This window comes from Nocardia brasiliensis ATCC 700358, assembly GCF_000250675.2.
Classification (GTDB): Bacteria; Actinomycetota; Actinomycetes; order Mycobacteriales; family Mycobacteriaceae; genus Nocardia; species Nocardia brasiliensis_B.
In genome coordinates this window covers 1-57,671 of record NC_018681.1, presented here as the reverse complement: position 1 = coordinate 57,671, position 57,671 = coordinate 1, and the positions used below count along the sequence as shown (strand labels likewise).

At 68.2% G+C, this 57,671-nt stretch carries 49 protein-coding genes and 3 tRNA genes; 24 read left to right on the top strand and 28 right to left on the bottom strand.

The annotated features are described in order from the left end of the window. Nucleotides 1-227: 227 nt before the first annotated feature. On the top strand, nucleotides 228-1,778 hold the full coding sequence (locus tag O3I_RS00250; protein ID WP_014980877.1) for an adenylate/guanylate cyclase domain-containing protein: 1,551 nt from the start codon (nucleotides 228-230) through the stop codon (nucleotides 1,776-1,778). Between the two features lie 100 nt (nucleotides 1,779-1,878). Here O3I_RS00250 and O3I_RS00245 read toward each other — a convergent pair whose 3' ends face one another. Next, complete coding sequence (locus O3I_RS00245) at nucleotides 1,879-3,414, bottom strand: MFS transporter (protein WP_014980876.1); 1,536 nt, start codon at nucleotides 3,412-3,414, stop codon at nucleotides 1,879-1,881. A gap of 87 nt (nucleotides 3,415-3,501) precedes the next feature. Between O3I_RS00245 and O3I_RS00240 the strand changes: the two genes are divergently transcribed. From O3I_RS00240 to add, 6 genes are all read left to right on the top strand, one after another. After that, nucleotides 3,502-4,047 (top strand): TetR/AcrR family transcriptional regulator, encoded by a 546-nt coding sequence (locus O3I_RS00240; RefSeq protein ID WP_014980875.1) that lies wholly within the window; start codon nucleotides 3,502-3,504, stop codon nucleotides 4,045-4,047. 30 nt (nucleotides 4,048-4,077) lie between these two features. Then, a complete protein-coding gene (locus O3I_RS00235; protein WP_237748227.1) occupies nucleotides 4,078-4,950 on the top strand; it encodes a hypothetical protein in 873 nt (290 codons plus the stop codon). Further along, complete coding sequence (locus tag O3I_RS42275) at nucleotides 4,947-6,008, top strand: DUF4129 domain-containing protein (protein ID WP_014980873.1); 1,062 nt, start codon at nucleotides 4,947-4,949, stop codon at nucleotides 6,006-6,008. Before O3I_RS00235 ends, O3I_RS42275 begins: the two co-directional genes overlap by 4 nt. A gap of 64 nt (nucleotides 6,009-6,072) precedes the next feature. Beyond that, nucleotides 6,073-7,059, top strand: a complete 987-nt coding sequence (locus tag O3I_RS00225; protein WP_014980872.1) for an AAA family ATPase — start codon at nucleotides 6,073-6,075, stop codon at nucleotides 7,057-7,059. Nucleotides 7,060-7,061: 2 nt separating this feature from the next. Beyond that, entirely contained in the window at nucleotides 7,062-8,396 is a 1,335-nt protein-coding gene (locus tag O3I_RS00220; protein WP_237748226.1) for a DUF58 domain-containing protein, read from the top strand. Between the two features lie 56 nt (nucleotides 8,397-8,452). Further along, on the top strand, nucleotides 8,453-9,463 hold the full coding sequence (add, locus tag O3I_RS00215) for an adenosine deaminase (protein WP_014980870.1): 1,011 nt from the start codon (nucleotides 8,453-8,455) through the stop codon (nucleotides 9,461-9,463). A 19-nt stretch (nucleotides 9,464-9,482) separates the two neighbouring features. Here the strand turns inward: add and O3I_RS00210 are convergent, their stop codons facing one another. After that, entirely contained in the window at nucleotides 9,483-10,298 is an 816-nt protein-coding gene (locus tag O3I_RS00210) for an RDD family protein (RefSeq protein ID WP_014980869.1), read from the bottom strand. Between the two features lie 42 nt (nucleotides 10,299-10,340). On the opposite strand from O3I_RS00210, the gene O3I_RS00205 reads away from it, so the two are divergent. After that, a complete protein-coding gene (locus O3I_RS00205; RefSeq protein ID WP_014980868.1) occupies nucleotides 10,341-11,357 on the top strand; it encodes a stage II sporulation protein M in 1,017 nt (338 codons plus the stop codon). Nucleotides 11,358-12,695: 1,338 nt separating this feature from the next. Here the strand turns inward: O3I_RS00205 and O3I_RS00200 are convergent. Continuing rightward, nucleotides 12,696-14,108: a hypothetical protein gene (locus tag O3I_RS00200; RefSeq protein WP_014980867.1), complete on the bottom strand. Its 1,413-nt coding sequence runs from the start codon at nucleotides 14,106-14,108 to the stop codon at nucleotides 12,696-12,698. Between the two features lie 116 nt (nucleotides 14,109-14,224). Here O3I_RS00200 and O3I_RS00195 point away from each other — a divergent pair, with 116 nt between their 5' ends. Further along, nucleotides 14,225-14,860, top strand: coding sequence for a class I SAM-dependent methyltransferase (locus O3I_RS00195; protein WP_014980866.1), 636 nt, complete (start codon nucleotides 14,225-14,227; stop codon nucleotides 14,858-14,860). Nucleotides 14,861-14,866: 6 nt separating this feature from the next. On the opposite strand, the gene O3I_RS00190 is transcribed toward O3I_RS00195, so the two are convergent. Next, nucleotides 14,867-15,634 (bottom strand): SDR family NAD(P)-dependent oxidoreductase, encoded by a 768-nt coding sequence (locus tag O3I_RS00190; RefSeq protein WP_041562313.1) that lies wholly within the window; start codon nucleotides 15,632-15,634, stop codon nucleotides 14,867-14,869. Between the two features lie 94 nt (nucleotides 15,635-15,728). Here O3I_RS00190 and O3I_RS00185 point away from each other — a divergent pair, with 94 nt between their 5' ends. Continuing rightward, nucleotides 15,729-16,898: an NADH:flavin oxidoreductase gene (locus O3I_RS00185; RefSeq protein WP_014980864.1), complete on the top strand. Its 1,170-nt coding sequence runs from the start codon at nucleotides 15,729-15,731 to the stop codon at nucleotides 16,896-16,898. Nucleotides 16,899-16,960: 62 nt separating this feature from the next. Here O3I_RS00185 and O3I_RS00180 read toward each other — a convergent pair whose 3' ends face one another. Continuing rightward, nucleotides 16,961-18,391: a lipase family protein gene (locus O3I_RS00180; protein ID WP_014980863.1), complete on the bottom strand. Its 1,431-nt coding sequence runs from the start codon at nucleotides 18,389-18,391 to the stop codon at nucleotides 16,961-16,963. 831 nt (nucleotides 18,392-19,222) lie between these two features. Beyond that, nucleotides 19,223-19,305 (bottom strand) — tRNA-Leu (locus O3I_RS00175). Nucleotides 19,306-19,532: 227 nt separating this feature from the next. Here O3I_RS00175 and O3I_RS00170 point away from each other — a divergent pair. From O3I_RS00170 to O3I_RS00135, 8 genes are all read left to right on the top strand, one after another. After that, nucleotides 19,533-20,936, top strand: coding sequence for a DUF3662 and FHA domain-containing protein (locus O3I_RS00170; RefSeq protein ID WP_041562312.1), 1,404 nt, complete (start codon nucleotides 19,533-19,535; stop codon nucleotides 20,934-20,936). A 205-nt stretch (nucleotides 20,937-21,141) separates the two neighbouring features. Continuing rightward, nucleotides 21,142-21,609, top strand: a complete 468-nt coding sequence (locus O3I_RS00165) for an FHA domain-containing protein FhaB/FipA (protein WP_014980860.1) — start codon at nucleotides 21,142-21,144, stop codon at nucleotides 21,607-21,609. Beyond that, complete coding sequence (locus O3I_RS00160) at nucleotides 21,606-23,090, top strand: PP2C family protein-serine/threonine phosphatase (protein ID WP_014980859.1); 1,485 nt, start codon at nucleotides 21,606-21,608, stop codon at nucleotides 23,088-23,090. Before O3I_RS00165 ends, O3I_RS00160 begins: the two co-directional genes overlap by 4 nt. Then, nucleotides 23,090-24,580, top strand: a complete 1,491-nt coding sequence (locus O3I_RS00155) for an FtsW/RodA/SpoVE family cell cycle protein (RefSeq protein ID WP_036556868.1) — start codon at nucleotides 23,090-23,092, stop codon at nucleotides 24,578-24,580. The genes O3I_RS00160 and O3I_RS00155 overlap by 1 nt, the downstream gene beginning before the upstream one ends. Then, entirely contained in the window at nucleotides 24,577-26,043 is a 1,467-nt protein-coding gene (locus O3I_RS00150; RefSeq protein ID WP_014980857.1) for a peptidoglycan D,D-transpeptidase FtsI family protein, read from the top strand. Before O3I_RS00155 ends, O3I_RS00150 begins: the two co-directional genes overlap by 4 nt. Before the next feature lie 31 nt (nucleotides 26,044-26,074). Further along, entirely contained in the window at nucleotides 26,075-27,592 is a 1,518-nt protein-coding gene (locus O3I_RS00145; protein ID WP_014980856.1) for a serine/threonine-protein kinase, read from the top strand. After that, nucleotides 27,589-29,493: a Stk1 family PASTA domain-containing Ser/Thr kinase gene (gene pknB / locus O3I_RS00140; RefSeq protein ID WP_014980855.1), complete on the top strand. Its 1,905-nt coding sequence runs from the start codon at nucleotides 27,589-27,591 to the stop codon at nucleotides 29,491-29,493. The genes O3I_RS00145 and pknB overlap by 4 nt, the downstream gene beginning before the upstream one ends. A gap of 157 nt (nucleotides 29,494-29,650) precedes the next feature. Next, the gene (locus tag O3I_RS00135) at nucleotides 29,651-30,070 is read left to right on the top strand and encodes a CBS domain-containing protein (RefSeq protein ID WP_014980854.1); all 420 of its coding nucleotides are present in this window, start codon (nucleotides 29,651-29,653) and stop codon (nucleotides 30,068-30,070) included. A gap of 112 nt (nucleotides 30,071-30,182) precedes the next feature. Here the strand turns inward: O3I_RS00135 and O3I_RS00130 are convergent, their stop codons facing one another. The 4 genes from O3I_RS00130 to O3I_RS00115 form a co-directional block, all read right to left on the bottom strand. Then, a complete protein-coding gene (locus tag O3I_RS00130) occupies nucleotides 30,183-30,458 on the bottom strand; it encodes a peptidase inhibitor family I36 protein (RefSeq protein WP_141691652.1) in 276 nt (91 codons plus the stop codon). Nucleotides 30,459-30,614: 156 nt separating this feature from the next. After that, entirely contained in the window at nucleotides 30,615-31,073 is a 459-nt protein-coding gene (locus tag O3I_RS00125) for a deaminase (RefSeq protein WP_041563226.1), read from the bottom strand. 70 nt (nucleotides 31,074-31,143) lie between these two features. Beyond that, nucleotides 31,144-31,827 carry a RibD family protein gene (locus O3I_RS00120; protein WP_041562311.1) on the bottom strand — a complete coding sequence of 228 codons (684 nt, stop codon included), beginning with the start codon at nucleotides 31,825-31,827 and terminating at the stop codon, nucleotides 31,144-31,146. Nucleotides 31,828-31,894: 67 nt separating this feature from the next. Further along, nucleotides 31,895-32,539 (bottom strand): aminodeoxychorismate/anthranilate synthase component II, encoded by a 645-nt coding sequence (locus O3I_RS00115; RefSeq protein WP_014980850.1) that lies wholly within the window; start codon nucleotides 32,537-32,539, stop codon nucleotides 31,895-31,897. A gap of 179 nt (nucleotides 32,540-32,718) precedes the next feature. Here O3I_RS00115 and crgA point away from each other — a divergent pair, with 179 nt between their 5' ends. Together crgA and O3I_RS00105 are read left to right on the top strand one after the other, a co-directional pair. Then, entirely contained in the window at nucleotides 32,719-32,982 is a 264-nt protein-coding gene (crgA, locus tag O3I_RS00110; protein ID WP_014980849.1) for a cell division protein CrgA, read from the top strand. 119 nt (nucleotides 32,983-33,101) lie between these two features. Further along, entirely contained in the window at nucleotides 33,102-33,584 is a 483-nt protein-coding gene (locus tag O3I_RS00105; RefSeq protein ID WP_014980848.1) for a PH domain-containing protein, read from the top strand. A 49-nt stretch (nucleotides 33,585-33,633) separates the two neighbouring features. Here O3I_RS00105 and O3I_RS00100 read toward each other — a convergent pair whose 3' ends face one another. Then, on the bottom strand, nucleotides 33,634-34,500 hold the full coding sequence (locus tag O3I_RS00100) for a rhomboid family intramembrane serine protease (protein ID WP_029900127.1): 867 nt from the start codon (nucleotides 34,498-34,500) through the stop codon (nucleotides 33,634-33,636). A gap of 4 nt (nucleotides 34,501-34,504) precedes the next feature. After that, nucleotides 34,505-35,032, bottom strand: coding sequence for a peptidylprolyl isomerase (locus tag O3I_RS00095; protein ID WP_014980846.1), 528 nt, complete (start codon nucleotides 35,030-35,032; stop codon nucleotides 34,505-34,507). Nucleotides 35,033-35,159: 127 nt separating this feature from the next. Between O3I_RS00095 and O3I_RS00090 the strand changes: the two genes are divergently transcribed. Beyond that, complete coding sequence (locus O3I_RS00090; RefSeq protein WP_014980845.1) at nucleotides 35,160-35,372, top strand: hypothetical protein; 213 nt, start codon at nucleotides 35,160-35,162, stop codon at nucleotides 35,370-35,372. Here O3I_RS00090 and O3I_RS00085 read toward each other — a convergent pair whose 3' ends face one another. The 4 genes from O3I_RS00085 to O3I_RS00070 form a co-directional block, all read right to left on the bottom strand. Next, nucleotides 35,373-36,221, bottom strand: a complete 849-nt coding sequence (locus tag O3I_RS00085) for an ABC transporter permease (RefSeq protein WP_014980844.1) — start codon at nucleotides 36,219-36,221, stop codon at nucleotides 35,373-35,375. It abuts the gene before it with no gap. Continuing rightward, a complete protein-coding gene (locus O3I_RS00080) occupies nucleotides 36,218-37,216 on the bottom strand; it encodes a daunorubicin resistance protein DrrA family ABC transporter ATP-binding protein (protein ID WP_014980843.1) in 999 nt (332 codons plus the stop codon). Before O3I_RS00080 ends, O3I_RS00085 begins: the two co-directional genes overlap by 4 nt. A 936-nt stretch (nucleotides 37,217-38,152) precedes the next feature. After that, the gene (locus O3I_RS00075) at nucleotides 38,153-39,082 is read right to left on the bottom strand and encodes an acyl-CoA dehydrogenase family protein (RefSeq protein WP_014980842.1); all 930 of its coding nucleotides are present in this window, start codon (nucleotides 39,080-39,082) and stop codon (nucleotides 38,153-38,155) included. Nucleotides 39,083-39,123: 41 nt separating this feature from the next. Beyond that, a complete protein-coding gene (locus O3I_RS00070) occupies nucleotides 39,124-39,624 on the bottom strand; it encodes a pyridoxamine 5'-phosphate oxidase family protein (protein ID WP_014980841.1) in 501 nt (166 codons plus the stop codon). 318 nt (nucleotides 39,625-39,942) lie between these two features. Between O3I_RS00070 and O3I_RS00065 the strand changes: the two genes are divergently transcribed. Both O3I_RS00065 and O3I_RS00060 read left to right on the top strand, forming a co-directional pair. Beyond that, a complete protein-coding gene (locus O3I_RS00065) occupies nucleotides 39,943-40,647 on the top strand; it encodes a YoaK family protein (protein WP_014980840.1) in 705 nt (234 codons plus the stop codon). 52 nt (nucleotides 40,648-40,699) lie between these two features. Then, nucleotides 40,700-41,896 (top strand): hypothetical protein, encoded by a 1,197-nt coding sequence (locus O3I_RS00060; protein ID WP_014980839.1) that lies wholly within the window; start codon nucleotides 40,700-40,702, stop codon nucleotides 41,894-41,896. A 10-nt stretch (nucleotides 41,897-41,906) separates the two neighbouring features. Here O3I_RS00060 and O3I_RS45290 read toward each other — a convergent pair whose 3' ends face one another. The 3 genes from O3I_RS45290 to O3I_RS00055 form a co-directional block, all read right to left on the bottom strand. After that, nucleotides 41,907-42,083 (bottom strand): DUF6374 family protein, encoded by a 177-nt coding sequence (locus O3I_RS45290; RefSeq protein ID WP_167829091.1) that lies wholly within the window; start codon nucleotides 42,081-42,083, stop codon nucleotides 41,907-41,909. Nucleotides 42,084-42,138: 55 nt separating this feature from the next. Then, nucleotides 42,139-42,246, bottom strand: coding sequence for a DLW-39 family protein (locus O3I_RS46170; protein WP_014980838.1), 108 nt, complete (start codon nucleotides 42,244-42,246; stop codon nucleotides 42,139-42,141). Nucleotides 42,247-42,419: 173 nt separating this feature from the next. Continuing rightward, complete coding sequence (locus O3I_RS00055) at nucleotides 42,420-42,971, bottom strand: winged helix-turn-helix transcriptional regulator (RefSeq protein ID WP_237748225.1); 552 nt, start codon at nucleotides 42,969-42,971, stop codon at nucleotides 42,420-42,422. Between the two features lie 72 nt (nucleotides 42,972-43,043). Here O3I_RS00055 and O3I_RS00050 point away from each other — a divergent pair, with 72 nt between their 5' ends. Beyond that, the gene (locus tag O3I_RS00050) at nucleotides 43,044-43,931 is read left to right on the top strand and encodes an alpha/beta fold hydrolase (protein WP_014980836.1); all 888 of its coding nucleotides are present in this window, start codon (nucleotides 43,044-43,046) and stop codon (nucleotides 43,929-43,931) included. A 381-nt stretch (nucleotides 43,932-44,312) separates the two neighbouring features. On the opposite strand, the gene O3I_RS00045 is transcribed toward O3I_RS00050, so the two are convergent. The 9 genes from O3I_RS00045 to dnaA form a co-directional block, all read right to left on the bottom strand. After that, nucleotides 44,313-44,385 (bottom strand) — tRNA-Ala (locus O3I_RS00045). Between the two features lie 240 nt (nucleotides 44,386-44,625). After that, nucleotides 44,626-44,699 (bottom strand) — tRNA-Ile (locus O3I_RS00040). A 173-nt stretch (nucleotides 44,700-44,872) separates the two neighbouring features. Next, complete coding sequence (locus O3I_RS00035) at nucleotides 44,873-46,090, bottom strand: DUF3566 domain-containing protein (protein ID WP_041562310.1); 1,218 nt, start codon at nucleotides 46,088-46,090, stop codon at nucleotides 44,873-44,875. 39 nt (nucleotides 46,091-46,129) lie between these two features. Next, nucleotides 46,130-48,652: a DNA gyrase subunit A gene (gene gyrA / locus O3I_RS00030; RefSeq protein ID WP_014980833.1), complete on the bottom strand. Its 2,523-nt coding sequence runs from the start codon at nucleotides 48,650-48,652 to the stop codon at nucleotides 46,130-46,132. 70 nt (nucleotides 48,653-48,722) lie between these two features. After that, the gene (gyrB, locus tag O3I_RS00025; RefSeq protein ID WP_014980832.1) at nucleotides 48,723-50,777 is read right to left on the bottom strand and encodes a DNA topoisomerase (ATP-hydrolyzing) subunit B; all 2,055 of its coding nucleotides are present in this window, start codon (nucleotides 50,775-50,777) and stop codon (nucleotides 48,723-48,725) included. 539 nt (nucleotides 50,778-51,316) lie between these two features. Beyond that, nucleotides 51,317-51,883, bottom strand: coding sequence for a DUF721 family protein (locus tag O3I_RS00020; protein ID WP_014980831.1), 567 nt, complete (start codon nucleotides 51,881-51,883; stop codon nucleotides 51,317-51,319). A 201-nt stretch (nucleotides 51,884-52,084) separates the two neighbouring features. Next, nucleotides 52,085-53,266: a DNA replication/repair protein RecF gene (gene recF / locus O3I_RS00015; RefSeq protein WP_014980830.1), complete on the bottom strand. Its 1,182-nt coding sequence runs from the start codon at nucleotides 53,264-53,266 to the stop codon at nucleotides 52,085-52,087. 279 nt (nucleotides 53,267-53,545) lie between these two features. Next, on the bottom strand, nucleotides 53,546-54,721 hold the full coding sequence (dnaN, locus tag O3I_RS00010; protein ID WP_014980829.1) for a DNA polymerase III subunit beta: 1,176 nt from the start codon (nucleotides 54,719-54,721) through the stop codon (nucleotides 53,546-53,548). A gap of 955 nt (nucleotides 54,722-55,676) precedes the next feature. Continuing rightward, the gene (gene dnaA / locus O3I_RS00005; RefSeq protein ID WP_014980828.1) at nucleotides 55,677-57,671 is read right to left on the bottom strand and encodes a chromosomal replication initiator protein DnaA; all 1,995 of its coding nucleotides are present in this window, start codon (nucleotides 57,669-57,671) and stop codon (nucleotides 55,677-55,679) included.

Here is a 57,671-nt window from a genome sequence, read left to right as displayed (position 1 = left end):
GGCAGGAGATCCGGCAGCGGCACGCGCACCTGCGCACCCGCACCAGACCGCACACGCCGCCCGGCGCATCGGCCGCGACGTCGGCCAATGCCCGTCCACTCCGATCTGCGCGGCCGGCCCACTGCGCCCGCCTCGAGGCCCGGGCCCAGCCGATCGTCGACGCACTCGGCCGCTCGTGGACCTCGGGTCCTGCGCTGCGCGGATGGCCCGGAATAGGCTTTTCTCTCATGACCCGCACTGACGTCTCCCCGGCCGCGTTCGGGTCGCGGCTGCTCGGGCCCGTGGACGAATCCTCCGGGATGCGCCGGATCCGGGTGCAGCTGCTGCTGACCGTGCCGACGGTGGCCGCGAACCTGGCCGGGATGGCGGTCACGTTCGCGCTGATCGGCTTCGTGCTGCCCGGACCGACGGTGTTCACCCGGGAACTGCTGCTGCTGAACGTGATCGCGACGCCCCTGTACACGGCGCTGGCGCTGTTGATCGGGATCTGGTGGGGCACCGTCGGCGGGCTGCGCGCCCTGCGCTGGGCCACCGATCCCGACCAGATACCCACCGAGGCCGAGCAGATCGCGGCCTCCGCCGTCCCGCGCCGCCTCGTGGTGCGGCAAGCGGTGCTGTGGTTCTCCGGTGCCGCCGTGCTCACCCCGCTCTACGGTGTGGCCGAGCCCGCGCTCATCCCGAAGATCCTGCTCGGCATCGGCTTCAGCGCCGTGGTGGTGTGCGCCAACAGTTACCTGATCGCCGAGTTCGCGCTGCGCGTGGTGACCGCTCGGGTGCTGGACGCCGCGCCGTCGCGGCGCCGCCGGGGTATGGGCGTGTTCGTGCGCTCGCTGATCGCGTGGATGCTCGGCGCGGGCGTGCCGGTGACCTTGTCGATGATCGTCGCGGTGTGGGCGCTGGCCGACTCCTCGGTCAGCACGGCCCGGCTCGCGGTCTGCATGCTCTCGCTCGGCGGCGCCACGCTGGTGTTCGGCCTGCTGCTGATGATGCAGACCGTGGCGGCGACCATCGCACCGATTCGCGGGGTGCGGCGCGCCCTGCGTCAAGTGGAGGACGGCGACCTGCGGGTGACGATCACCGTGTACGACGGCACCGAACTCGGCGAGTTGCAAAGCGGTTTCAACCACATGGTGGAGGGCCTGCGCGAACGCGAACAGATCAGGGATCTGTTCGGCAAGCACGTCGGGCGCGAGGTGGCCGACGCCGCGCTGGCGGGCAACCCGACCCTCGGCGGTGTGGAATGCGAAGCGGCCGCGCTGTTCGTCGATATCGTCGGCTCGACCACGATGGCCGCGACCGTGCCCGCCCCCGAGATGGTCGCCATCCTCAATCGCTTCTTCGACATCGTGGTGGACGAGGTCGAGGCGCACGGCGGCCTGCTCAACAAGTTCGAGGGGGACGCCGCGCTCGCCGTCTTCGGCACGCCCGCAGTACTTTCGGACGCCCCCGGCGCCGCGCTGGCCTGTGCCCGCGCGATCCGCGGCCGCCTCGACGCCACCGCCAACGACTTCATCGCCGCGATCGGAGTGGCGGCGGGTCGCGTGGTCGCGGGCAATGTCGGGGCCAGGCAACGCTATGAGTTCACCGTGATCGGCGACGCGGTCAACGAGGCCGCCCGGCTCTGCGAACTCGCCAAACAGGACGACCTGCTGCTCGCCTCCGCGAACACGGTGAACGCCGCGGACGCGGCCGAAGCGGCGCACTGGCAGCTCGGCGACTCCGTCACGCTGCGCGGCCGGCTCACCCCCACTCAGCTGGCCCGCCCGGCGTCCACGTAGTTCCGCACCCACTTCTGGCTTCGCGCACTCGTCTTCGCAACGTGGCCCACAACGGCAACGCACCCGCCCCGGAAAATCGGAGCGGGTGCGAAGGGAATCACTACCGGGCCGTGCGCAACCGGAACGCCACCCAGGCGGCGACCAGCAGGATCGACGCCGTGCCGACGGCGGCGAAGTGGATGCCGGAGACGAACGCCTCGTGCACCGAGGCGAGGAAGGCCCCGCCCACCGATTCCGGTAGCTGCTGGGCGAAAGCCGTAGCAGCACCCAGAGATTCGGACGCGACACCGACCTGGTCGCTCGGCACGTGGCTCAGGTCGAGCCCGTTGCGGAAGATCGCCATCACCACGCTGCCGAGGATGGCGACACCCAGCGCGATACCGGTCTCGTACGCCGTTTCCGACACCGCCGCCGCGGCACCGGCCCGCTCGGCCGGCGCCGAGCTGACCACCAGGTCCGCCGAAACCGTCAGCGCGACACCGACACCCGCGCCGATGAACAGGAACCCGAGGATGAACGGCGTCGTGCTGGTCGCCGCGTCCGGACCCAGCCACAGGAACAGCGCCGAACCGATCGCGGCCACCGTCAACGCGCCACCGAGCACCCGGCCCGGCGCCATCCGGCGCACCAGCCAGGCCGCGGCGAGCGAGGCGACCACGCTCACCGCGAGCCCGGGCAGCAACAGCAATCCGGCCTGCAGCGGCGTCCGGCCGAGCACCAGTTGCAGGTACTGCGAGCCGAAGAACAGCACGCCGGCCAGCGCGAACACCGCGAGCAGGTTGGTGAGCACCGCGGTGCGGAACCTGGGCAGCGCGAACAACTTCAGGTCCAGCATCGGCTGCGCCAGCGTCCGCTGCCTGCGCACGAACAGCACGCCTGCGACCGCGCCGACGACCGCGACCAGGGTGGTGGTCACCGCGAAACCGTGTGCCGCCGTCTCCTTCACCGCGTAGACGATCGGCACCAGCGCGAGCATGGACAGCCCCGCGCTCGCCAGATCGAAGCGACCCGGGTTCGGGTCCCGCGATTCCGGAATCAGGAACGGGCCCAAGCCGATCAGCACCAGCATCACCGGCAGGTTCACCAGGAACACCGAACCCCACCAGAAGTGCTCGAGCAGCCAGCCGCCGAGCAGCGGACCCGCCGCCGCGCCGCCGCCCGCCATCGCGCTCCACACCGCGATGGCCACGGTCCGCTGCCGCGGATCGAGGAACATCGACCGGATCAGGCCCAGGGTCGCGGGCATGAGCGTCGCACCGGCGACACCCTGCAGGACCCGGGCGCCGATCAGCATCTCGGGCGAGACCGCCCAGGCGGCGAGCAGCGAGGCGACACCGAAGCCCGCGGCGCCGATCAGCAGCAGCCTGCGGCGGCCGATCCGGTCGCCCAGGTTGCCCATCATCACCAGCAGGCCGGCCAGCACGAACGAGTACACGTCGATGATCCACAGCAGCTGCGGCGTGGTGGGCGCCAGGTCGGCGCTGATCGCGGGCACCGCCAGGTCGAGCACCGTCGCGTCGACCGCGAGCAGCAGCAGGGCCAGCGCGAGTACGGACAGCCCGGCCCATTCGCGCGCGCCGGCGCGGGGTGGCGTCTCGGACCCGGTCGGCCGGGTGGTCTTGGTCTGGGTGGTCATTGACTTTCTCGACTTCCGTCGCTGTTTTCTTACCGTCCAGACGGTACAGTAACAGACCTTACCGTCCAGCCGGTATAGTTCCGCGGTGTGACGGCCAATACCCGCGACCGGATTCTGGACGCGCTCGAATCGCTGCTCCTGGAAAAGGGCATGTCGCACGTGACGTTGGAGAACGTCGCGGCGACCGCAGGCGTCTCCAAGGGCGGCCTGCTGTATCACTTCAAGAGCAAGGACGCGCTGCTCGCCGGCCTGGTGCGGCGGCTCACCGAACGCGCGGCCCAGCAGCTGACCAGCGCCACCGACCGGGGACAGTCGGTCGTCGAGTGGTACCTGCAGACCCCGGACCCGGACAACGCCGACGAAGCGGTGGAGCTCGAGGTCTACCGCTCGATGCTGGCGACCATGCGCACCATCGACGCCGCGAACGGCACGGAGGTCGACGAGGTGCAGCAGGCCCTGATCGAGATGATGAATTCCTGGTCCGACGATCTGGACCAGGAGATCGAGGACCCGGTGCAGGCCGATATCGTCCGGCTGGTCGGCGACGGCGTGTACCTGCGGGCCCTGCTCGGCCTGCCGCCGATCGATCCGGCCCGCTATCGCCGCGTGGTGGACCGGCTGCTGCAGCGCTGACCGCGCGGCCGCGCCGGTTACACTCGGCCCGTGCTACCAGCTGCCGACCCGGCCGGTGCCGTCGGGGCGGGAGACGATCCGGCACCAGGGTCACCTGGAACGACGGTGCCGATCCGTCCGATGACCTTCCGTGAACTCCTGGACGTGCCGTTCGCGCTGATCCAGGCGAACCTGCCCGCGCTGCTGCGGTTGAGCCTGCCCGGCATCGTGGTCGCCGAGCTCGTGGTCGTCGCGCTCACCGCGGTCGTCTCGTCCCGCACCGGCGGTTCGGACGCGGGCACCGCGTGGGCGGCGATCCTGTCCACGGCGGCATGCGTGTGGGTGCTGCGTTTCGTGCTGCGCGGCACCACCGTGGCGATCGGGCTGGGGAGTATCGCGGGCGCACCGATCGGCGCGGCCACCGCGCTCGGGCGGCTGAGCGCGGTCGCCGGAGCGCTACTCGTGTTCCAGGTGCTGTACACCTTGGTCGGGGTGAGCGTGCTCGCGCTGACCGGCGTCCTGATCGTCACGCTGCCGTTCGGCGTGATCTGGCTGGGCTGGTTGCGCGCCAAACGCTTCGTCGCGGTGCCGGTGCTGTTCGTCGAGCAGGCCCCGCACCGCGGTGCCGTGGCCCGGTCGAAACTGCTTGTCGCCGGGGCGGACTGGCAGTTCACCTGGCTGTGGGTCGCGCATCGCTGCCTGCTCGCGCTGCTCTGCGTGCCGCTGTTGGGTATTCCGTTCTATCTGTCGGATTTCTCCGGCACCCGGCGCTGGGCGGTCATCGTGCTGCTCACCTCGGGTGCGCTGCTGATCGCCGCGTTCGGCGAGATCGTCGAGTCGGCCACCAGGGTGGTCGGCTACGTCGACCGGCGCTGCCGCCGCGAGGGTTTGGACATCCACGTGCCCGGTGCCGAGGCCCGATGACCGACTTCCACGACACCGGTACGCCGCACGCCACCGGCCCGGACCAGCCGCCCGGTCCCCCGCGCCTCGGCGCCGCCGCCGACCATCGCGCGGCCGCCGAACAGGCCGCGCAGCGCCGCGATTTCGATGCCGCGCTGCGCGAACGTTTCCGCGCCGTGCTGCGCGGTTTGGAGCAGCGCGGTGTGCTCGAGGTCCGCCGCTCCCGCACCGCCCGGGAGACCGCCGACGACGTCACGATCGCGCTGCCCAGCGACGGCGCCACCGAATTGCACCCCGCCGCACAGAGTTTCGACGAGGTGGTCTACGGCGGCCGCCGGGCGACCGAGGACGAATACCGCAGGCTCGAATACGCCGACCGGTTCTCCGAAGCCGCCCCGCCGCCGGTGCCGACCCCCACCGAAGTCGAGGTCAGCGAGAAGGCGCCGCGCACCCGCAGGCGACTGCCGCCACTGCCCGCGCTGCTGCGCGACCCGCGGTTCTGGGCCGGTCTCGCCGGTGTCGCCGCGCTACTGCTGCTGCTCTACGCCGCACTGCAATCGTGCGGCGCGCCGACCGCGCCCGATCCGCCGACCCCCTCGAAGCCGCCGACACCGCCGCGGTCCGGCGGGTCCGGCTCCGGGTCCGGTTTCGGCGCGGGCGACGACCCGATCTGGGAGCGGCTGCCCGCACCGGTGTTCTTCGGCGCGGTGCAATTCCTGATCGCCGCCGCGGTGGTGGTCTGGTGGCGGGCGCGCAGGCGCGGCGCCCTGGTGCGCGAACCGCGCCCGGTCGAGGTCGCCGCGAACGAACTGCTGGCCGGACAGGCCGCGCTGTACCGGCGGTCGAAGGACTACGAGCACGTCGCCGCGAAACTGCGCGGGGCCACCCTGCGCCGGATCCGCCCGACCCTCGGGCTGACCGCCGATACCTCGCCGGACCGGCTCGTCGGCGCCCTGGCCGCGCGCACCGGCACCGACCCCGCGCAGCTCGGCGCCGCGCTGTACGGACCGGTGCCCGACGTGGAAACGCTGGAACTCGTTGCCACCCAACTCGAATGGCTCGAGGCGGAGGTCGGATGAGACCGCAGCCGCCGCCGCACGCTTGCCCGGCCGCCGGGAACCCCCACCTGACACTGGAGGTCCAATGACCATTCCGACCGACACCAACCACGGCCCCACCGCCGCAGAGGCGGGCGCGGCGTTCACCGCGCTGCGCGCCGAAATCGGCAAGGCGGTGGTCGGCAACGACAACGCGATCATGTACCTGGTGCTCGCGCTGCTCTGCCGCGGGCACGTGCTGCTCGAGGGTGTGCCAGGGGTGGCGAAGACGCTGCTGGTCCGGGCGTTGGCGACGGCGCTGGACCTGCAACACGCCAGGGTGCAGTTCACCCCGGACCTGATGCCGGGCGATGTCACCGGCTCCCAGATCTACGATCCGCACTCGGCCGAGTTCACCTTCCGGCACGGGCCGGTATTCACCAATCTCCTGCTGGCCGACGAGATCAACCGCACGCCCCCGAAGACGCAGTCGGCGCTGCTGGAGTCGATGGAGGAGCGCCAGGTTTCGGTGGACGGCAAGCCGCGGCCGCTGCCCGACCCGTTCGTCGTGGTCGCCACGCAGAACCCGATCGAGCAGGAGGGCACCTACCCGCTGCCGGAGGCGCAACTGGACCGGTTCCTGTTCAAGGTCGACATCCAATTGCCCGGCCGGGAAGACGAATTCCGCATCCTGCAGCGCCACGCCGCCGGCTTCGATCCGCGCGATCTGGCCGCGGCGGGCCTGCGTCCGGTGGCCGGTCCGGCCCATATCGCCGCGGGCCGCGCCGCCGTCGGCACCGTGACGATCAGTCCCGAGGTGCTCGCGTACACCGTCGACATCTGCCGGGCCACCCGGATGGCACCGGCGGTACAGCACGGCGCGTCCACCCGCGGCGCGACCGCGCTGATGGCCGCCGCACGCGCGTTCGCCTGGTTGAACGGACGCGGGTTCGTCACCCCGGACGACGTGAAATCCGTTGCCGTCGCAGTACTCCGGCACCGGTTGCAGCTGCGGCCGGAGGCGGAGCTGGACGGCGTGACCACCGAGGGTGTCATGTCGTCGCTGCTGCTCTCGGTCCCGGTTCCGGTGTAGTGGTGCGCGCCCGCCCCGCCGATTCCGTCGGCCGCGCCCAGCCGGTGGTCACCGGCCGCCTCGCCGCGCTCGCGGGGGTGCTGGCGCTGCTCGTCACGTTCGTCGTGCCGTCCTGGATCGGCGTGGTCGTGGCGACCGCGGTACTGGCCGCCGCCGTGCTGTTCGACCTCGGCACCGTCGGCCGGGCCGGCGACCTCGGTCTGTCCCGGCCGCCGCTGACCACCGTCCGGCTGGGTCGCGCCACCGAGGTGGCACTGGTCGCGGTGAACAACGGCGCCAAGCCGCTGCGCGGCACCGTGTGGGACGACTGGCCCGACAGCGCCCGCGCCGAAAACCGCACGCACCGGCTGGATCTCGCGCCCGCCACGCTGGTCCGCTGGCACACCACGCTCACCCCGGCCCAGCGCGGTGACCGGGTGGCCGGCGCGGTGACGGTGCGGCTGATCGGCCCGCTCGGGCTCGCCGGAACGCAGACCCGGCGCCGGGTTCCGGCCCGGGTGCGCGCGCTGCCGCAGTTCCGCAGCGAGCGGCTGCTGCGCTCGAAAGTCAAACGGCTGCAACACCTCGAGGGTCGTAACGTGGCCAACCTGCGCGGGCAGGGCACCGAGTTCGATTCGTTCCGCGAGTACGTCGCGGGTGACGACGTGCGCGCCATCGACTGGCGCGCCACCGCCCGCGCGACCGACGTGCTGGTACGCACGTGGCGTCCCGAACGCCACCGGCACATGCTGATGCTGCTGGACACCGGCCGGATCAGCGCGGGCCGGGTCGGCGACGGCACCCGGCTGGACGCGGCCGTGGAAGCGGCGCTGCTGCTCGGCGGGCTCGCCGCGGCGGCGGGCGACTCGGTCGATCTGCTCGCCTTCGACCGCGCACCGCGCGCCGAGGTGCGCGGCATCAGCGGAAAAGGGTTGCAGCTCAAGCTGATGCACGCGATGGCGGGTGTCACCCCGGAACTCGTCGACACCGACAGCGCGGGCCTGGTGCGCGCCGCCATCCAGCGCACCCGGCGGCGCAGCCTGATCGTCTGGTTCACCAGTCTCGACGGTGCCGCCGTCGAGGAGAACCTGCTGCCGGTGCTGCCGACCCTGGCGCAGCGCCATCGCGTGCTGATCGTCTCGGTCACCGATCCCGATATCGCCGCGGCCGCCGCCCGCCGCACCGACCGTGCCGATCTCTATCCGGCCGCAGCCGCCGAAACCATCCTCGCCGAGCGCGCCCTCGTCCAGGAATCCCTGCGGCGCACCGGTATCGCCGTAGTCGCCGCCTCCCCCGACCGCCTGCCCGAAGCCCTCGCCGACGAATACCTCGAACTCAAACAGTCCGGCACCATGTAGTCCCGCGGCACCGGAATTCGGCATGCCGCCGACGCCGCGAGGCGCATGATGGACCCATGTCCGATCTTGCCTCGTTCGTCCGCGGGTTGCCCAAGGCCGAGTTGCATCTGCACTTGGAAGGGACACTCGAACCCGAGTTGAAGTTCCAGCTGGCGCAGCGCAACGGGATGGAGCTGCCGCAGCGGACGGTCGACGAGATCAGGCAGACCTACCAGTTCCATGACCTGACGTCGTTCCTTCAGGTCTACTACCCCGCCATGGCGGTACTGCAGGAACCCGCGGACTTCCATGACCTGGCCTTCGACTACCTGACCAGGGCACACGCGCAGGGCGTGCGGCATGTCGAGATGTTCTTCGACCCGCAGGCGCACACCGGGCGCGGCGTCCCGTTCGCCACCGTGATCAACGGATATCGCTCGGCCATCGTGCAGGCCCGGCGCGAGTTCGGCATCTCGGCCGAGCTGATCCTGTGCTTCCTGCGCGACTACTCCGCCGAGTACGCCATGGCGACGCTGCTGGAGGCGCTGCCCTACCGCGACTGGATCATCGGGGTCGGACTCGATTCCGACGAGCGCGGCAACCCGCCGAGCAAGTTCGCGGCGGTTTTCGCGCGCGCCCGCCGCGAAGGCTTCCTGCTGACCATGCACTGCGATATCGACCAGCAGGATTCGATCGAGCACATCCGGCAGGCGCTGGAGGACATCGCCGTCGACCGTCTCGACCACGGCACCAACATCGTCGAGGACGAACGGCTGGTCGAGCTGGCCAAGTCCAAGGGGATCGGGCTGACCTGCTGCCCGGTGTCGAATTCATTCGTGACCACTCAGATGAAGTCCGACGAGATCGTGAACCTGCTCGGCCGCGGCCTCACCGTGACGATCAACAGCGACGACCCCGCCTACTTCGGCGCCTACGCCGCGGACAATTACGTGGCCCTCGCCGAACACGTCGGACTCGACCGCACGCAGCTCGTCACGCTGGCGAAGAACTCATTCCGGGCCTCCTGGATCACCCCGGCCCGGCTGGACCGCTTCCTCCAGGAGATCGACGACTACGCCGCCACCTAGCCCTCGGTAGTCGCGCCCTTCACTTCATCGCGACGCCGGGAACCGCGGGTTGCCCGATCGGGCCGCGCGGAAACACCGGAAACAGCGGCGGCGGCAGCACGCGACGTTGCCGCTCGGCGATGATCGCGCCGAGGACCTGCACCGGCGGGTAGCCGCTCGGCGCGGGCACCTGCAAGCGGGCGCAGACCGCCGCGACGAGCGCGCTGCCCAGCTGGTGCTGCACCTCCGGCGTCAGTGTCTTGGACCGGCTCAGGTACTGCCGGACGGCGAGCGCGAGATCGTCCGGTAATCCGGCCAGCTCCAACTGCGCGGTCCAGCCGACCAGCCACGGCGGCGGCACGGCGAGCAACGGCACCGGCAGCGTCCGCTGCGCGTGCACCACCACGGTGCCCGCCAGCACATCGCCGACCCGGCGCGCGTTCGGGGAACACAGCGAGGTGAGCACGGCGACGGCACCGAGCGCGCCGAGCATCCAGAAGTCGACGACGGCACCGGCCAGGCCGCGGGTGAGCGCGTGCCGGAAGTCGATCGGGCCGCCGTCGGCGCGCACCACCCGCAGGCCGAGCAGCAGTTTGCCGAGCGTCCTGCCGCGCGAAAGGGTTTCGCAGGCCACCGGATATCCCACCAGCACGGTGACGAGGGTGACGATCACGGCGACACTCAGCCAGGCCGTGTCCGCGCCGTTGGGCAGCAGCACGGCGACGGCCAGCACGAACAGCACCGCGGCCAGCGCGAACTGCACCACCGCGTCGATGAGGAACGCGGCGGCCCGGGTCGGGATCCGGGCGATCGGCAGCTCGAGCGCGACCGCTTCGCCGGTGGTGAATTCAGCCATGTCGATAGCATTCTTGCGACCGGCGGTAGTGGGAGGCAACCGATGGACGTAGACGCATACAGTTTCGCGCACCGCAGGGCGTGGGAGCGGCTGGATCAGCTGTCCTCGCGCAGCAAGCTCTCCGGCGCGGAGGCCGACGAGCTCGTCATGCTGTACCGGCGCACCTCCCAGCAGCTGGCCAGGTTGCAATCGCACAGTCCCGATCCCGAACTGATCGCCGGCTTGAGCGCGATCCTCACCCGAGCGCGCGGGCGGGTGCTCGGCAGCAGGGCCGACACCTGGGCGGAGATAGGCCGGTTCTTCACCCATCGTTTTCCGGCCGCGCTGTATCGGACCTGGCCGTGGTGGGCCGGCGTCGCGGCGGTGTTCCTGCTCGTCTCCGCCGGACTCGCCGTCTGGGTGGACCGATTCGATTCGGCGCGCACGGTGCTCGGCATCCCCGACGACACCAGCGGCCTGACGGCGCGCGGCGGCGCGTTCGAGACCTACTACTCAGAGCATCCGCAGGGCGCGTTCGCCGCGCAAGTGTGGACGAACAACGCGTGGGTGACCGCGATCGCCCTGTTCACCGGCGTGCTGATCCTGCCCGCGGTGTATCTGCTGTTCATGAACGCGCTCAACCTGGGTGTCTCGGCGGGGTTGATGGCCGATGCCGGGCGGCTCGACGCGTTCTTCGGGTTCATCCTGCCGCACGGCACGCTCGAGCTGACCGCGATTTTCGTCGCCGGTGGCGCGGGCCTGAAGTTGGGCTGGACGCTGATCGACCCGGGCCGGCTGAGCCGCGTGGAGGCGGTGGCGCGCCAAGGCCGGGCCACCGCGACGATCGCGCTCGGGTTGGTCGGGGTGCTGCTGGTGTGCGGCTGCATCGAGGGTTTCGTGACGCCGAGCCCGCTGCCCGCCCCGGTGCGCATCGCCATCGGGTTCACCGCGGAAGCGTTGTTCCTGGTCTACGTGTTCGGCGTGGGGCGGCGCGTGGTTCTGGCCAAGACCGAACAGGAAGCGGAGACGTTGGGTGCCGGGCCGATCGGCGGCGGGCAGACAACCGCGAGCACACGCTGAGCGAAGCGGGTTCGGGCAACCGGCAGCTACGCCGTGTCACGGTTCGGTTGCGGTGTCCCCCATTTGAGTTCCGCTGGCCGCAGCGAGTCGTGCTCAGCTGCGGCCAGCGTTGCCGTTGACTCTACACAATCGTTATGCCGATGCAACCCTCGTCGCTCGTGTCAAGCGTATAAAGCAGCAAGCCAGCTAACCCTTGTGAGGGCATGGTTTTTCAGAGTTCCAGCTAACTCGCAGCGCGCGCCATGCCCCCGGATTCGGCGCGTCGATTTCCGCCCCCTCCCCGCGAATCCGCAGGTCTCGCTTTATCCGTTTCGTGGCGGTACGAACATTCCCCCGGGCGATTAGCTGTCGCCCTGACATAGATCCGTCGATGTTCCGCTGCGGGCCGCTCTAGCTGCACGTTTAGCCCAGTAGCTGGCGATAGCTGGACAGTGGATGAACAGAAAGCGACTTCAGGTTTGTTTACGGCGTATTTAACACGACGTGCGCCTAGTTGAACCGTCCGTGCACATGCATGCGTCATGACAAGATCAGGAATAACCAGACATTGCAGGGTCGCCGCCGCCAGACACCGGAGGCGCGGGTTCAGCACCACGGCCGCAACTTTCACAGCCGGTGTGATCTTCGCCTCACCCGTAGCGCAGACCCGGCGAAAGGCGCGAAATCGACACGGGGGCAAGCGTTCCGCGGCACAGACACGCGGGGACGACACACCGGAATACCGCGAGCGGACCCCGGCGGTGCGCCCTCGCCTCGAACAGGCGCGGCGGCGCGTACCCGGTGCGTCCGTCGGTGCTTCCACAATGTCCGTCCGGCTCGTGCACAGGCTGGGCATGACGCGTACTCCACCACTGTGCACAGGTTCGGCACACCTTGTCGCCACCGCTGTGGATGCGGCCCGGCGGCATCGATGTCCACACGTCGGCACCACCCGTTCATCCCCAATGGGGACGGCGCGCCACCAGCTCTGCCGCCCGCTTTCCGTACTTGGGAAAGCGTTCATCCACAGCCTCGAGCCAGGCGTTTCGGGATGCGGTAGCGCTCGATTCTCGAGGTCGCGGCGGCAACGCGGAGATGAACAGCGTCCGGCCATCCAGAAACAACCCACAGCGTCATCCACAGCCTCGAAGTCTTTGCCACCGCACCTGGCGAACCTCGCGGACCCCCGCTGTCGACGGCTTATCCCCAGCGGACCGCGCCTGGCCATCCTCGAGCAGCGCACAGCTCTATCCACAGGACCGCGCCGCCCCATACCACCTGTGGATAACCACCGAACCGGTCTGTGCGACACCGGTATCCGGATCGCAGCGGTCGAGATCGCAGCGCCGCGAGCGGGACTCAGCCGATCCGCAGCATGCCGGTGATCGTGCCCTGCAACACCCGTCGGCCGTGGGTGATCAACGGCGAGGTCTGCAGCGGGTCGTCGATCAGCGTGCCGGGCAAGGGGTGTCGCGCGGTCACCGCTCCGGTTGCCGGATCGAGCACCGTGAACGCGTAGCCGTCCAGCGGTGTCGTCGTATCCGGGCCCACCCGGGTCACGGTGTACACCGCGTTGTCGGGAACGGACAGGCGCGGCACGGCCGCACTGCGCACCTCGTTCTCCCACACCGTGTGGCAACCGTTTTCGTCCACGTCGACCCTGGTCATGCCGCCGACGAACGGCGCGGTGGGCGGCAGCGCAGGGCCCGCGTCCGCAGGCACCTGGGGATAGGGATAGCCGTAGGTGCTCGCGACGAATACTGAGCGGCCGATCCCGATCGGCGAATTCTCGCTGCCCGCACCGCCCTTCGTCAGCACCGGCTGGGTGCACACCAACTGGCCGGTGCCCGAACGGAATACCAACGCGTTGACCTGTCCGTCGGCGTTGTCGACGATAGTCAGATAGTCGGCCCCGGTGTCCGGGCCGAAATACGTGGGCGTCGACCCGGTGCCCCAGCTGAGTTGTCCCGGCTTGCGCGCGGAGCCGCGGTCATAGGCCGCGCGCCACCGGATCTCGGGCCGGGCCGACGGATCGGCCGCCAACTCGTAGAGCGCGTGCGTCGTCGCCACCGCGATCCGCCCGCTCGGCGCCGCCGAAATGCTGTTGGCCACCTGCTCTCCCGCGGGCAGCGCCACCGTCGCGATCGCGCCTGCGCGCGAGACCAGCCCGACCACCCCGTGACCCGTCGCGAACCAGACGTTGCCCGACCAATCCGGCACCAGCCCGGTCACGTTGTCCCCCACCGGGATCACCGCACTCAGGTCCGCCTCGACCGCGCTGGTGAACTGCCACGTCCCGCCCGCGTCGCGCGAGTGCCCGATGCGGAGCAGCCGGTTGCCGCCGTCCACGACGACTAGGCGATCCGCGTTGTCCAGGTAGGCGTAGACGCCGCCGAGCAGACTGCCCTTGGTCAGCGGGAGCGCGGCGAGCGAATGCCCGACCGGTCCGGCGGCCGCCGGATCGATCAGATGCACCGTCGGGATCTGCCCGGCGATCGCCGTGCACAGCGCGACCACCAGGTTGTCCGATCCCTCCAGCAGCGTGGGGCAGGCCGAGAGCAGCGGGTATCCGGCCACCGGAACTGTTCCCGCGCCCGGCCCGGCCAGCGGCGTGACGTCGGACGAGCCCGCGTCGCCGTGCATGGTCGAGGTGCCGAGCGGGCCGAGGAACGGGTTGGCCGGGGCCAGCGGCCCCCACGGCGCGGCGGCCGCGGCCGTACCGGGCCACAGCACGACGAGACAGCCGGCCAGGAACATCAGCAACGTACGCATCGGGGTCTCTCTGGTCGGTGACATCGCGTCCGATCGAACCGAAACGGGCGCTCTCGGCACAGTATTGGGAACGTCGATGATCCGAACAGCCGCGCCGGGGTGGATACCATGACGCTATGAACGGTGTGCGGGCCCGCGTCCTGTCGACGGTGGCCGGTCAGCTCGGTAATCCCCACGGCCTGCTCGGGCGCGGCGTCGCGGTGGTCCTCAACCGCGCGAACAAGCGCGCCATCGAGGCCGCGGTGGCGGCCGCCGCGATCCGGCCCGGCCAGACCGCGGCCGATCTCGGATTCGGCGGCGGCGCAGGGCTTTCCCTGCTGCTGGCACGCATCGGCAACAGCGGCACCGTGCACGGCGTGGAGATCTCGCCGGACATGCTGAGCCGGGCCAGGTCCGCGTTCGCGCGCGAGATCACCACGGGCCGGCTGCGCCTTTCCGAGGGCTCGCTCACCGCGTTGCCGCTCGCGGACCACAGCCTCGACGGCGCGATCACGGTCAACACCCTCTACTTCGTGCCGGACCTGGACGCCGCCTGCGCCGAACTCGTCCGGGTGGTGCGACCGGGCGGACGGATCGTCATCGATATCGGGGATCCGGACACCATGGCGAAGATGCCGTTCACGCCCTACGGTTTCCGGCTCCGTCCGGTGGCCGAAGTGATCGCCGCGCTGGAACAGGCCGGCTGCACCGTGGACCATCAGCAGTCCGCGACACCGCCGATTCCCCGCCATCTGCTGATCGCCACGCCCTGACCACACTTACATCAACGCACCGCCGTCGATCCGGATCTCGGTGCCGGTCATATAGCGGCCGTCCTCCGACGCGACCATCGCCACCACGCCCGCGATGTCCTCGGGACTGCCGAGCGCGCCGCCGTTGAGCCAGCCGGTCATCCGGGCGAACAGCTTGTGATCGAACCCTTCCGGCTGGTCGAGGATGGACTTCGTGGTGATGCCGCTGGTGATCCCGGCGGGCACGATGTTCACCGCGCGCAGTCCCTGCTTGGCGTACTCCAGCGCGATGGCGTGGGTGAAGGCGTTGACGCCGCCCTTCGACGCCGCGTACGCCGCGAGATAGGGCGCGGCACTGAACGCCGCGGTCGAGGAGAGGTTCACCACCACCCCGTGCCCGGATTCGAGCAGCGCGGGCAGCGCGCACTGGGTCATCAAGAACGTGCCGGTGAGGTTCACCGAGAGCACCTGATTCCACACCTCCAGCGGCATCTCGTGGGTGCGCGCCGGGCGCAGGATGCCCGCCCCGTTCACCAGCACGTCCAGCCCGCCGAGGAATTCGAGCGCCGCGCCGGTCGCGGTACGGACCGAGTCCGGGTCCGCGACGTTCACCGCGACGGTCCGCAGCCGCTGCGCCGCATCACCCGCCTTCTCCGCCGTGGCCGCCAGGCCCGGCTCATCGATATCGGCGGCGACCAGCTGCGCCCCCTCATCCAGCAGACGCAGGGCGATGCCCTGCCCGATGCCGGATCCAGCTCCCGTCACCACCACGCGGCGGCCGTCATATCTGCGCATGTCAAGAATTAGAACAGGTTCCCATTGTGAGTCAAGACACTTCGGTCATCCCATTTCCCGAACGCAAAACTGGAACACGTTCTAGTGTGGACCCATGTCGCACGACGCGTTCCAGCCGGCCGAGCTCGGGCCGGTCCAGCTGCGCAACCGGATCATCAAGGCCGCGACGTTCGAGGGACGCACGCCCGACGCCTTGGTCACCGACGAACTCATCGACTTCCATCGCGCGGTCGCCGTGGGCGGCGCGGGACTGACCACAGTCGCGTACTGCGCGGTCGCGCCGGAGGGTCGCACCGACCGGCACCAGATCTGGATGCGGCCCGAGGCGGTCCCCGGATTGCGCAGGCTCACCGACGCGGTGCACGAGGCGGGCGGCGCGGTCTCGGCGCAACTCGGTCACGCGGGCCCGGTCGCCAACGCGGCGTCCAATCGCGCGCCCGCGCTCGCGCCCAGCCGGCAGTTCAGCCCGATCAGCCTGCGACTCACCCAATCCGCGACCGGTGCGGATATCCGCCGGATCGTCGCCGCGCACGCACGGGCCGCCCGCCTGGCCGTCGAGTCCGGATTCGATGCCGTGGAACTGCATTTCGGGCACAACTATCTGATCAGCTCGTTCCTCAGCCCGGCACTGAACAAGCGCTCCGACGAGTACGGCGGCACCCTGGTCAACCGGGCGCGGCTGGCCCGGCAGACCGCGGACGCGGTGCGGCAGGAGGTCGGCGGCGAGATCGCGGTGCTGGCGAAGTTCAACATGGACGACGGGGTGCCCCGCGGTTTCCGCGGCGACGAAAGCCTGACCGTCGCACGGTGGCTCGCACAGGACGGCAACCTCGACGCGCTCGAGCTCACGGTCGGCAGCTCGCTGCGCAATCCGATGTATCTGTTCCGGGGCGACGTGCCGCTGCGCGAATTCGCCGACCAGTTCCCGCAGCCGCAACGGGCCGGAATCCGGTTGGCCGGTCGCCGCTTCCTGCGCACCTATCCCTTCCACGAGGCCTACCTGCTCGACGAGGCGCGCCGCTTCCGGGCCGAACTCGCGCTGCCGCTGGTCCTGCTCGGCGGCATCGCCTCGCGCGCGTCGATCGAGCTGGCGATGGCCAACGGGTTCGAGTTCGTCGCGATGGCGCGGGCGCTGCTGCACGATCCCGGACTGGTCGGCCGGATGAGCGCCGAGGCGGCCGAGGTCTCGCAGTGCACCCATTGCAACCGCTGCATGCCGACGATCTACCGGGGCACCCGCTGTGTGCTGACCTCCCCCGCCTGACTTCGCCCAACGAAAAGAGCCCCGGATCCACGGATCCGGGGCCCTGCCGTTCGTCCTATCGCTCAGTTGATCTCGCGGATCGCCCGCTCGGACAGCTCCGCGGCGCGCGGACCGACCGCGGCGGCGAACTCCTGCAGCGCTTCACCCTCCAGCGCGATACCGGCGACGTCGTTGCGGATGCAGCCGTTGGCCACCGGAACCCGATCGAACCGATCCTTCATCCAGGACATCACGCGCGGCTGTGCGGTGACGAACAGGCTGTAGCCCTCGTTGGCGTGCGTGCGGTTGTATTCCACGCGCGCGTCCGGATCCGCGCAGTAGGTGTCGACCAGCTTGTTGACCGGGCCGACCGGCGCCACCCAGTCCGGATTGGACTGGTAGATGAACATGGGCATCTTGGGCACGCTCTTGCCCATCTTCACCTTCTCCAGCACCGCGGCGGGCACCGGCTCGCGGGTGATGTCCGGGCTGTCGAACAGGCCCTTGATATTGAGGAACGGGAACATCGTGCTCACGTTCCAGCCCATGCACATGTTGCTCTGCGGCCCGACCATCGCCTTGCCCAGCGGATTCATGTGCTGGTCGAAATACTCCTGCAGTTCCGGATATTCGCGGGCGACCCCGAGCACGCCGGAGTAGATGAGGCCCGCGGCCAGCTGGCTGTTCGCCAGATCGACCATCGCCGTCATATCCGCGGGCACGCCGCCTTCCGCGACACCGACGATATTCAGTTCGGGCGCGTACTGCTCTTTCATTTCCGCGGCCCAGCCCGCGGCAATGGCGCCGCCCGAGTTACCGATCAATCCGACCATCGTGTCGGCGCCCCGGTCCAACGACATCTGCGCGAAATTCTCCGCGGCGCGCACGCCGTCCAGGGTCACCATTCCGGCCAGCGGTCCGGCGCCGAACGCATTCGCGGGCCCTTCATGGTCCGGCAGCGAAACCGCCCAGCCCTGCGAAATCGCGTACAGCGGAATCAGCATTTCGCTGTCCGGCGCGAACGTGCCGCGGTAGTTCGACGGCACGGTGGCCTGCTGCACCGTCTGCGACGGCGCGCAGTGCGGCGCGAGCGAGTCCTGCGGCAACTGGTAGGAGATCATCCGATCCGGCTTGCTGCCACGCGGTTTCAGCACCGTGGTGATCGCGGCGATGGGCTCGTTGCGCGAGTTGGTCGACCGGTAGGACAGCTGCCAGGCGTCCACGTCGAGCGGCACCAGGGAGAAGAAGGACGGCACCATTTCCCGGGCCGCGATGATCTCGCCCGGCTCTTTCGAAGCGACCAGCTCGGCGGGCGGATAGTAGAACGACGGATCATGGCCCTGGAATCGGCCGAGTATCCCGTGGTCGTGCCACGGCGTCGCCGGCGGCACCGGGAACGGCAGTTGCGGATACACCGGGTAAGGCCCTTGCTGCCCAACGGCTTCCGGTTCAGCCGCGGCGAAACCCGCGGCCGCCACCTGAACGGTCACCGCCGCGGCGGCCGCCAGTGTCACGATTAATCGGCGCCGCGACCCTGTTCCGAGCACATTCATACGCGATCCTTCGCAGTCGGAGAGTAGAACATTTCGGGGAAGATCCACGAACGGCGTCACTTTTCGCGCACGCAAAAGACACACGAGCGACGCGTAAGCGTTTGGGAAACGCCCGATTCGGGATAGTTTCGCGGGCGAGCATAGCGCCGACACCACGAAACCCCGTGCAATGAATCGAAGAATTATTGCGTTTCGCCGAAAACCAGTTCCCACTTTCCCCGTTCCCCGACTTCCCCTCGAAGCAAACACCGCCCACCCCCACCGAAACCTTTGTCCGCCCACCCCATCCACCCCTGAACTACTCCCTCCACGGCCAGGCTCCACCTCCGCACAGCGAGAGCGACAGCCCTTCACGAACACAGACTGATAGCCCCAAAGGTGAAAATGACACCCCCTTAAGTGGGCGAAAAGTCGCACCGCTTCATCGCGAGAGCGACAGCCACAGGCCCGGAGAGCGACAACCCTTCATCGCGAGAGCGACCAGCCCCAAGACGGCCAGTGATAGCCCCAAACGACAAAGAGTGACGACTCCAACGAGAACAGAGAAGAGACCTCCCCAACGCGCCCAGCGTGATGTGCGCCCAGCCAACGTCGTCACCACGAACAACGCCGCACCCCAAGACAAAACGCACCCAGCACGCAAACCCCGGATGCGCAAACAACACAGGAATGGGGGGTTCGGGGGGCAAAGCCCCGCCGAGCGGGGCGTGGGGGCTGCGCCCCCACAAAATACGAGTGAAACGAGCAAGGCCCATGCTCTCCATGAGCATGGGCCTTGCACGAGTGCAACGGTGGGCGAAGGGGGACTTGAACCCCCACGTCCCGAAGGACACTGGCACCTGAAGCCAGCGCGTCTGCCATTCCGCCACTCGCCCGAGCGACTCCGAGACAGTATCACGCACCACGCGCGGACACGAAATCGTGCTTGTCGGCTGGTGACGCGGGGGCTGGACAGGCCGGGGAACCTGCTGATCGCGCCAAGAGTTACAGGTGTGGACGATCGTGGATATCATGCAATGAACGTGCTCGATACGCGACACGCCATATCCGCGTGTCGTTGTTACGGATCCGAAGAACTGACGCTCACCGAAGGGAGGCCGAGATGGGCATCGTTTCACGGTTCGAGCGTCGTCTGCAGGGCGCCGTCGGTGACGTGTTCGCTCGGGTGTTCGGCGGGAATGTCGTGCCGCAGGAGGTGGAGGCGGCGCTGCAGCAGGAGGCCGCCGATCATGTCCAGGAGCTCGGCGGCGGACATCTGTTGGCGCCCAACAGCTATGTGATCACGATCAATTCTTCGGATCACCAGCAACTGGATGCCGATCACGACCTCACGACCCGCGCGTTCGCCAAGCATCTGCAGGATTACATCCGGGAGCAAGGGTGGCAGACCTACGGCGAAGTACACGTGGCTTTCGAGGCATCACCTACGCTGCACACCGGACAGTTCAGGGCAAGCGGCCGGGTCGACCCGGACATCGGTCGCCGAGCTACACCAGCTCACAGCCCCGAACCCCCGCCACAACGACCTGATAACCCGCAACCAGGAGCTGGCCCCATGACGCAGAACTCAGGCTACGACCCGAGCCGTGAGCCCGCGGAGTCCGATCCACGCAACCGCGGGTACGCCCCACCGCCTGCTGGTCGCGGCGGTCCGCAGAACGGCGCGTACCGCGAGGACTACGGTCGTGGCGCTGCTCCGTATGGTTCGGCCGACTATCAGGCGCCGGACGCGCAGCAGGGGTATGGCGAATACCAGAACGGCTACGACTACCAGCAGGGTGGTCAGGCTTACGGTCAGCCGGGCTATCAGGAGCCGGGGTACGGCCAGCAGCAGGGCTATGCCGATCGCGCTTACGGCCAGCAGGGTTACCAGGAGCCGGGGTACGGCCAGCAGGGCTATCAGGAGCCCGGTTACGGCCAGCAGGGTTACCAGGAACCGGGTTACGGCCAGCCGGGGTACGGCCAGCAAGGCTATGGCGATCAGGCGTACGCGGATCCGGCGTACGGCCAGCAAGGTCAGGGCTACGCCCAGCCGGGGTATGGCCAGCAGGGCTATGCCGAGCCGGGTTACGGCGATCAGGCCTATGCCGAGCCGGGTGCGTACGGCCAGGACGACCAGGGCGGTTACGGCCAGGCCTACTCGCAGCAGCCGGGGTACGGCCAGCAGCCGGGCTACGGCGCCGCGCCGGCGTACGGCGCTGCCCCGCAGGCCGGTTCGGGCTACTCCGCGACTCTGCAGCTCGATGACGGCAGCGGCCGCACGTACCAGTTGCGTGAGGGCAGCAACATCATCGGCCGCGGCCAGGACGCGCATTTCCGGCTGCCCGACACGGGTGTTTCGCGCCGGCATATCGAGGTCCGCTGGGACGGTTCGACCGCGATGCTGTCGGATCTGGGTTCCACCAACGGCACGCTGGTCAACGGTTCGCCCGTGCAGGACTGGCAGCTCGCCGACGGGGATGTCATCCGCGCCGGGCACTCCGAGATCCTGATCCGTATCGTCTGATCCCGTAAGCTCGCGATGCCGGTCACGACTTGGCCATCAGGGATTCGTCGGTCGTATCGTGATCGAAATCGACCTTCGGCCCTATGATGCTGCCAACACACGCACGGCACCGGATACCGGGGTCGGCAAGACCAGCATGCTGGTGGGGGTGGTCGAACCGCACCTACGGCACCGACATACACGGTCGAACAGGAGGTGGAGCGCCGTGCAGGGACTGATCCTGCAACTGACCCGTGCGGGGTTCCTTCTGCTGTTGTGGTTGTTCGTGTGGGCGGTGCTGCGCACCTTGCGCAGCGACATCTACGCGGCATCCGGCATTCGGATCCAGCCCAGGGCCGCACGCGGTTCCGCGGTGCTGCCCTCCTTCAGCCGGGGCCAGAAGGGCGCCAAATTTCTTGTGGTGACTCAAGGTTCACTCGCCGGCACCCGCATCTCGCTAGGCACCCAACCGGTGCTGATCGGGCGTGCGGACGATTCCACGCTGGTGCTCACCGATGACTACGCCTCGACCAGACATGCGCGACTGTCTCCCCGCGGCGACGATTGGTACGTCGAAGATCTCGGTTCGACGAACGGCACCTATCTCGATCGCGCGAAAGTCACCACTGCCGTGCGGGTTCCGCTCGGCACTCCGGTCCGTGTCGGCAAAACAGTGATCGAGCTGCGATCGTGACACTCGTTCTCCGCTACGCAGCGCGCAGCGACCGCGGTCTCGTCCGAGGCAACAACGAAGACTCCGTCTACGCGGGTGCGCGGCTGCTCGCGCTCGCCGACGGCATGGGTGGCCATGCCGCGGGCGAGGTGGCCTCGCAGCTGATGATCGCCGCGCTGGCGCATCTGGACGACGACGAGCCGGGCGACGATCTGCTCGGCAAGCTCGACACGGCGACGCGGGAGGGCAATGCCGCGATCGCCGATCAGGTCGAGGAGGAGCCCGAGCTGGACGGGATGGGCACCACGCTCACCGCGATCCTGTTCGCGGGCAAGAAGCTGGGCCTGGTCCATATCGGTGATTCCCGCGCCTATCTGCTGCGCGGCGGCGAGCTCGCCCAGATCACCCGGGACGACACGTTCGTGCAGTCGCTGGTCGACGAGGGCCGGATCACGCCCGAGCAGGCGCACACCCATCCGCAGCGTTCGCTGATCATGCGCGCGCTCACCGGCAACGAGATCGAGCCGACGCTGATCATGCGGGAGGCGCGCGCGGGCGATCGCTACCTGCTGTGCTCCGACGGCCTCTCCGATGTGGTGAGCGACGAGACCATCGCGAACACCATGCGCGAGGGTTCCACCGACGAGTGCGCCGACCGGCTCATCGAGCTCGCGCTGCGCAGCGGCGGCCCGGACAACGTCACGGTGGTCGTCGCGGATGTGATCGATCTCGACTACGGCCAGAGTCATCCGATCGTCGCCGGTGCGGCGTCCGGGGTGGACGAGGACACGCCGCCGCCGAATACCGCGGCGGGCCGGGCGGCGGCGATGCGTCCGCCGCGCGCCGCACCGCGCCGGGCGGCGGCGGCACCCGAGCCGGAGGCCAAGGGCAAGTCGCACCGGCTGCGCTGGATCATGCTCGCCGTGGCGCTGGTGGTCGCGGTCAGCGTCGGATTGCTGGTCGGCTACAAGATGATTCGCAGCAACTACTACGTCGGGGCCGACAACGGCTCGGTGGTGATCCTGCGCGGCTTACCCGGTTCGGTGCTCGGCTACTCGATCCACGACGTGAATCAGGTCGGTTGCGTCACCAAGACCGGTGAGCTCTCGCTGGTGAACCCGGGTGCCGATCTGCCTTCGGCGTGCAAGCAGCTGAAGGTGACCGATCTCAAGCAGACGGGTCGCGAGCAGGTCGGCCGTGGTCTGCCGCCGGGCTCGCTGGATCGCGCGAAGGAGCAGATGCGCTCCATCGCGCAGGGTGAGCTGCTGCCGCCGTGCCCGGTGAAGGAGTCGGTGCCGCAGCCGGGCGTGCTGCCCCAGCCCGCCGATCCGCAGCCGCCGTTGCCGCCGGCCACCAGCAGTGCGCCGACCACCACCGTCGAGCCCGCGCCGGGCCCCGGTGATGCCCGCCCCACACCGACCAAGTCGGAGGCTCCGGTTCCGCCGTCGACCACGTCGTCGAACCCCCAGATCGCGGGGGAGAACTGCCGGGTGACGGACTGATGTCCGCACCGGCACCGCCGTCCGCTGGGGCTTTTCCCAGTCCTCCCGGCGGCTTCGCTCCCGCGCCCCCACCGAGCACTCGACGCAATGTCGAACTGTTGCTGCTGGCGGGTGCGGCAGTGATCACCACGGCCGCGCTGTTCCTGGTCGAGGCCAGTCAGGAGCAGTCGCTCACCTGGGATATCGCCAAATACGGTGCCGCCTATCTCGGTTTGTTCGGCGTGGCGCATCTGGCGGTGCGCCGGTTCGCCCCGTTCGCCGACCCGCTGTTGCTGCCGATCGTCGCGCTCTTGAACGGGCTCGGCCTGGTGCTGATCCACCGGCTCGACCTGGCCGATCAGCAGACCGCGGTCTACAACTCGTGGTCGATGCCCTCCCCCGACGCCAACAAGCAGATCCTGTGGACCGGTCTCGGCATGGTGGTGTTCGTCGTGCTGCTGATCGCCTTGCGCGACTACCGCACGCTGGCGCGCTACAGCTACACCCTCGGGCTGGTCGGGCTCGTCGCGCTGGCCATGCCCGCGCTGCTGCCGAGCCGGTTCTCCGAGATCAACGGCTCCAAGAACTGGATCAAGGTGCCGGGCTTCAACATTCAGCCCGCCGAGTTCGCGAAGATCCTGCTGATCATCTTCTTCGCCTCGGTGCTGGTGGCCAAGCGCGACCTGTTCACCGCGGCCGGCCGGCACCTGCTCGGCATGGAGTTCCCGCGCGGCCGCGACCTCGGTCCGATCGTGGTGGTCTGGATCGTCTGCGTCGGCGTGCTCGTCTTCGAGAAGGACCTCGGCACCTCGCTGCTGATCTTCGGCACGGTGCTGGTGATGCTCTATATCGCCACCGAGCGGGTGGGCTGGCTGATCATCGGCGGCGCGCTGCTCGGCCTCGGCTTCGTGTTCGCCTACCAGACTTTCGGGCACGTCCAGGTGCGCACGCAGACCTGGCTGCACCCGTTCGACGACTACAACAACACCGGCTATCAGATCTCGCAGTCGCTGTTCGGCCTGGCCACCGGCGGTCTCGCCGGCACCGGCCTGGGCAGCGGTCGCCCCAACCAGGTGCCCTTCGCCAAGACCGACTTCATCATCACCACGATCGGTGAGGAACTCGGGCTGATCGGGCTCACCGCGGTGCTGGTGCTGTTCCTGGTGTTCATCGTGCGCGGCCTGCGCACCGCGCTCGCCGTGCGCGACAGCTTCGGCAAGCTGCTGGCGGCCGGCCTGGCGTTCACCATCGCCATCCAGTTGTTCGTGGTGGTCGGCGGTGTCACCAAGCTGATCCCGCTCACCGGCCTCACCACGCCGTTCATGTCCTACGGTGGTTCCTCGCTGCTGGCCAACTACGCGCTGCTCGCGTTGCTCATCAAGGTTTCCGACGCGGCCCGCGCGCCCGCGCCCGCCCGCAAGAGCGTGCCCGCCGCGCCGATCGCGGACGCGACGACGGAGTTGCTGCGCAAACCCGAGGGCGGCCGACCGGAAGCGGGGCCCGCGACATGAACACTCCCCTACGCCGGGTCGCGATCGCCGTGATGGTGATGATCGTCGCGCTGCTGCTCAACGCCACCTACGTCCAGGTGATCAAGGCCGACGATCTACGCACCGATCCGCGCAACAACCGCGTGCTGCTCGACGAGTACTCGCGCCAGCGCGGGCAGATCTCCGCGGGCGGCACCGTGCTGGCGAATTCGGTCGCCACCGACGACCGCTACAAGTACCTGCGCACCTACCCGACCTCGCCGGAGGCCTACGCCCCGGTCACCGGGTTCTACTCGATCCAGTACAAGACCACGGGACTCGAGCGGGCCGAGGACTCGGTGCTCAACGGGTCGGACAGTCACCTGTTCGGGCAGCGGCTGGTCGACATGGTGTCCGGCCGGGATCCGCGCGGCGGCAACGTGATCACCACGCTCGACCCGGCCATGCAGCAGGTCGCCTACGACCAGCTGACCAGCAAGGGCTACACCGGTTCGGTGGTGGCGATCGAGCCGAGCACCGGCAAGATCCTCACCATGGTGTCCACGCCGAGCTACGACCCCAACCTGTTGTCCGGGCACGACGGCGCCAGCGGCACCAAGGCGTGGGAGGAACTCAGCGACGACGAGCGCCAGCCGATGCTGAATCGTGCTGTCTCGCAGACCTATCCGCCGGGTTCCACGTTCAAGGTGGTGGTCACTGCCGCGGCGCTGGCGAACAACGTCGCGACGCCGGAGGACCAGTTCACCGCGGCGCCGAACATCACGCTGCCGGGCACCAGCACCACGCTGGAGAACTACAACGGCAGCAACTGCGGCCCCGGCCCGACCGCCTCGCTGTACGACGCGTTCCGGCTCTCGTGCAACACCGCGTTCGCCGAACTCGGTGTCAAGGTGGGCGCCGCGAACCTCAAGGACGAGGCGGCCGCCTTCGGCATCGGCACGCACCGCGATATCCCGATCCCGGTGGCCGAGGGCACCGTCGGCCCCATCTCGGACAACGCCGCACTGGCCCAGAGCAGCATCGGGCAGCGGGACGTGGCGCTGACGCCGCTGGACAACGCGGTGATCGCCGCGACCGTGGCCAACGGCGGGGTCCGGATGCAGCCGTACCTGGTCGACCAACTGCAGGGGCCCGACCTCAGTGAGTTGTCGAAAACCAAGCCGGTCTCGGTCGGCCAAGCGGTCAGCGCACAGGTAGCGTCTTCGCTGACGAATCTGATGATCGCCTCGGAAAGCAACACCGCCGGAGGTAACAAGTCCCGCTATCAGATCGCTTCCAAGACCGGCACCGCCGAGCACGGCAGCGATCCACGCAAAACCCCACCGCACGCCTGGTACATCGCCTTCGCGCCCGCCCAGAATCCGAAGATCGCCATCGCGGTGGTCGTGGAGAACGGCGGCGACCGGGCGCTGGCCGCGACCGGCGGTTCGGTGGCCGCGCCGGTCGCGCGTGCGGTGCTGGACGCCGGTCTGCGAGGGGGCTGAACGAGATGGATGTGCGAGTGAAGGTACGGGGATGCTGAACAACGGTGCGATGATCGCCAACCGCTATCGGCTGCAACGGCTGATCGCGACCGGCGGCATGGGCCAGGTCTGGGAGGCGCTGGACACCCGGCTGGATCGCCGGGTGGCGGTCAAGGTGCTCAAGTCGGAGTTCTCCGCCGACCCGACGTTCCGGCATCGGTTCCGGACCGAGGCCAAGACCACCGCCCAGTTGAACCACCCCGGGATCGCGGGCATCTACGACTACGGCGAGACCACCGACCCGCAGGGCAGTGAAACCGCCTACCTGGTCATGGAACTGGTGCAGGGCGAGCCGCTGAACACGGTGCTGAACCGGCTCGGCCGGCTCTCCGTCGGCCAGGGGCTCGACATGCTCGAGCAGACCGGGCGCGCCCTCGACGTGGCGCACCGGGCCGGGGTCGTGCACCGGGACGTGAAGCCGGGCAACATCCTGGTGACGCCGACCGGTCAGGTGAAGATCACCGACTTCGGCATCGCCAAGGCCGTGGACGCCTCGCCGGTGACCAAGACCGGCATGGTGATGGGCACCGCCCAGTACATCGCGCCGGAGCAGGCGGTCGGCGAGGACGCCACCGCCGCCAGCGACGTGTACTCGCTCGGCGTCGTCGGTTACGAGGCGCTGGCCGGGACCCGGCCGTTCAGCGGGGACGGCGCGATCACGGTCGCGATGAAGCACGTCCGCGAGGCGCCGCCGCCGATGCCCGGCGATCTGCCCGGCAACGTGCGCGAGCTGATCGAGATCACCATGGGCAAGGACCCGAACCTGCGCTACGCCAGCGGCGGCGAGTTCGCCGACGCGGTGGCCGCGGTGCGCGCGGGTCGCAGGCCGCCCCCGCCGCGCGGCGCCGCCGCGGGCACGCCGCTGACCGGCGCCACCCGGGTGCTGCCGCCCGGCCCGACCGTCGTGTTGCCGTCCACCCCTTCGGATTTCGACGGCGCGACGGTGCGCTATTCGACCCCGGCCGGCGGTGCGCTCGGCGCGGCGGGCCAGGCCACCGGCGCGGCGCCCGCCACCATGCTCAACCCGGGCACCGGTGGCAACCGGGTGCCGCCGAAAGACAAGGGCTTCACCACAACTCAGAAGTGGACCGCGGCCGGCGTCGCGGCCGGCGTGCTGCTCGTCGCCACCGTCGGCTATCTGATGTTCGGCGGCGACACCAACCCGAACAAGGGCCCGGCGAACACCACGACGTCGGTGCCCGCGCCGAAGCCGCCGCCCCCGCCGGTGACCAGCACCACGACGCCGAAACCTGTTCCGCCGCCGCCGACCACGGTCGAGCGGACCACCACGACGGAACCGCCGACCACCACCCCCGAACCGACCACCACCACACCGACCCCGACGACGACCACGCCGTCGACGACGAGCAGTAAACCGACGACGACCTCGCCGACCACTACCCGGCCGCGAGTTCCGACGATCGACATACCATTTCCGGAGATTCCCGGAGCCCGAGGTCCCTCTGGCTCCGTCGGCGCGCCCGCTACTTCTTCGCAAGGACAACCATGACGACCCCGAAGAATCTCTCCTCCCGCTACGAGCTGGGCGAGATCATCGGGTTCGGCGGTATGTCCGAAGTGCACAAGGCGCGCGATCTACGGCTCAGCCGGGATGTCGCGATCAAGGTGCTGCGCGCCGATCTGGCCCGCGATCCCACGTTCTACCTGCGGTTCAAGCGGGAGGCGCAGAACGCCGCCGCGCTGAATCATCCGGCCATCGTCGCGGTGTACGACACCGGCGAGGCCAAGGTCGACGACGGTCCGCTGCCCTACATCGTGATGGAGTACGTCGACGGCGAGACGCTGCGCGATATCGTGCGCGGCAAGGGACCGCTGCCGCCGCGCCGGGCCATGGAGGTCATCGCCGACGTCTGTGCCGCACTGGATTTCAGCCACAAGGCCGGCATCGTGCACCGCGACATGAAGCCCGCCAACATCATGATCAATCGCGCGGGCGCGGTGAAGGTGATGGACTTCGGCATCGCCAGGGCGATCGCCGACAGCTCCAACCCGATGACCCAGACCGCCGCGGTGATCGGTACCGCGCAATACCTTTCGCCCGAGCAGGCGCGCGGCGAGACCGTCGACGCCCGCTCCGACGTGTACTCCGTCGGCTGCGTGCTGTTCGAAATCCTCACCGGTGAGCCGCCTTTCACCGGCGACTCGCCCGTCGCGGTGGCCTACCAGCACGTCCGGGAAGACCCGCGGCTGCCCTCGCACGTACATCCCGGGGTGCCCCGCGAGCTCGACTCGGTGATCCTCAAGGCGATGAGCAAGAACCCGGCCAACCGCTACCAGAGCGCGGCCGAGATGCGCGCGGACCTGATCCGGGTGCTCGGCGGGCAGAAGCCGAGCGCCCCGATGGTGATGACCGACGAGGACCGCACCACTGTCTTCGGCAACAACGAACCCGCGCCGCGCAGCTACCGCACCGTCGAGCGCAACGACGACACCTCCGAGCAGGCGTCGGTGGATCCCGGCGGCCCGCGCCGCACGATCTACCTCGCCGTCGCCGCGGCCGCCGCGGTCGCCGTCGCGTTCACCCTGTTCTGGGTGCTGATCGGGCCGGGCAGCAAGCCGGATCAGGTGACGGTGCCCGATGTTTCGGGCAAGTCCTCGCAGCAGGCGATCGACGCGCTGCAGAAGGCCGGTTTCACCGTCGCCAGCTTCCAGAAGGCCGACAGCAAGGTCGCGACCGGCAATGTGATCGCCACCCAGCCGCTGGGCGGCTCGCGGGTGGACAAGGGCAGCACCATCACCGTGCAGGTATCCACCGGGCCCACTCAGGTGCAGGTGCCCAAGCTCGACGGACTGACCCAGCAGGAGGCCGAGGCCGAACTGCGCAAGAACAGCTTGCAGATGGACCCGAACGTGCAGCGCAAGCCGTCCAGCACGCAGGAGAAGGACAAGGTCATCGGGCAGGACCCGTCGGCCGGGTCGCGGGTGGACGCGGACCGGGTGATCGTGGTGACCCTCGGCTCCGGCCCGGAACCGATCCGCGTGCCCAATGTGGTCGGCCAGGACATCGAGGTCGCCCGGCCGAATCTGGTGGACAGTGCCGGTTTCAAGATCACGATCGAGAAGGTGCCGTCCAGTCGTCCGGTCGGCGAGGTGCTCTCGACCAGCCCGGCCGGCGGCACGACGGTCGAGAAGGGGTCGACGGTCGTCGTCCAGGTGTCCAGCGACCAGATCAAGATGCCGTCGCTGACCGGACTCACGGTCGCGCAGGCCGTGGACAAGCTGCAGAAGGAAGGCTGGACCGGCTCGCAGAGCCAGATCAGCCAGTCCCCGCAGGGCACGTTCGACGCGGGCAGCGTCGGCCGCATCATCACCCAGGCGCCGGCCGCGGGTGGTTCACTCCCGAAGAGCGGCGCGGTGCAGGTGGGCGTCGGCGTGCTCGGGCCGCCGTAGTCGATTCGGATTACTCGGGCAGTGGATGAGCGGACCTTCGGGTCCGCTCGTTCTGTTTTCGGCAGTTGCCGCAAAGCACCGACCAGTCGGTGTGTTCAGCGGCAGAATTGGTGTGCTCCATCCGAATCAGCTGTGCTGAGTAGCGAGGAGGAAACCGATGACGACCGCCAGGGACATCATGAAACCCGGTGCGCAGTGGATCGCGAAGGACGAGACCGTCGGCAAGGCCGCCCGCGTGATGGCCGAGCTCGGCGTCGGCTCGCTGGTCATCGCCGACGACAACGATCGGATGTGCGGCATCATCACCGATCGCGACATCGTCGTGAAATGCATCGCCCAGGGCCGCTCGCCCGGCACCACCCGCGCGGCCGAACTCTGCGAGTCGACGCCACGCTGGGTGGCCGCCGACGCCGATATCGAAGAAGTGCTCGACGAGATGGAAAGTCACCGGATCAAGCGAATGCCGGTGATCGAGGACAAGCGCCTCGTCGGCATGATCAGCGAAGCCGACCTGGCCCGCCACCTCGACGACAACCAACTCGGCGAATTCGTGACAGCAGTTTACGGACGGCCGTAAAATCTGCTCGATATATTCGCGCTCGAATTTCGATCGGGTCGACGTATCTCTACTGAATTCATCGAGCAGAAAGCTTCGGCTGCCATAAATCTATGGCAGCCGAATGCTGCTGTCAGGCCGGCGACATCGAGTGCGCCAGGAACCCGATGCCCCGATACACCGTCCGGGCGTCGAGCACGATGCTCTTCCCCGTGCAGTTCGAGTTCGCCCACAGGGTGACCTTCTGGTTGAGCGCGTTGTGCGCCGAGCGGATCGGCGTCGTATCCCAGCAGCCCTCAGGCGATTTCGAGTGGAAGTCGGCGCCGGTGTAGCCGACTTCCGACCAGCCACAGAACCTATCCTGCCGGCAGGTGCCCGATCCGTTCCCGTCCGCTTCGGCGGTTCCCATTTGCAAGAGGAAAATAGACGAAACGGCGGCGGTGAGCGCGGCGAACTTCGAGAAAGAGAACACTTCGATCCCCCAGGGTGTGAATTGCAGATTTGACTTTCACAGATATACCGGGAGCGCCGCATAACGGTCAATAAGTGTCGAATACCCTGGCAGTCAGCGTGACAGATCGAGGTGGCGGTTCATCGACATCGCCTCCGCTGCCAGCTCGGTCAGCTCGACCACCTCGACGCCGTGTTCCCGCAGCTTTTCCACACCGACGCAGTTGGTCACGAAGGTCGCGGGTTCGCGCCAGGCGAGGACCACCCGGGGGATCCCCGCGTGCAGGATTCGGTCCGTACATGGCAGCCGGGTGGCGGTGCCGCGCTGCGAACACGGCTCCAGCGTGGTGTAGATCGTGGCCGTGGACAGTCGCGGGTCGGCCGCGTCCAGCTTGTTCAGCGCGGACTCCTCGGCGTGCACCTTGTCGTCGGTCTCGCGGGAGTACCCGGTGGCGATCGCCACCCCGGCGGCGACGATCACCGCGCCGACGGAGAACGCGGTCGTGCTCGGCGGGCAGTCGCGCGCCAGCTCGATCGCGTGCCGCATGAATCGCACGTCCTGCGTGTCACCCATCGAGTGCCTCCCGATCCAGGTCATATCCCCTTATCCATCCTCGCATCGCCACGAAGGCGGATCTGCGGACTCAGCGCAGACCCGCCTTCGGGAGGTAGGTCAGTACCGCGACGTCGCCGACCTTGTCGACCCCGGCCAGCTGCATGCGGCGGTGTGGCGAACCGGGAAAACTCGCGGGATCGAGGAATCGAGGTGCCGCACGGTCGCCCACCAGGAGCGGCGCGACCGCGAGGTGCAGTTCGTCCGCGAGATCGGCGGCGAGGAACGCGGTGTGGATCCGCGTGCCGCCCTCGACCATGAGGCGGGCGATGCCACGTCGGCCGAGGTCGTCGAGCAGTGCGCCGAAGTCGAGTTCGGCGCCGAGCGTGACGACTTCGGCGAGCCCGGCCAGCCGGTCCCCGATCCGCGCCGCACCCGCATCGGTGGTGTAGACGAGTTTCTCGCCGCCGTGGTGCCAGAATCGCAACCCGGGATCGAGGTCACCGCCGGCGGTGACCGTGATCTTCACCGGATACTCCGGCTTGCCCGCCGCGACGCGCGCGTCCCGGCGCTCGGCGCTGTCCACCAGCAGCCGCGGATTGTCCCGGCGCAGAGTTTCCGCGCCGATCAGGATCGCGTCGGAGTCGGCGCGGACCTGGTCGACCCGGTCGAAATCGGCCGGGCCGGACAGGCGCAGCCGTTGCGGACTCGCGTCATCGATGTAGCCGTCGACGCTCACTGCGACAGACAGCAAGACGTAGGGCCGGGTTGCCACTACGCCGCACCCCGGCCTTGCGGCGAGCCGAGATCGGTACGTCCGTAGCGGTGACCCGTGCGGCGACTCACTGCAGCACCAGCGCGGCGACCTCCGCCTCGAGCATTTCGACGAGCCCCTCGGCGGGACGTTCGCCGCAGATGCCGAGCCAGTTGGCCAGCATCCGGTGCCCGCCCTGGGTCAGCACCGATTCGGGATGGAACTGCACGCCCTGGATGGGCAGCGTGCGGTGGCGCATCGCCATCACGATGCCGCTCTCGGTGCGGCCGAGCACCTCGATCTCCGCGGGCAAGGTCTCTTCCAGCACGGTGAGCGAGTGGTAGCGGGTCGCGGTGAACGGGTCGGGCAGCCCGGCCAGCACACCGGCCCCGACGTGGAACACCGAGCTGGTCTTGCCGTGTAGCAGTTCGGGGGCGCGGGTCACGGTCGCGCCGAACGCCGCGCCGATCGCCTGATGGCCGAGGCACACGCCGAGCAGCGGTACCGCGTGCCGGGCGCAGGCGCGGACCAGCTCGATGCTGGCGCCCGCGCGGTCCGGAGTGCCGGGGCCGGGACTGATCAGGATGCCGTCGAACTGGGCGACCACCGCGTCGACGTCGGCCAGATTCGGGTCGTCGTTGCGCCACACGACCGCCTCGGCACCCAACTGTCCGAGGTACTGGACCAGGTTGAAGACGAAGCTGTCGTAATTGTCGACGACCAGAACACGCATGCTCTGAGATTACGTCCCCGCATGACACCGCGTCGCATCCAATACCAGTTGGGATAGCCTAGAGGCACACCGGAGGGCAGCCAGAGCCTTGTCCACAGCGGCGAGCGAGCTCGGCACCACCACTCGGCACACCGCGTTTGCCCGCCGGTACCGACCTGAACGCCGAACACGAGGACGTCATGCCGAAGTCGAAGGTCCGTAAGAAGACCGACTACACGATCAACCCCGCCAGCCGGACTCCGGTGAAGGTCAAGGTCGGCCCGTCGCCGGTCTGGTACGTCACCATTATGCTCGGTTTCATGCTCGCCGGGCTGGCCTGGCTGCTGGTCTACTACATCGCCGCCGATCACATCAGCTGGATGAGCGATCTGAACGCGTGGAACTTCCTGATCGGATTCGGCCTCATGGTCGTCGGTCTGATCATGACCATGCGGTGGCGCTGACACCACATCTGGGTGGCCGAAGGTGACGCAGACACCACATCTGGATTACAGACGTGTCATTCATACACACCTGTGGATGAATCTGTGGACAACTCGCGCAACGCTGGAGAAAGTGGCCCGTGACGTCTGAATCTCCTGCTCAGCAGCCTGGTGACAACTCGGCGCAGCTGGCCTGGACCACCCCCGCCGCCGCCCTCGCCGCCGTCACGGGCGGCGGCGTGCTGTTGGCCGTGGCGACGATCTTCGCCGGCGACGCACCGGCCCGGTTGCTCATCGGCCTGGCGGCGGTCGGCCTGCTCGGGTTGGCCGGGCTCGGCTTCCGGCAGCGCCCCCGGCTCAGCGTCGTCCCCGGCGCCGATCCGCGGATGGTGGTCCGCACCCTGTTCGGCCCGGACGAATACACCCGCGAGCAGATCATCCGGGCGCGCGTCGTCGACTATCGCCGCCTCGGCCGCAAGATGCCGATGCTGGAGATCGACGTGTACCACGCCGACTCCGAGCGCCTGCTCATCTTCGGGCGCTGGGATCTGGGCGCCCGGCCCGACGAGGTGCACACCGCCCTTGTCCGCGCACTTCGGCTGTCCGGCAAGACCACCCGCTGAACCCGGGCCGAGCGACCTGCTCGTGTTTCACGTGAAGCCGAGAACCCCGTCAGGTCAACGACATCGCGGTCGCACCGATCACCGCGAGCGAGATCAGCGCGACCACGGCCACCGCGCTCCAGCCGATTAGCCGCGCCGCCTGCGGCGATTTCGCCCGCAGCCAGCCCGGCAGGAACAGGATGCCGAGCGTCGCCAGGGTGCCCGCCGCCAGTCCGCCCAGGTGACCCCACAGCGAGATGCCGGGCAAGGAGAAGCTGATGAAGACGTTGATGGCGATCAGGATCAGCATCTGATTCGGGTTCTGCCGCAGCCGGATCAGGATCACGGTGATCGCGCCGAACAGGCCGTACACCGCGCCGGACGCACCCGCGGTGGCGCTGTCCTGGGCGAACACCATGACCGCCGCGGCACCGCCGAGCAGCGACACCAGATAGACCGAGAGGTAGCGCAGCCTGCCGAGCACCAGCTCCGCGTCCCGGCCGATCACATACAGCGCGAACATGTTGAGCAGCAGATGAATCGGGCCGTAGTGCAGAAAGCCCGAACCCAGTACGCGCCACCACTGACCGTCGGCGACCGCGGGTGGGTACAGCACCCAGCGCAGGAACAGGTCCGACGCGCGGTTTTCCAGCAGGCTCTGCGCCTGGGCCGCCGTCACCGCGAAGATCGCGACGTTGACCGCGATCAGCGCGTAGGTCACGAACGGCAACGATCCGCGCGGAGCCGGCGCGCCCGCGACGGTACGCACCGGGGCCACGTCACGCTGATCCTGGCGCAGACAATCGACGCAGTGCTGGCCGACCGACGCCGGACGCAGGCATTCCGGGCAGGACGGCCGTCCGCAGCGTGTGCACGCCAGACCGGTCGGACGATTCGGGTGACGGACGCACGTGGGTGCGGGCGGCTGAGCGGTCATAGTCTCATTCGATCGTGATCTTGGTGATTTCGACGGGTTCCAGGGGACGGTCGTTGCGATCGGTCGGTGTCGTGGCGATCGAGTCGACCACCTTGCGCGACTCCGGATCGACGACCTCACCGAAGATGGTGTGCTTGCGGTTGAGGTGCGGCTGCGGGCCGACGGTGATGAAGAACTGCGAACCGTTGGTCGCCGGTCCGGCGTTGGCCATCGCCAGCAGGTAGCCGCGATCGAAACGCAGCTCCGGGTGGAATTCGTCGCCGAACTCGTACCCCGGGCCGCCGCGACCGGTGCCGGTCGGGTCGCCGCCCTGAATCATGAACCCGGCCATCACCCGATGGAAGACGGCACCGTCGTAGAACGGGCCGGTGCTGCCACCGCTCGCGTTCGGGGTGGTGTACGACGCCGAGCCGTCGGCCAGGCCGACGAAATTGCGGACCGTCTTGGGGGCGTGGTTACCGAAGAGCGAGATCTTGATATCGCCGTGATTCGTGTGGAGCGTCGCCACAGCGGTCTGGTTCGGTGAGGTCACGCCGCAATGCTACGGTCCCGCCGCGGCGAACCCGCGACGCGGCGGCGAGAGTCGTTCGTTTCGACCCGGGACGAACTGCTGAGCTGGAGATACTGCATGAACTACGCGGTTGTGCCAGCATGGGCCAATGACCTTGGGGCGCCTACATGTATCCGCACGTACCCGGTACCGGCTGATTGTCGCGGCGGCCGTCGCGCTCGCGGGTGGCGTGGCCTTGCTGATACGCAGCAAGCGGCCGCAGCCGCCCGTGCCCGCCCCGGAGCCGCCGCGGATCGGGTACTCCCGCAACGGCTCCGCGCCGACCCCGGTGGCCGGCGCCGGCGCGGAGAACGGACGCTGATCAGCGACTGACGGCCTTCTTGTACTGCCGGATCGCCAACGGCACGAACACCACCATGATCACCACCACCCAGACGAGCGTGGTCGCCACCGGATGCCGCAGCGACCACGCCTCCGGGGTGGGTGCCAGCGGGCTGGTGTTGCCGAACAGGTCACGCGTCGCCTGGGTCAACGCGGACACCGGGTTCCACTCGGCGACGACCCGCAGCACCGACGGGAGCTTCTCGCTCGGCACGAAGGTGTTGCCGATGAAGGTCAGCGGGAACACCACCATGAAGCTGGCGTTGTTGAACACCTCGGGCGTGCGCACCAGCAGCCCGACCACCGCCATGATCCAGGACACCGCGTAGGCGAACAGCAGCAGCAACGCGTACGCCAGCACCGCGTCGAGGAACGAACCGCGGATCCGCCAGCCGACCACCAACCCGGTCAGCGACATCACGGTCAGGCTGACCACGTTGATCACCACGTCGCTGAGCGTGCGCCCGATCAGCACGGCCGAGGGGGCCATGGGCAGGGACCGGAACCGGTCGATGATGCCCTTCTGCATGTCCTCGGCCAGTGCGGCGCCGGTGAAGGAGGCGCCGAACACCACGGTCTGCGCGAAAATGCCGGCGATCAGGAATTCCCGGTAGCCGCCGGACATGCCGGGCACATCGATCGCCGCGCCGAAAATATAGGCGAACAACAGCACGAACATGATCGGCGAGAGGGTCGAGAAGATCAAAACGTCGGGCACTCGCTTGATCTTGATAACGCCGCGTTTGGCAATGGTCAGGCTATCGCTGACCACTATGGCCAGCTTCGCCCCGATCGAGGGCCGGTCGACGACCGGAATCGCCACGGTCATCGTGTCTTTCCTTCCGTGGTTTCGAGCTCGCCCGCGCCTTCGCCGTTGACGAGTTCCTCGGCTTCGTGTCCGGTGAGGGTGAGGAACACATCGTCGAGCGAGGGGCGGCGCAGTCCGACATCGTGCAGTTTCACGTCGTTCTCGGCGAGCCTGTTGATCGCCGCGACCAGCGCCTGGGACCCGTCGGACACCGGCACGGTGATCCGGCGCAACCCCGGTTCGACGTGAATCTCCCCGTCCGCCAAGCCTTTCAGCACCTGTGTGGCGACCCCGAGATTGTCCACGTGGTCGACGGTGAGCTCGATCCGGTCGCCGCCGACCATGGTCTTGAGCTCGTCGGCGGTGCCGCGCGCGATGACCTTGCCGTGGTCGATCACCGCGATGGCGTCGGCCAGCCGATCCGCCTCGTCCATGTACTGCGTGGTGAGCAGCAGCGTGGTGCCGCCCGCCACCAGCTCCTCGATCACGTCCCAGAGGTCGAGCCGGGCGCGCGGATCGAGGCCGGTGGTCGGCTCGTCGAGGAACAGCACCGGCGGGTTGGCCACCAGCGCCCCCGCCAGGTCGAGTCGCCGGCGCATACCGCCGGAATAACCTTTCACCGGACGGTCGGCGGCATCGCTGAGCCGAAAACGGTCGAGCAGTTCCCGCGCCCGTTCCTTACTGCGCTGCACGCCCATGTGATACAGCCGGCCGACCATTTCCAAATTCTCGAAGCCGGTCAGATATTCGTCGACGGCGGCATATTGGCCGGACGCGCCGATCCGGGAGCGCAAAGCGCGCGGATCGGCGAGCACGTCGATACCCGCGACGGTGGCACGACCGGCGTCCGGGATCAACAGTGTGCTCAGCACCCGGACAGTAGTGGTTTTACCTGCACCGTTCGGGCCGAGCAGCGCGGTGACGGTCCCCTCCGGGACCGTGAGATCGAGTCCGTCGAGCGCGACCAGCCGGCCGTATCGTTTGACCAGACCCTCGGCGACTATTGCGTCGGGCATGACTCTCCTGGGATTCGTGAGTTTTCATGGGATGTATTTGCGCGACGCCGGTAGATCCGACGCCGGCCAATTCGCGTGATCGGGTCGCTGGCCGATTCCGTGTCAGTATTGCGCTACCCACCGACAAGTTCATCCGATTTGTTCATCACCCGTGTCGCGGAAAGTCTCGCCGCCGGTGATGCTCTTGCCCGAGGTCGACGGGCACCCTTTCTCTCTACAATGTACAGAGATCCTGCCCGGTTGCCCAGACCTGAATCGGCTCGACCCTCGGCAAACGAAGGTCGCACCTCGATCCAGGCGGTGCTCGGGGGTGCCGGATCGAAGTGCGACCGGATAAATAGTCCCGCACGGGACCCCGCATCGTCGTGCGTAGCGCACTACCCGATTCGTCCTCGGGCGCTACTCGACCGGCCAGACCTCGACCCCAAACCGACCGGGCGAGTTGAACATCCGACCGACACGGGCCACGCACCGGCGCATCGCGGACGCATGGTCGCCGCGCGCACGGAGCCGGTCCGGACACGCCGCCGGGCCCGACACGTGACACATTCGCCCTCAGACACGGCGTGTACCGCATATGCCGACAGCGATTCTCGACACACAGAGACCGGTCGGCATGTTTAGCGCGCCGACTCCCATCCCTGCGCCGCACCGCGGAGTACGTAGGTATCGACCTGCGCAACAGTGGTTTTGGCAAACACCAGGCCACCTCCCCGCCGAGCGGATTCCGCGCGGATTCCGCCACCGAAACGACCCCCGGCTACGGGAAAGATCGCGGACCCGGAAAAACTCGAGAAAGTGGCGCTCCCCACGCGCACACAATCGCGAATCATCGCGTAGGATCATTCACGTCGGCCCCTCCCCCCGGGCCGACCTTACGCGGGCCTCGGCTAACTCCCCCCTTCGCCGAGGCCCGCTCCCCATTTCTGGACCGGGTCAGCCGGCTTGCTCAGCGCCCGGCGATACCGATCGCCAAGCCGTTGCCAGTCGCTGCTCGCGGACCCGCCCGGCGACCCCGAGCAACGGACGATCCCGCTCCCACCGCTCCCGGGTCAGCGAATCCGCCGACCCCCACAGCGAATCCAGTTCGGCCGACAGCCGCTGGACGAACTCGAACACGCCACCGAGCGCGATGTGCACACCGGGCGAGCCAGGCGCGTCGATATCCAGCCCGCGCACCGCCGCGACGCCGGTCAGGAGTCGCTCGAGCACCGATTCCGGCCACGCCGAGGCCCGCGCCACCCGCACCAGCCAGCCGAGCGTGGCCGCGAGCACGTGGATGTCCTCGATGGTGCGGAACGGCTTGAGGTAGTCCAGGTAGCCGTCACCGGGCAGCACCGTGGCCGCGACATCGGTCAGGATGACCATCGCGTGCGGGATCTCCGGCGCGAACGCGGTCGTGGGCAGGGCGGTCAGCTGCACGCCGGGCTGCGGCAGCTCGACTGTGGTGGCGCGCAAGTGATTCCGGCCGTCCGGGCCCGCCCCCGCACTGGCGATCACCACCAGCCGCTGCGCCAGCATGCCCAGTGTCGCAAAGGTTTTCGTGCCGTTGAGCCGGACTTCGCCGTGCGCCTCGGTCACCGTCGTCTCGATCGCCGCGGGATGCCCGCCGCCCGCCTCCGTCGCGCACAGCGCGACCAGCTCGTCATCGGCCAGGCCGGGAATGAGGGTGCGCACCGCCTCCTGATATCCGGACAGGAACGCATAACCGAGGCGGTCGGCGCCGAACCCGCCCGCGACAGCGATATCGACCGGTTTGCCGAAACGGTTGGCCGCCACCCGATGCCGGGTCCAGGCCGCGCCGACATCGTCGAGCGGCGTCGCGGCGAGCGGTTCGGTCAGCAGGAAATCGAGCACGGAATCCACTCGTGCACGGTAACCGGCACAGGTGGATTTTCCGTGCCGGTTCAGCCGGCGACCCGCCCGACCGGTTCCGGCGCCTGCCAGATCCGGCTGCGCAGATCCCGCCCGCGGATCACCTGGATCCGCCACGGGTCCAAGCGCAGGATCTGCAGCTTCGGATCCTGCGGCGAACGCCAGAACCGACCGAGGTCGTAACCGGCGCCGGGCGGACTGGTCTGCCGGTACAGCTGCCAGACGCGCTGCCTGGTCTCGGGCGCGTCGATCCACTCTGCGGTCGCGTCCACCGCCACCGAGTTGTTGCCCGGAGCCCAGTAGGAGAAGTTCACGTGCGGGTTGGCCGCGATATGCGCGGCTTTGATCGGAGTCTTGTAGGTCGCGAGCCAGCCCACCGGGACGCCGTCCACGTTCTCCCAAATGGGAATCAGCACGCGAGTGCGCGGCCGGTTCCGCCGGTCCACGGTCACCATGGTGGCGTAGCCGATGCGGCCGACGAAGTCGTCGAACTCGGCTTCGAGGTCCGCGAACGAGGTCACTGTGCTGGTCATGCCGAGGCTCCCGCCGTGCGATCTTGCGTGCTACCGGTCACACCGGCCGGTTCGCGCGCACGAGCTGTCGTCGCTGCCTCCGACCGGCTTCTTGGTTACTTCTTGTAACTGACAACATCATGCGTCACCGGCTTTGAACACGGAAGACGGCACTTTCGCGACACTGGGTTACCGCCGGTATACCGATCGGCGCAGTGAAAGCCACAGTGCATAGCCGTGAGTGATCTCCCGGCAACTCGCCGCGCCACAGCTGCGCGCCCCGGCGCGGAGCAGGTATCACTGATGGGGACACATCCGCCTCTAAAAGGAGTCTGAGCTGTGCCTGTACCGGACGAAGAGCGTAGGCGGGCACTGTTCGACAACGAGGCCAGATTGTCCTGGGTACTGGCCGCATTGGCCGGTTTGATCGGCGCCGCGGCGTTCATGCATACCGCGGGCTATTTCGTCACGTTCATGACCGGCAACACCGAACGCGCCATCCTCGGGCACTTCCACGACCAGAAGGACACGGCGCTCGCGGCGGCCTGCCTGCTCGCGTCGTTCGTCGGCGGCGTGGTGGTCGCCTCCTGGTGCCGGCGGCACTTCTGGTCCGGGCACCCGCACGGCCCGACGCTGCTGACCACCTTCAGCCTGGCCACCGCCTCGATCATCGACCTGGCCCGCATCCAGAACGCGCCCGATATCGACTTCGTGCCGATCCTGTTCGTCGCGTTCGGTGTCGGCGCGCTCAACACCTCGTTCGTGAAGGACGGCGAAGTGTCGGTGCCGCTGAGCTATGTCACCGGAACGCTGGTGAAAATGGCGCAGGGCATCGAACGCCATATCAGCGGCGGCGACTACGCGGACTGGCTCGGCTACTTCCTGCTGTATGTGAGTTTCGCGTTCGGCGCGCTGCTCGGTGGCCTGCTCAGCATGGTGGTCGCGGGTTGGGCGATGCTGATCACCGCCACCGCCGTATGCCTGGTCGTGACCGGCTACACCTATCTGCACCTCGACCGGCACGGCCCGCTCTCCGAGCAGTGAGCCCGGCGCTTTTCCCGTGCGACTGTCCGGAGACCGCGGTTATGGTGGCCGCGTGGAGAATCTCGGGAGCGATGCCGACCAGTTCGCGGCGCTCGTCTTGCAGCAGCTGACCGACGCCGGTGAGCAAGGGGCGGAATACGACCCGGAAGAGTTCGTCATTCGCCTGTCGAGCGGGTGGGAACTCTTCCTGGGCAACATCTTCCGAGAAGCGCACGACCTGCCCGAGGACGAACGCGCCACCCGGATCGCCCGCTTCATCGCCACCCCGGCCGATTCCGCGGCGATACCCGGTTGGCCGCAGGTGCGGTCGTTGTTGCTGCCCATCCTCCGTTCGGAAACCTTCGGGATCGGCACCTCCAGCGGCCGCGACACGGACCCGATCACCCGCTCCGCTTTGCCGTTCCTGAACGAACTCGTCGCGGTGGACCTGCCGAACTCGCGTTCCATCGTCAACGGCGTGATGCTCGCCGAGTGGGGCGTCGAGGCCGGCGAGGTATTCGCCGCCGCTCGCGAAAACCTCACGGCCAAGGTCGGTTCCGGTGGTTTCCAGGAATCCGGCGTGCTGTTCTTCGGCGACGACGGCGACGGCTACTGCACGTCCTGGCCGCTGGTCCCCGGCTGGCTCGCCGGTTGCGGCGACGGCGCGCACCGGCCGATCGCGTTCCTGCCCGACGTCGACACGTTGATCATCGCCCCCGACGTCGACGACCTCGGCCCCCTCTACGAATACGTCGAGAAGCAGTACCGCGAGGCGGTCCGCCAGATCTCACCGCAGGGGTACACGGTCGACGACGACGGCACCGTGATCCCGCTCGACCGCTCGCCCCGCCACCGGCATCTGCCCTTCGTCCAGCGCGCCCGCTGCGGTTTGGCGCTGACCGAGTACGAGGCTCAGGGTCGCGTCCTGAACGAGCGGCTCGAGGTCGACCTCGTCCTCGAGACCGGCAACGGCGAGCTCGAGAGCGCCTATGTCGGTTCCGTCATGTACATCGGCGCCGACAGCGGTCCCTACACGGTCACCATCTGGGGCGAGGGTGTCGACTACTTCCTGCCGGAAGCCGACTACGTGATGTTCTGCGTCGAGGACAACGGCGAGAAGTCGGTGCTGTTCACCGTCCCGTTCGCCACGGTCGTCGACATCGTCGGTCTCACCCCGATCCCCGATCTCGCCCCGCGCCGCTACGAGATCCGGCACTGGCCCGACGCCGAGGTGCGAGCCCGGCTGGCGGCCGCCGCGGTCGAGCTGTGAGCCTGCCGGGCTAGTCCCGGTCCCGCGTCAGCTCGGTGTAGACGCGTAACCCCTCGGCGATCTTTCCCGCCGCGTGCTCCAGCTGCTCCGGCGGAAGGTATTTACCGAAGGCCGCCGCGTCCAGCAGCTGTTCCCGAACCTGTTCGAGATTGATCCTGGCCCGGTCCCGGCGCGAAAGTGGAGGCACGGCCCAGACCCTACCTCGAGTCGAACTCGTGTTCGAGAGGTCGAGCGGGTGGAAATCAGCGGGTGGTGACCTCGTGCCACATGTCCGCGTCGCTGCGCCGGCGCAACTTCGAGATACCGACGAGAACAGCGACCACAGCACCCACGACGACCAGAATCTTCATGCCTCCCACCCTACTGGTTGGTTCCGGCGGACAACCAGGTCCCGGTGCGTCAGCTGCGCCGATTTCCGTTCCGCCGGAACGATCTTGGTGCTGGCCGCGCCGCGCGGTCGCGAACGCGCGAGTCGGCTCCGCGCCGTCCAGGCAGGGCTCGCCGACTGTCGTCGGCATGCCGGTCAGGCGGCGAAGACCGCCCGGACGACCGACTCGTCGCCGTCGATTTCGACCAGCCCGAGGGCGCGCGCGTCGTCCAGGGTGAGCGCACCCGCGGCCAGGCCGAGCACACCCGCCGGATCGGCACGGACCGTGGCGTCGACGTCGCCGCCGTCGGGCAGCCCGACCACGAAGCCCGATCCCGTCGCGCAGAGCCGAAAGAGCTCGCCGCCGATCTCGAGACCGATCGTCGCGGCGTGACCGTGCTCGACCCGGGTTGCCAGCAGGGCCGGGACGGCGAGGGCGAGCCACTCGGGACGGAAGGAATCGCCGCCGGGGCCGCGCACCATCAACGGAGTGGACCAGCGGATCAGGCCCTCGATCGGCTGACGCAACTCCGCACCCCACGGCGTGAGGGCGTACTCCACCACATTGCCCGCACCGGCCAGTCGCCGCTCGACCACGCCCGCGGTCTCCAGGTCCCGCAGCCGGTCCGCGAGCAGGTTGGTCGCGATGCCGGGCAGGCCGTCGATCAGATCCCGATAGCGCGCGGGGCCGAGAAGGAGTTGACGCACGATGAGCAGATTCCACCGATCGCCGACCACCTCCAGCGATCGGGCGAGCCCGCAGTACTAGAGGGGGCCGCCATGGCCGAGATCACCGAGAGTGCGCGACCAGCATGGGTCGACGACAGCCTGTTCCCGTTCGAGAGCCGTTTCGTCCAGATCGACGGGCACACCGTGCATTACGTCGACGAGGGGTCGGGCCCCACTCTGCTACTCCTGCACGGCAATCCGACCTGGTCGTTCCTCTGGCGCGAAGTGATCCGCGCCCTGCGCGCCGACTTCCGGTGCATCGCCCTCGACTACCCGGGCTTCGGATTGTCCACGGCGAAGCCCGGTTACGGCTTCCTGCCAGAGGAACACGCCGACGTGGTCACCGCGTTCGTGGACGCACTCGACCTCGACGGCGTCACCCTGGTCGGGCAGGACTGGGGCGGGCTGATCGGCCTGGCCGCAGTGCAGCGACGGCCGGGCGCCTTCGATCGGCTGGTGCTCGCCAACACCTGGGCTTGGCCGGTCAACGGCGTCTTCCACTTCGAGTACTTCTCCCGCATCTTCGGCGGACCCCCGGGCCGCTTCCTGGCCCGGCACCTGAACTTCGTCGTCAACGTGTTCGTTCCCCTGGGCCACAAGCGGCGCAAGCCGACAGCCGCCGAGATGGCCCACTACCGCCGACCGATGAACACTCCGGAGCGCCGCAAGGCCACCGCGGTGTTCCCGCGCAGCGTCCTGTCCAGCCGCGCCTTCTTCGCCGAACTCGCGGCGGGTCACGCGAACATCGCCCACCTGCCGACCCTGATCGTCTGGGGTGACGCCGACATCGCCTTCCGCCCCCAGGAACGCGAACGCCTGGAAACCACCTTCCCCGACCACAAAACCGTCATCGTCAAGGGCGCCGGCACCTACGTGGAGTCCGACGCCCCCGAAGAATTCATCACCGCATTCCGCGACTGGATCGCGGCAAAGCCCTGATCCCCTTGAGCCAGCACAGTTTTCGAAAGCCGACCGGCACCCGTTTCAAGTCGCCACGCCTGCATGTCGCCACGATCGAGGACACCGAACTCCCTGTGGCGACCTAGCGGCATCATTCGCCGACCGCGTGTCGACGCCTTTGACCAAACACGGCGGATCATCGACACGATCGCGAGTCCGCAACGACGACGATGTCATCAACCGCCGCAGGGCGAGCACCGGCGGACATCGGCACCCGAAGCCCGCAGGGCGAGCCCGACGGTGTGAACCAGGGAGGGGTCCGGGGGCGAAGCCCGCCGGGCGGGGCGTGGGGCTGCGCCCCCACAAAATACGCGGAACGAGCACGGCCCACGCTCTGTGTGAGCATGGGCCGCCTACGAGTGGAGCCTAGGGGAATCGAACCCCTAACCCCTGCCTTGCAAAGGCAGTGCTCTGCCAATTGAGCTAAGGCCCCGGATATCGCTTGCCGTGTACGCGGCGATCGACCCCGCAACGGTACCTTCCCGCTGTCGGCACGGTCAAAACAGACGGTCGAGGTCGGCAAGCCGTAGTAGCCATTCGAACGCAACCACAGATTGGGGGTCCGGGGGCGAAGTCCCCCGGGCGGGGCGTGGGGGTTGCACCCCCACTAAACACTCCGAAACGAACAACGGCTCACGCTCTTAGTGAGCATGAGCCAGCCGTGAGTGAAGGGTGGGCCTAGGAGGACTTGAACCTCCGACCTCTTCGTTATCAGCGAAGCGCTCTAACCGCCTGAGCTATAGGCCCTTATGTTGTTGTGGCGCGTAGTTCGCGACAACGTGTAGAGAGTACACAACACCGGCCATGCCATCCAAAACGGCTGGTAGAAGCTCCGCACAGGGCAGATCGGCATGGCCGCCGACGGAAACGGCCGGTGCTGCCCAGGGTGGGCGGCACCGGCCGTCTGGCAAGAGCTGTTCCTAGTCGGGGTCGGCCAGGGTTACCTGGATGCCGCCGACTAGATCACAGCACTGGTTGTAGATGAACGTGCCCACGGTGCCGAGTGCGGTGAACAGCACGACGTTGATCAGGCCGATGACGCCGGCGTAGCCGAAGACCGTGCCCGCGTCGATGAGGCCGACCGACCCGCTGTCCTGGGACACCATGTCGGTGAAGGTGTTGTTCAGCCGCTCCCACACGCCCATGCCTTCGAGCACGATGTAGAGCAGGCCGACCGCGAGCATCCACACGAAGAACATCGCGACGCTGATGACGAGCGAGATCTTCAGCGTGGACCACGGGTCGATGCGCCGGATCTGCACGGTGGCGCGCAGCGGTTCGCCGGTGGCGACGGCGGCGGCGACCGCGACGGGCACCGCGGGCGAGATCGGGGTCTGCGGGCCGGTGGTCTCGGGCGCCGACGGCGGCAGCGGGTGCCGGATCTCGGACAGGTCGGGCATGTCCTTGATCAGTTCGGGGCGCGCGATGCTGCGGGTGGGTCCGTCGATGCCGACGGACTTCACCATCGCCGCTTCCTTGCGGGCCGCCTTGGCGGCGAGGTCCGCGGTGGTGCGCGCGTTGGTGACGCCACCGCCGAGACCGCCGCCGCCGCCGGAGCCGCTCGGGCGTCCGGTCACCGGTGCCTGGCCGGGCCGGTACAGGTTGGACTGCGGCTCCCGCTGCGGAAGTTGCGACCACCCTTCCTGGAACGACGATTGGCCACCGCCGTTGCCGCCGGACTGATCCCCGGACTCGGGTGCACCGGACTCAGAGTTGTTCATGCGGACAGTCTGGTCGAACGCTTCTTGGCCGCCTTGACCGGGCACCTGCTCGGGGCCGGACTGCTTGTTCGCGAAATCGCCTTGCTGGTCGTGCATTTCGCGGGGCTGTCCGCCCTGCGGACCGCCTGTCGACGGCCCGCCCCCCTGGTGACCACCGGCTTGCGGCCCGCCCGGCCGCGCACCGCCCGGCTGACCACCGTGCGGTTGCCCGCCCTGCTGGCCCTGCGGCGACTGCGCACCACCCGGTTGGCCGCCGTTCGGCGGGCCGCCATTCGGCTGCCCGCCGCCCTGCTGCCCGTTCTCTGCCGAGGAGACCGGCCGTGGGATCGGCCGCGGCGGAATCGGTGACGGTGCGATCCGCTCGGTCACACCGTTCGTCTGGTGCCGCTCGTCATTCGGCTGATTCGGAGTGGTCAATGGGAATCCTTAGATCCGTTCGTTGCCGCCGCTGTTGGTTTACTCAGAAGAACCGGTGTCGCTGTCGCCGCCGGCGTGCAGATCGGGATCGGGCTCGTCGGCATTGCGCGCGATAGCAAGCAACGTATCGCCCTCGCCGAGGTTCATCAATCGCACGCCCTTGGTCTGTCGTCCAGCCTTACGAACCTGCTTGGCCACTGTCCGGATGACACCACCACCGGAAGTGATCGCGTACAACTCATCCTCGTCCTCGACGATGAGCGCACCGACCAGGGTGCCACGCTTGGGGTCGTATTGGACGGTCAATACACCTTTACCGCCGCGACCCTGTGCCGTGTACTCCTCGATCGCAGTCCGTTTAGCGTAGCCGCCGGCGGTCGCGACCAGCAGGTATGTATCCGGTCGCACCACGTTCAGCGACAAGAGTTCATCCGAGGCGTTGAACCGCATGCCCTGCACGCCGGAGGTGGCCCGGCCCATCGGGCGCAACGCCTCGTCGGTCGCGGAGAACCGGATCGACTGGCCGAGCGCCGAGACCAGCAGCAGGTCGTCGTCGGCCGAGCAGAGCACCGCGCCGACCAGTTCGTCTTCGTCGCGCAGGTTCACCGCGACGATGCCGCCACTGCGGTTGGAATCGAAGTCCGACAGCTTCGACTTCTTCACGAGGCCATTCTTGGTGGCGAGCACCAGGTACGGAGCGACTTCGTAGTTTTTGATCTGGATGATCTGGGCGATCTTCTCGTCCGGCTGGAAGGCGAGCAGGTTCGCCACGTGCTGGCCGCGCGCGGTGCGGTTGGCCTCGGGCAGCTCGTAGGCCTTGGCGCGGTAGACCCGGCCCTTGTTGGTGAAGAACAGCAGCCAGTCGTGGGTCGAGGAGATGAAGAAGTGCTTGACCAGGTCGTCCTGCTTGAGCCCGGCACCCTGCACGCCCTTGCCGCCGCGCTTCTGGCTGCGGTAGAGGTCGGTCTTGGTGCGCTTGGCGTAGCCGGTCTCGGTGATCGTGACGACCACGTCCTCGCGGGCGATCAGGTCCTCGTCGGCGACGTCGCCGTCGGCCGCGATGATCCGGGTGCGCCGGTCGTCGCCGTACTTGTCGACGATCTCGGCCAGCTCGTCGCGCACGATCGCGCGCTGGCGTTCTTCCTTGGCGAGGATGTCTTTCAAGTCGGCGATCTCGAGCTCGATCTTGGCCAACTCGTCGATGATCTTCTGCCGCTCCAACGCCGACAGGCGGCGCAGCTGCATGTCGAGGATCGCGGTGGCCTGGATCTCGTCGATATCGAGCAACTGCATCAGGCCGGTACGCGCGGTGTCGGTGTTGGCCGAGCGCCGGATCAGGGCGATGACCTCGTCGAGCGCGTCGAGCGCCTTGACCAGGCCGCGCAGGATGTGGGCCCGCTCCTCGGCCTTGCGCAGCAAGTACTTGGTGCGCCGGACGATGACGTCCAACTGGTGCTTGACGTACAGCCGGATCATCTGGTCGAGCCGCAGCGTGCGCGGCACCCCGTCGACGATCGACAGCATGTTGCAGCCGAAGCTGGTCTGCAGCTGGGTGTGCTTGTACAGGTTGTTCAGCACGACCTTGGCGACCGCGTCCCGCTTGACCGTGACCACGATCCGCATGCCCGCGCGGTCGGAGGACTCGTCGTGGATATCGGAGATGCCCGCGATCTTGCCGTCGCGCACCTGCTCGGCGATCGAGTTGATGAAGTTGTCCGTGTTGACCTGGTACGGCAACTCGGTGATGACCAGCGTGGTCCGGCCCTTGTTGTCTTCCTCGATCTCGACCACGCCGCGCATCCGGACCGAGCCGCGGCCGGTGGTGTAGGCGTCGTGGATGCCCTGACCACCGACGATGAGGCCGTAGGTGGGGAAGTCCGGACCCTTCACCCGCTCCATGCAGGCGGCCAGCGTCGACTCTTCGTCGGCGTCGTGGTGGTCCAGCGCCCAGTAGATCGCCTCGGCCAGTTCGGTGAGGTTGTGCGGCGGGATGTTGGTCGCCATGCCGACCGCGATGCCGTTGCTGCCGTTCATCAGCAGCGCGGGCACCCGACTCGGCAGCACGGTCGGCTCCTGCGAGCGACCGTCGTAGTTCGGGATGAAATCGACCGTCTCGTGGTCGATTTCGCGCAGCATCTCCATCGCGAGCGGGGTCAGCCGGCACTCGGTGTAGCGCATGGCGGCCGCGCCGTCGTTACCGCGCGAGCCGAAGTTGCCCTGGCCGTCGACCAGCGGGTAGCGCAGCGACCACGGCTGCGCCATGCGCACGAGGGTGTCGTAGATCGACGCGTCACCGTGCGGGTGGTAGTTACCCATGGTCTCGGCGACCGGGCGCGCGGACTTCACGTAACCGCGGTCGGGCCGATATCCGTTGTCGTACATCGCGTACAGCACGCGCCGGTGCACCGGCTTCAGGCCGTCGCGCACCTCGGGCAGCGCGCGGCCGACGATCACGCTCATCGCGTAATCGATGTAGCTGTTCTGCATTTCCTGCTGGATGTCGACCGGGTCGATCCGGTCGCCGCCGGTGCCTCCGAACGGAGGCAGCGTCGTGTCGGTCATCAAGTCTCCTTAGCGGGCGGTGCGGTTGCGGTGCCGCGCGGGCGCGAACCCGGCGGGCGAGCGCACCGGCTTATACGTCGAGGAAGCGAACGTCCTTGGCATTACGGGTGATAAAGCTGCGGCGGGCCTCCACGTCCTCGCCCATCAGCACGCTGAACAGCTCGTCGGCCGCGGCCGCGTCGTCCAGGGTGACCAGCTTGAGCACGCGCACCGACGGGTCCATGGTGGTTTCCCACAGCTCCTTGGCGTTCATCTCGCCCAGACCCTTGTAGCGCTGCACGCCGTCGTCCTTGTTGATCTTCTTGCCCGCCGCGAGACCCGCCTCGAGCAGACCGTCGCGTTCCCGGTCGGAGTAGGCGAACTCGGGATCGGCGCGCTGCCACTTGAGCTTGTACAGCGGCGGCTGCGCCAGATACACGTGCCCCTGCTCGACCAGCGGGCGCATGAACCGGAACAGCAGCGTGAGCAGCAGCGTCGCGATGTGCTGGCCGTCGACGTCGGCGTCGGCCATCAGCACGATCTTGTGATACCGCAGCTTGGCGATGTCGAACTCGTCGTGGATGCCGGTGCCGAAGGCGGTGATGATCGACTGGACCTCGTTGTTCTTGAGGACTCGGTCGATCCGTGCCTTCTCGACGTTGATGATCTTTCCGCGCAGCGGCAGGATCGCCTGGTACATCGAGTCACGGCCGGATTTGGCCGAGCCGCCGGCGGAGTCACCCTCGACGATGTAGATCTCGGACTTGCTCGGATCCTTGGACCGGCAGTCGGCCAGCTTGCCCGGCAGGCCGCCGAGATCGGTGGCGGACTTGCGGCGCACCAACTCTCGCGCCTTACGCGCGGCGACCCGGGCCTGCGCGGAGGAGACCGCCTTGTTCACGATGGTCTTCGCGTCGGCCGGGTTGGCCTCGAACCAGTGCGTGAGGTGCTCGTTGCACGCCTTCTGCACGAACGACTTGACCTCGGTGTTACCCAGCTTGGTCTTGGTCTGGCCCTCGAACTGCGGCTCGGAGACCTTCACGCTGACGATCGCGGCCAGGCCCTCGCGGATGTCGTCACCGGTGAGGTTGCCGTCCTTCTCCTTGATCAGCTTCTTGTCTTTGGCGTACTTGTTGACCACCGTGGTCAGCGCCGCGCGGAAGCCCTCCTCGTGCGTGCCGCCCTCGTGGGTGTTGATGGTGTTCGCGAAGGTGTGCACCGACTCCGAATAGCCGGAGTTCCACTGCATGGCGACCTCGAGCTCGTGGCCGGTGCCCTTGCCGGTGAACCCGACGACGGAGTTGTGGATCGGCTGCTTGGTGCGGTTGATGTGGCGGACGAAGTCCTCCAGACCACCCGGATAGTGGTAGGTCCGCGTCTTGACCTTGTGCTCGACCGGTGCCGCTTCGGCGTCGGCCTCCGCGTGCTTGGGCGCCTCCGCGGTCTCGCTGACCACGTCGTCGGTGATCTCGGACTCGCTGACCCGCTCGTCGGTGAGGGTGATGGTGAGTCCCTTGTTCAGGAACGCCATCTCCTGCAGGCGGCGCGCGACCGTCTCGAAGTTGTAGGTCGTGGTCTCGAAGATCTCCGGGTCGGCCCAGAAGCGGATCGTGGTGCCGGTCTGCTTGGACGCATCGCCTTGCACCAGCTTGCCGGGGATCGAGTCCTTGTACGACTGGCTCCAGTGGTAACCGTCGCGGTCGATCTCCGCCTCGAGCCGGGAGGACAGCGCGTTCACCACGGAGATACCGACGCCGTGCAGACCACCGGACACCGCGTAGGAATCGGAGTCGAACTTGCCGCCGGCGTGCAGCTGGGTCATGACCACTTCGATGGTCGGGACGCCCTGAGCGTGCATCGCCACCGGGATACCGCGGCCGTCGTCGACCACCTCGACGCCGCCATCGGCGAGCAGGGTCACCTCGACCTTGGACGCGTACCCGGCCATCGCCTCGTCGACCGAGTTGTCGACAACCTCCCAGATCAGGTGGTGCAGACCACGCTCACCGGTGGAACCGATGTACATGCCGGGACGCTTGCGGACCGCCTCGAGTCCTTCGAGGACCGTGATGGACGAGGCGCCGTAATCCGCCTTGCCCGAGTTAGCGTTGGTCGAGCCCGATGCGTTGGAGTCGTTGGCAGCCACTGGTCGGTAGCTCTCCTTACTTGCTGATCCTCCTGGCGAGGCACTGCACAGCACACGGTGGTCCCTGGCCATTCCACTGGGGAAATGTGGGGCCACGTGAGCTGTACGGAACGCGCCGAAGGTGATCGCCGCTAGTTACGTCACCATCCTACTGGTACAGCCAACCTACAACGCACCTACGACACCCCTGACAGCTCCGTGAATGCGAGAAATCGGACCGCCGCGAGTCTGTTCCGCCTTTTAACGCTTTCGCTCGGCTCTGGGAGCAATCGGACGGTGCTCGTCCGGTACCCACCGAACCGCCCCGGCCACCGCCTCGGCGCACCGCCGGTTTCCGGGCCGTCGACGGTAGCCGACGGGTTACCGGTCCGGACCACGATGCTGCGGAAACCCCCGTGTGGAACCCGTGAGCGGGTACGACAGGTAAAGCCTAGTCCGTACCGCCCGCTGTTCGCCGGACTCGGCCAACTTCCGTCACATTGACGAAATCGGTTGTCCCGGCGCGCGATCCGGCACCGTTTCACGTGGAACGCGGTGGGCTATCCGTAGGTGTCGCGCGGGCCGCGGCCCTTGATATGTCGCTCCCCCTTGCGCCAACTCGGCGCCGCGGGGCCGGTGATCTTCAGCGAGGTCACCACGCCGGGGCCGACCGCGGCATTGATCTTCGCCAGGATCTGGCTCTGCAACATGCGCAACTGCGTCGCCCAGGCGGTCGATTCGGCGGCGATGCTCAGCACGTTGTCCTTCAGGGTGATCGGCGTGGCGTGCGCGGCGATGTCCTCGCCGACCACCCCCGCCCAGCGCCCGAACACCATGCCCTCGGCGACCTTGGCCGACCAGCCGCGGCTCTTGGCCAGGGCGCCGGTCAGCGCCGCGAAGGTCTGTGGATCACGCTGATCCGGTCCCGCGCCCGACCAGCCGGACCGGCGCCGGGTACCGGCGCGGAGGCGGCGCTGCGGCGAGGAACGCCCCTGCCCGACGGATTTACCGCTCGCCTTCGCGGCCGCGCGGGCCTCCTCGAGTGCGCGCCTGGCCAGATCGATACCGCGTAGCTCCGGCTCTGGACCTGCCGGTTCGGCGCCCGGTTGCTGCTGATCGGTCACCAAGGCTCCTCACACTCTCGTCGGTCACGGCCTGAGTCACTCTACGACAGGGCACCGACGCGGACCGTGCGGCGAACATCGTCGAACGAACGCGGACGTGCCGGTCGGCGAGTTCTCCACAGGAGCCTGTTGATAACAGGAAAACCTGTGCAGAAATTCGAATGTGTTTGCCTTTGCGCGCCCACCGGGGCACGAAAGTGCTTGTCACTGCGAGGGTGTGGCCGGTTCGCCGATCTGGGAGGTTCGCCCGTCCGGCCCGCCGTCCGTCTCCACCCGCAGCGGCACCGCGGCGAGTTCGGCAGGCACGTCCTCCGGCACCGCGGCCGTGATCAGCACCTGCTCCGCGCCGGCCGCGACCGCGGCGAGCGCGGTACGCCGCCGCCGGTCCAGCTCGGCGAACACATCGTCGAGCAGCAGCACCGGCTCGGATCCGTTGGCGCGCAACAGCTCGAACGCGGCGAGCCGCAGTGCCAGCGCGTAGGACCAGGATTCGCCGTGGCTGGCAAACCCTTTGGCCGGCGCGCTGCCGAGATTCAGGTCGAGTTCGTCGCGGTGCGGACCGACCAGGCACACACCACGTTCCAGCTCCCGGGGCCGGGCTGCCGCGAGTTCACGCAGCATCACCGCTTCCAGCGCTTCGGTGTCGTCGGGCTGGGGTTCCCTTGCCGGATCGAGGAATTCGGGCGGCAGGCTGGCACTGCGGTAACCGATTGTGGCGGGCCGGGATTCGGGCGCGATCGAGGCGTACGACGTCGCGAGGTACGGATACAGCTCGTGCACCAGCTGCAGCCGGTGCGCCAGCAGCACCGACGCGTGGGTGGCCAGGTGCCCGTCCCACACATCCAAGGTGCCCAGATCCGCCTTCGACCGGGCTTGCCGCCCAGCGGATTTCAGCAGCGCGGAACGTTGCCGCAGCACGCGGTCGTAATCGCTGCGCACCGCGGCCAGCCGGGGCAGTCGGGTGGTGCACAACTCGTCCATGAACCGGCGGCGTTCGCCCGGGTCGCCCCGGACCAGGGCGAGGTCCTCGGGCGCGAACAGCACGGTCTGCAGGATGCCGAGGATCTCGCGGGTACGCCGCACCGGTGACCGGTTGATCTGCGCGCGATTGGCCGTGCCCTGGTTCAGCTCGACGTCGATGCGCAGTTCCCGGCCGGTGTTGACGACGGAGGCGCCGATCCGGGCCCGTTCGGTGCCGATCCTGATCAGCGGCGCGTCGGCGGCGACCCGATGCGACCCGAGGGTGGCAAGGTAGCCGAGCGCCTCGATCAGGTTCGTCTTGCCGTTGCCGTTCGATCCCAAGAAAACCGTTCGGCCTGGGGATAATTCGAGTTCTGCATGATGCCAGGAACGGAAGTCACGCAGGGACAGCGTTCGAACGAACATCCGCTATCTGGCTCCTGCCTGCACGAGTTCGGCAGATTCGACCTGCGCGACCCGCATCGGCGCAGGTGCCGGGGTGTTTGCTGGCCATCCACAGCGTCGCGCGAGCCTGTGGATGAATTGTGTTCTCGCCCACCCTCGGTCCGGCGAATCCCGCAGTCGCGCTACCGGGGCGACCGTGCCTGGGGATGGCTGCCAACGACCGCGGCCGCCGAGGGTCGGCCGCCGAGGGAACTGACGAGCACAGACGGCCGAACCCGGTTCGCGATCACGCACCTGCGCTCAGCCCGGCAGCCGGACCGGCATCAACAGGTAGATGTACGGGCTGTCCAGCGCCGCGAACGCACCCGAATCGAGGGCCTGCGGCTCCTCCTCGGAAGCGGGCAGCAGCACCGCGGGACGGCTGGGCGTGGTGAACCCGAACGTCACCCGGTCGGCGTGCAGCGCGGACAGGCCGTCGATGAGGTAGCCCGGGTTGAACGCGATGGTCAGGGATTCGCCGCGGAAGTCGGCCTCCAGCCATTCCTCGGCGCGGCCCGCGTCGTCACCACCGGCGGACAGTTGCAGGCCCTCTGTGGAGAACTCCAGCCGCACCTGCGCGCCCCGCTCGGCGACCAGGGCGACACGCTTGATCGCCTCGGTCAGCACCGACACCTGGAGGGTGGCGATGGAGGTGTGTTCCTTCGGCAGCAGCTGACGGAACTTGGGGAATTCCGCGTCGAGCAGGCGGGTGGTGGTGCGGCGACCCGCGTTCACGATGCCGAGCAGCCCGTCCGAGCCCGCGCCGGTGCCCAGCGACAGCTGCACCGGGGCATCGGAGGCCCCGAGGGTCTTGGCGGCCTCGGACAGCGTCCTGGCCGGGATGAGCACCGCGGTCTCGATATCGGCGTTGGCGGGCTTCCACTCGATGTGGCGCACCGCGAGCCGGAAGCGGTCGGTGGCCGCGAGCACCACCTTGTCGCCCTCGATCTCGACGCGGATACCGGTGAGCATGGGCAGCGTGTCGTCGCGGCCCGCGGCGACGGCGACCTGGCCGACCGCGCTCGCGAAGACATCCACAGCGAGTTCACCGGTTTGCTGCGGGACCTCGGGAAGCTGGGGATAGTCCTCGACCGGCATGGTCGGCAGCGAGAACTTCGCGCTGCCACAGGAGATCAGCACCCGGGTGCCGTCGACGGATACGTCGACCGGCTTGTTCGACAACGCCTTGGTGATGTCGGCGAGCAGCCGGCCGGACACCAGGACCTCGCCGGGACCGGCGACCTCGGCCGCGACGCGCATCTGCGCGGAGACCTCGTAGTCGAAGCCGGAGACGGTGAGCCCGCTGTCGTCGGCGACGAGCAGGACGCCGCCGAGCACCGGGACGGGAGGCCGGGACGGGAGGCTACGTGCCACCCAGGCAACGGATTCCGCGAAGTCCTCACGGGCGACCCGAAACTTCATGCTTGCAAGCTCCATCGCCCGATCAGTCCTCTCCCAGTTCCGTGAGCTGTTGTGCAGTGGCCGGACATTGGTCCCTCCAAGCCTTTCGGCTCGATCAGCGTTTGGTTCGCGAAGGGTGCTGGATCGGCCGCCATCAAAAGTGTGGCACAGGCGACCGACACCAAACCGTACCCGCGACTGCGCCCGTGGCCTAGTCCGACCCTCCGGGCGCCTGCGCGCTGTGTGTCGAGAACTTGTCGGTGGGTGCGAGTAGGAACTGTCGCGAAGGGGGTGTCGCAGATTCGGGTCGGTGAGCGATGCATAGGTGTAGGGCAGGGATGGGTCGATGAGGGATCCACTCCCCTTCTCCTTGCCTGGGGACGGGAGCACTCGCGGACCGCAGCTCCCCAACCGACTTTCCACACAGCCTGTTTTCAAGAGAGTTCTTCTAGAAGAAGAACTGAAGTAGTAGTAGGCACTGTGGAATCTGTGCACTGACGCCGAATCTGCTGGTCAGCGGGCGTGGTGCCATGGGGATGACCGGTGCGTGTCTCGAGGATGAACGAGCGGCGTCTGTGGAGTTCCGAAGTTGTCCCACATTCATCCTCGAGTGCTCCTCGAGTTGTTCCACCGAATTCACCCGGTTGTTCACACGTGTGTACCGAGGAGTGGACAACTCGAGGAATCCTCGAGGACTCCACATGGACTCCTCGAGGATTCCACAACCCGATACGGGCCTCTTGGCTGGTCAGCCCCTGTGCGCAAGATCGGTTGGGGAAACTGTGGATCGAGCCCTGTTAGCGGACGCCGCGATGCCCATCCCCAGACCTGTTAGCCGATCGGTGCACAAACCGGTGGATTCCTCGAGGACTCCACAAGGATTCCTCGAGGAATCCACAGGGCAAAAAAGTGCACCGCCCCAGGTCAGGGACGGTGCACAGGTGTTAGTAAAACTCAGCGAGCTGATCCGGCCGAAGAGACTGTGGATACTTTAGCGGGAGCGTTGTTTGATCCGCGCGGTCAGTTCCTGCACCTGGTCGTAGACGCGGCGCCGCTCGGTCATCTCCTTGCGAACCTTCTTCTCCGCGTACATCACCGTGGTGTGGTCGCGGCCGAACGCCTGACCGATCTTGGGCAGCGAGAGGTCGGTCAGTTCACGGCACAGGTACATGGCGATCTGGCGCGCCTGCGCGAGCGGACGGGCCTTGCCCGGGCCGGTCAGCTCCTCGAGCGTGGTGTTGAAGTACTCGGCGGTGACCGCCATGATCGTGGCCGCGTTGATCTCCAGCGCCGCGGTGTCGGGCATCAGATCGCGCAGCACCACCTCGGCCAGCGGCAGATCCAGCGGCTGACCGTTGAGCGAGGCGAACGCGGTCACCCGGATGAGCGCGCCCTCGAGCTCACGGATGTTGCGCTCGACCCGGCTGGCGATCAGTTCCAGCACATCGTGCGGCACGTCCAGCCGGTCCATCCGGGCCTTCTTGCGCAGGATGGCGATGCGCGTCTCCAGTTCGGGCGGCTGCACATCGGTGATCAGGCCCCATTCGAACCGGGTCCGCAGCCGCTCTTCCAGCGTGGCCAGCTGCTTGGGCGGGCGGTCGGAGGAGACGACGATCTGCTTGTTGGCGTTGTGCAGGGTGTTGAAGGTGTGGAAGAACTCCTCCTGGATGCCTTCCTTGCCCTCGATGAACTGGATGTCGTCGACCAGCAGGATGTCGGTCTCGCGGTAGCGGCGCTTGAACGCTACCTTGCGGTCGTCGCGCAGGCTGTTGATGAAGTCGTTGGTGAACTCTTCGGTCGAGACGTACTTCACCCGCATACCGGGAAACAGGCGCTGGGCGTAGTGGCCCGCCGCGTGTAGCAGGTGCGTTTTCCCCAAACCCGAAGCGCCCCAAACGAACAGCGGGTTGTAGGCCCGGGCCGGCGCTTCCGCGATGGCGACCGCGGCGGCGTGCGCGAACCGGTTGGACGCGCCGATGACGAACGTTTCGAAGGTGTACTTCGCGTTGAGGCTGGCCGACGAGGTGGCGGGCGCCGAGGTCTCCTGGGACTTGGTGAAGTAGGTCGGCCAGGAGTTGCGCACGTTGACCACCGGCTCGTCGTCGTGCTCGGCGCGGGGGTTGTCGGATTCGCGCACCGACTCGTGCGCGGCCGCCAGGCCGGGATCCTCGGCCGGTGCCGCCTCCCGCACCGGCGCGCGCACCGGGCCGCGCATCGTGGCGGGACCGGGATCGGGAGTGAACAGGGACTCCTGGCCGGGCGGGATGGACTCGCGCCGCGGCGGCAGTCCCGGTTCCCGGCGGGCGGCGGGCGCGGGTTCGCGCCGCGGCGGCAACTCGGTGTGCGCCGGGTAGTCGTCCTGGCCCTGGTAGTTGTCGCGGGGATAGTCCGGCCGGTCGTACTCGGCGGCGGGCGGATACTCGGGCGCGTACTCGGTATCGGTGTACTCGGCGCCGCCCGCGTACTCGGGGGCGTAGTCGTTCGGCTGGGCGTAGCGCGGGGCCGGGTACTCGTCGCGTCCCTGGTAGTCGGTGCCGGGGTAGCCCGGTTGGGAATGCCCGTTTTCCCTGGGGCCGTTGTCCCTGCGTCCGTTGTCGAGCGGGCCGTTGTCGCGGGGACCGTTGTCCCTGGCCCGTTCCGGTCGGCTCGTCATCCTGGCGTGCCGGGGGTTGCTGCCCGCGCGGTCGGCGGCCGGGGCGGTCGGCGCGGCGATGCGCACGCCGAGTCCTTCCACCTGCGGGCCGAGTCGCCGGGCCAGCGACCGCAGGATCGGTTCGCGCAGATCGCGTTCGATGGCTTCCTGAGCCAGCGAGGAAGGTACCGAGAGCAGGGCGAAACCCTGCGCCACCGTCAGCGGCTTGACCAGTTTCAGCCAGGCCTGCTGGGCTCGGGTCACCGGCGGAATGGCGCCGTCCGGTGAGCCAGTGGTCAGCTCGGCAACTACCTCGGGCCACACCGTGGCCAACACGTTCTGCTCGTCGTCCAT

Bases quoted from the DNA above. Each gene is read 5' to 3' on its own strand.
- dnaN (WP_014980829.1), bottom strand. From the start codon at position 54,721: ATGGAGCTTGCAAGCATGAAGTTTCGGGTCGCCCGTGAGGACTTCGCG.
- O3I_RS00205 (WP_014980868.1), top strand. From the start codon at position 10,341: ATGGACGTAGACGCATACAGTTTCGCGCACCGCAGGGCGTGGGAGCGG.
- O3I_RS00145 (WP_014980856.1), top strand. From the start codon at position 26,075: ATGCTGAACAACGGTGCGATGATCGCCAACCGCTATCGGCTGCAACGG.
- O3I_RS00125 (WP_041563226.1), bottom strand. From the start codon at position 31,073: ATGGGTGACACGCAGGACGTGCGATTCATGCGGCACGCGATCGAGCTG.
- gyrA (WP_014980833.1), bottom strand. From the start codon at position 48,652: ATGACCGACACGACGCTGCCTCCGTTCGGAGGCACCGGCGGCGACCGG.
- O3I_RS00225 (WP_014980872.1), top strand. From the start codon at position 6,073: ATGACCATTCCGACCGACACCAACCACGGCCCCACCGCCGCAGAGGCG.
- O3I_RS00100 (WP_029900127.1), bottom strand. From the start codon at position 34,500: ATGACCGCTCAGCCGCCCGCACCCACGTGCGTCCGTCACCCGAATCGT.
- O3I_RS46170 (WP_014980838.1), bottom strand. From the start codon at position 42,246: ATGAAGATTCTGGTCGTCGTGGGTGCTGTGGTCGCTGTTCTCGTCGGT.
- O3I_RS00070 (WP_014980841.1), bottom strand. From the start codon at position 39,624: ATGACCAGCACAGTGACCTCGTTCGCGGACCTCGAAGCCGAGTTCGAC.
- O3I_RS00135 (WP_014980854.1), top strand. From the start codon at position 29,651: ATGACGACCGCCAGGGACATCATGAAACCCGGTGCGCAGTGGATCGCG.
- O3I_RS00130 (WP_141691652.1), bottom strand. From the start codon at position 30,458: ATGGGAACCGCCGAAGCGGACGGGAACGGATCGGGCACCTGCCGGCAG.
- O3I_RS00200 (WP_014980867.1), bottom strand. From the start codon at position 14,108: ATGCGTACGTTGCTGATGTTCCTGGCCGGCTGTCTCGTCGTGCTGTGG.
- O3I_RS00080 (WP_014980843.1), bottom strand. From the start codon at position 37,216: ATGCCCGACGCAATAGTCGCCGAGGGTCTGGTCAAACGATACGGCCGG.
- crgA (WP_014980849.1), top strand. From the start codon at position 32,719: ATGCCGAAGTCGAAGGTCCGTAAGAAGACCGACTACACGATCAACCCC.
- O3I_RS00155 (WP_036556868.1), top strand. From the start codon at position 23,090: ATGTCCGCACCGGCACCGCCGTCCGCTGGGGCTTTTCCCAGTCCTCCC.
- recF (WP_014980830.1), bottom strand. From the start codon at position 53,266: ATGTTCGTTCGAACGCTGTCCCTGCGTGACTTCCGTTCCTGGCATCAT.
- O3I_RS00085 (WP_014980844.1), bottom strand. From the start codon at position 36,221: ATGACCGTGGCGATTCCGGTCGTCGACCGGCCCTCGATCGGGGCGAAG.
- O3I_RS00170 (WP_041562312.1), top strand. From the start codon at position 19,533: ATGGGCATCGTTTCACGGTTCGAGCGTCGTCTGCAGGGCGCCGTCGGT.
- O3I_RS00185 (WP_014980864.1), top strand. From the start codon at position 15,729: ATGTCGCACGACGCGTTCCAGCCGGCCGAGCTCGGGCCGGTCCAGCTG.
- dnaA (WP_014980828.1), bottom strand. From the start codon at position 57,671: ATGGACGACGAGCAGAACGTGTTGGCCACGGTGTGGCCCGAGGTAGTT.
- O3I_RS00090 (WP_014980845.1), top strand. From the start codon at position 35,160: ATGACCTTGGGGCGCCTACATGTATCCGCACGTACCCGGTACCGGCTG.
- pknB (WP_014980855.1), top strand. From the start codon at position 27,589: ATGACGACCCCGAAGAATCTCTCCTCCCGCTACGAGCTGGGCGAGATC.
- O3I_RS00190 (WP_041562313.1), bottom strand. From the start codon at position 15,634: ATGCGCAGATATGACGGCCGCCGCGTGGTGGTGACGGGAGCTGGATCC.
- O3I_RS00115 (WP_014980850.1), bottom strand. From the start codon at position 32,539: ATGCGTGTTCTGGTCGTCGACAATTACGACAGCTTCGTCTTCAACCTG.
- O3I_RS00150 (WP_014980857.1), top strand. From the start codon at position 24,577: ATGAACACTCCCCTACGCCGGGTCGCGATCGCCGTGATGGTGATGATC.
- O3I_RS00210 (WP_014980869.1), bottom strand. From the start codon at position 10,298: ATGGCTGAATTCACCACCGGCGAAGCGGTCGCGCTCGAGCTGCCGATC.
- add (WP_014980870.1), top strand. From the start codon at position 8,453: ATGTCCGATCTTGCCTCGTTCGTCCGCGGGTTGCCCAAGGCCGAGTTG.
- O3I_RS00195 (WP_014980866.1), top strand. From the start codon at position 14,225: ATGAACGGTGTGCGGGCCCGCGTCCTGTCGACGGTGGCCGGTCAGCTC.
- O3I_RS00050 (WP_014980836.1), top strand. From the start codon at position 43,044: ATGGCCGAGATCACCGAGAGTGCGCGACCAGCATGGGTCGACGACAGC.
- O3I_RS00245 (WP_014980876.1), bottom strand. From the start codon at position 3,414: ATGACCACCCAGACCAAGACCACCCGGCCGACCGGGTCCGAGACGCCA.
- O3I_RS42275 (WP_014980873.1), top strand. From the start codon at position 4,947: ATGACCGACTTCCACGACACCGGTACGCCGCACGCCACCGGCCCGGAC.
- O3I_RS00250 (WP_014980877.1), top strand. From the start codon at position 228: ATGACCCGCACTGACGTCTCCCCGGCCGCGTTCGGGTCGCGGCTGCTC.